The following is a 56,566-nucleotide window of genomic DNA, read 5'->3' as shown; positions in this document are numbered from 1 at the left end:
CTGATCCGGTAGTTCAGTTGGTTAGAATACTTGCCTGTCACGCAAGTGGTCGCGGGTTCGAGTCCCGTCCGGATCGCCAACTTTTATAAGCTTCACTTATTGTGAAGCTTTTTTTTGCTCCAAACTTTTTATTTTTGCATAACGCATAACGCATAACGCATAACGCATAACGCATAACGCATAACGCATAACGCATAACAATGAATCATATTTATTTGGTGAACGCCTTGGTTACAGATGAAACGGGTAGGATGTTAGCTGTCCGAAAAAAGAAATCGAAATTTTTTCAGATGGTTGGAGGAAAACGAGAACAAGATGAAGAATTATTAACCACACTTCGACGCGAATTTTTAGAAGAGATTAATGTTGATATTCTACAACATGATGTTTCATTTTTAGGGCAACACACTTCTATTGCTGTTAATGAAGTTAATACCGAAGTTCATGCAAATGTGTTTCATGTTAAATTAAAATCATTAGAAACGCTTAAAATCGCTTCTGAGATAGAAGAAATGGCGTGGATAACGAAAGAAAACTACAAAGAGTTCCAATTGGCTCATTTATTAGAAGAATTCAGTTTACCAATTTGGTTAGAAATGGTGTTTTAAATTTTTTTTCAAAAAAGTTTGTAACGTTTTTACTTTTTTGCTACTTACTAGTAAACACTAAAATAATTAAACGATGAAATCTATTTGGGAAACAACAGTTGAAAATAATGTTATCAGAATCGAGAATAATTGGTTTTCTGGCGAAAAACTTTTTGTAAATGATAAATTACAAGATTATCAAATTAACTATTTTTCTGCACCAATTTTAACGGGACATTTAATAAATTCTAAAGATGAAAAGTTAAATATCAAAGTAAATATTTTGCAAGAATTTTTCGGAGTCAATTGTATTTTATTTATCGACGATGAACAAGTTGCGTTGAAAAAAATAAAGTAACGATTTTGGAAGCTAAACAAACTCTTTTTTTAGAATTAATCGATCAACACAAAGGGATTTTACACAAAATCGCTAAGATGTATATGGATAATTCTGAAGATCAAAATGATTTGATACAAGAGATTGTTTTGCAGTTATGGAAATCTTTTGATCGTTTTGAAGGGAATGCACAATTTTCCACTTGGATGTATCGCGTTTCACTAAATACGGCACTAACTTTTTTCAAGAAAGAAAAAAAGAAAACAGATCGTCATACTTTTTTAGAAAATATTGATCAAGTAGATGAGGTGGATTCTGGTGAAAAAGAAACACAATTGGAATTGTTTTACAAAGCAGTTCATGAATTAAATAAAGTGGAAAAAGCATTGATTTTTCTGTTTTTGGAAGGACAAAGTCATAAAGAAATTGGCTCTAATTTGGGTATTTCGGAAGGAAATGCACGTGTAAAATTGAACAGAACAAAAGAAAAAATACAAATCATCATAAAAAAATACGGTTATGAATTTTGATGAATTACAAAAACAATGGGACAATCAATCTTCAGATGAAGTGAAAATTGATCCAAATCTTGAGCTTAATCAAGAAGCAAATACAATTATTGATAATGTAAGAAAAACATTAAAGAAAGATTTCTTTTTTCAAATTACAACATTTCCTTTATTGTTATCTACTCCATATTTATTTGAAGTAAATAATCAATTAATATGGTGGATAATGATTTGTTATTGCGCAACATTATTTGTGCCATTATATTATATTTTTAGATTTTACAAAAAGTCTTATAGGTTGGAGTATAATTCTTTAAAAAACCTTAATTGGTTTTATTATAATTATAAATCGTCGATAGAAGTTTATTATTTATATACATTAATATTTTGTATACTAATGATAATGTATATAGGAATAATAAATATTCAGAAAGAAAATGAAGTATTATTTAGTTCAATAAATGGAATTATTAGATATAGTATTGTTTTGATATTTTATTTAGTTTTTTGCATATATAGTTTAAAATGGTGGATTAATAAATTGTATAAAAAGAAATTAGTCGAATTAGAAAATATATTACATCAATTAGAAGAGTAACCCAAAAGTTACTCTTTTTTTAATACGGAATGTCAAGTACAAACTTAAATTTCATTGGGACATTATTTCGGAGGATTTCTACAGAAATTTGCTGAAATTCATTTTTAATCATAAATTTTTCGATATCATCTAAACTCATTTTATTCACTTGTTTTCCATCCAATTTTGTAAGTATATCATTTGCTTTCAAGCCCACTAAATCTGCATTCGATTTTTTACGAACTGCTTCTATTTTATAAACAGGTTTCATCACATATTGATAGTTAACTTTGTTTGTCGTGATAGAATTATATTCAGATATAGATGTATTTTGTGATACAATATTTATTTTTTCATTTTTCCATTCAAATTGATCGTGAATTATCGTTAATCCACTTCTGTTGTAGTGGAAAGCATCTTTGAAATTTCGATTGGGTTTATAATAAAACAACTGATTTTTATAATCTAAAATAATTGTAAATCTTCTCAAAATTTCATTTCCAAGAGAGCCTTTTCGATTATTTTTAAAGTTAAGATATTGGATTGATTCGATATCTGGAATGGCAATTAAAGGAAATTCTAGTTTATATTTTCCAAGGTTAGTAGATGAAATAACTCCACGCTTTCCATTGATCGAACCATTGAAACCTTTGCCCAATTCATACGAAAATACATATTGTAAAGGTGCTAAATTCTCAATTTGATTCTCGAAAAGCCACAAACCATCACTATTTCCGATATCTATCAACATTTTTTGATTCGTGTAAGTTGTTTGATGCGTAAAATCAACAGTTGTAAAAGGTTTTATTTCTGGACTTATTTCTAATGGATTTGATTGAAATTTTTTTAAATTTTTAACTTCAAGAATAGATTTATAAATGGTAATTTTTCTTTTTGCATAATCTATTTGAATTGGATGATTTTTGAAAAAGTCTGCACCAATTATACCGTGAACATCAAGTCCTAAGCGAGAAAAAAGATTAAAATTCTCGTCTTGTATCACGATAATATCCATATTGTTTGATGAATAATTTTTACCAATCTCGATTTGATTATTTGATGAAAAAAATCCTTTGGTATCGATGTTGTCTTTTCCTAAACCTTTTAAGTTTACTTGACGGAGATTATTTTTATTAATTGTTTCGTCGTATTGGCTAAATAAAATAGTTTCTTTAAGACCAGAATCTACAATGAAATTCATTTGATGACCATTGAATGTAATTGGAACAATAACTAAATTCTTGATAAATTGAAATGAAATTGTCTCTTTATTTACATTTTCGGCCAAAGAAAGTTCTTTTTTTTGTGCATGAGTTAGTAAAAAAGTAAACACAAAAATTATTGAAAGTAATAATCTAATTTTCATTCAAATTTCAGTTTTTATTAAAATTATGCAAAAAAAATGATGTGATAATAAGATTATTCTTAATGTTAGAATTAAAACTTTAACATGTTATTGTGTAACCTTTGTGAATTTTGAACATCTATATTTTATAAAATTGATAAATGATTTAAAAACCAAATAGATGACAAAAATTTACTTCCTTTTTTTATGTTTTATAACGTTTGCAAATGCGCAAGATTATAAAAAAGATACGATAGAATTGCATGAAACGATTTTGTATGATAAAAGCAAATTTCGATTGAAACGTGTTGGTCCAGAAACAAAATCTAAAAGTATTTGTCTTCAATTTTCTACAATAAAAGATAGTGTAAAATGGAATAAACCGATCATAGAAAGTTTTATTCAGGTGAATGCTCCTAAGAAAGATTTTATTGTAAAAGCGATTAATTTTAATTTTTCATATCCTCCAAAAGAAGAAAGTTTAAAATTTAATTTAAAACTATATAAATCGTCTAAAAATACTCCTGTTGATACTGTATTTTTTGAAAAGAATAATATTGAGATTTCTCCAAGTGATATTGTAAATCAATCGTACAAACTTGATTTAACCGATGATAACATTAGTTATAATGACGAATTTTATATAAGTGTTTTGATGACAAAAAGATTGGTTGATGAATTTGTTTGTTTAAGTGGTGTTATTTTGTCGAATGGATTTACAAGAAACTTAACGACAAATGGAGGTTTTGAGAAAAATCCTTTGGGAGCAAAACCATCTGTAAACGCTGATTTATTGATAAAAAGATAAAAGAGCTTTTCAGCTCTTTTATTATCGTGGTGTTGCCCAACCCCAAGATGCTGGCGGAGTTTCAATTTCTTTTGTCAAGTCAAAATAGACGTTGAAAGGTGTTTTAGAACCTGCTTTTTGCAAATTGTAACTAAACGTTTTATCATCTAAGGTAATCCACCAAATATTTGTAGAAGCATAATCTATTAAGGTTGCAGTTTCTTGATCGGCAGGAAACATCTGGAAATTTTTGAAACCATAATTTGTATTTGTTCCTCCATAAAATGTAATTGTTTCCGAAGTTCCATTTTCGTGACGATGATCGTGTTTTAGCGTGATGATTCCATCTTTTTTAGTCAAAATCCACGTTCTCGAATAATTATCACCAACATTGAACGGAATTTTAATTTCGTTTGCAGAACAACTTTTTACATGCATGGTCAATTTTTTACCTGCAAAATCATCGCGCGTAATATGTTCAGGCAATTTGCCTTCGTAAGCTTTACCGCAATGTTTTTCGAGATTTTTCCAGAATATTTCTGAAGGTTTTTCGGTTTGTGCAAAAAGTGAGGAACAACCAATTAAAACGAATCCAAGTTGTAAACATTTTTTAATCATAATCAGTAATAAAAATTATTCAATAATGATTTAAAGATAATATTTTAAAAATGATTAAGCGTTGTTTGTCTATTTGGAAATAAAGACTAACAAAAAAGCCCTCGCTTGTTCAGGGCGAGGGCATATAGTTAAGTGCTTTTTTCTTTTTTCAAATAAAAATTCTGAATTAAAATTAATTAATATCTATAATATTCTGGTTTAAATGGTCCTTCAACCGTTACACCAATGTATTCTGCTTGTTCTTGAGATAAAACTTCTAATTCTACTCCTAATTTAGCTAAATGCAATTCTGCAACTTTTTCATCTAAATGCTTAGGTAAAGTATATACTTCGTTTTTGTAAGCTGATGAATTTGTCCACAATTCGATTTGAGCTAAAGTTTGGTTAGAGAAAGAGTTTGACATCACAAAAGAAGGGTGTCCTGTTGCACAACCTAAGTTTACTAAACGTCCTTCAGCCAAAATGATGATGTCATTTCCGTTGATGTTGTATTTGTCAACTTGTGGTTTAATTTCTTCTTTCGTGTTTCCGTAATTTCCGTTTAACCAAGCCATATCGATTTCGTTATCGAAGTGACCAATGTTACACACAACTACTTTGTCTTTCATTTTCTCGAAATGCTCTGCACGTACAATTCCAAAGTTACCAGTAGTCGTAATTACGATATCAGCGTTTGCAACCACTGTATCTAATTTTTTTACTTCGTAACCTTCCATAGATGCTTGTAAAGCACAAATAGGGTCGATTTCTGTTACTGTAACAATTGCTCCAGCACCACGGAAAGAAGCCGCTGTACCTTTACCAACATCACCAAATCCACAAACTACAACACGTTTACCAGCGATCATCAAGTCAGTAGCACGTTTGATAGCATCTACTGCAGATTCGCGACATCCGTATTTGTTGTCGAATTTAGATTTTGTTACAGAATCATTTACGTTAATTGCAGGCATAGGCAATGTACCTTTCTCCATTCTTTCGTAAAGACGGTGTACACCCGTAGTTGTTTCTTCTGATAATCCTTTGATCTCAGCAACCAATTCTGGGTAACGATCAATCACCATATTCGTTAAGTCTCCACCATCATCCAAAATCATGTTTAATGGTTTGCGATCTTCTCCGAAGAATAATGTTTGCTCGATACACCAATCGAATTCCTCTTCGTTCATCCCTTTCCAAGCATACACAGGAATCCCAGCAGCAGCAATTGCAGCAGCAGCGTGATCTTGTGTAGAGAAAATATTACATGACGACCATGTAACATCAGCTCCTAAAGCAACCAACGTTTCGATTAATACTGCAGTTTGGATTGTCATGTGTAGACAACCTGCAATGCGAGCACCTTTCAAAGGTTGAGCAGCTTTGTACTCTTCACGGATAGCCATCAACCCAGGCATTTCTGCCTCAGCCAACGTAATTTCCTTTCTTCCCCACTCAGCTAAAGAAATATCTTTAACTTTGTATGGAATGTATTGCGTTTTTGTATCCATCAATTGATATATTTAACTAACTTTTTTTTAAAGTTTATAAGGAACAAATTTACAAACAAATTTCGATTAATAAAATGCCCGTTATCGATTATATTAACGATTTTAAACATACCCGCATTATCACGTGGAATGTAACAGAATCGAATGAAGAATTATTAGAATATCTTCATTTAGAGGATTATAGAATAGAAAAATATAATAATCTTCGACCTAAACAGGCCAGAGAATATCTTGGTTTGCGCGCTTGTCTAAAGAAATTGGACTTGGATTATGATGTAAATTATGACGAACGTGGAAAACCTTTTTTGCCTACAAATAAAGAAATTTCCATCACACATTCCTATGGATTGGTTTCTGTTGGCGTGAGCGAATATAATATTGGGATTGATATTGAATTGGCTCGACCAAGAAAAATTTTGAACATCAAACATAAATTTGCGCGTCCAGATGAAATAGCTTGGATTCCGCAAGAGCATGAAATTGAATATTTGCATGTGATTTGGGGAATGAAAGAAGGTTTGTACAAATTGAATGGTGGAAATCTTTGGAATTTTCTGAATCATTATCGTGCAGAAGAATTTGAATTAGTAGAGAATAAACAATTTATTTGTTGGATTTCGGATGATGTGAAATCTCGAAAATATCATGCATTCTATAAAATGATTGGTGAATATTATTTGGTTTGGGTGTTGGATTATGAATAGATCGAAGTTAGAAATTACGAATTTAGATTTTTGATTTACGATTTAGAATGAATTATTTTTAACTCACAACTTAACAATGAACGATTTTATTGATTACATCCTTGCGCCTTACAAAACTTATTCTACGCTGAATATCTTGCTAGAAACGATAGCAACGTTGTTCGGAATTATTTCAGTTTATTATACCTACAAACGCAATATTTGGGTTTATCCAACTACAATTATTTCGACGTTTATTTTCATTTATTTATTTTTTAATTGGGGATTATATGGTGAGACGATTATTAATGTTTACTATACTTCGATGGCGATTTATGGTTGGATTTTGTGGCAAAAAAATCTCGAAGCCGATCATAAACATGTTGACGTATCATGGGCAACGAAGAAAGAATATCTGTACGCAACGTTACTTTTCGCGTTGAGTTTTCTCTTTATTTTGACGATTTATTATTTCCGTCCAGTCATTCAAAACGGGTTTGATTTCAGTTTTATCAATCAATGTAAATTACATTATACCAAAATTGATTTTATAGACGCATCGACGACTGCTATTTTTTTGATTGGAATGTGGATGATGGCGAGACGAAAAATTGACAACTGGTATTTCTGGATTATCGGCGATTTAATCATGATTCCATTAATGATTTACAAAGGAGCAGTCATCACTTCGGTGCAATATATTGTCTTGTTGATTTTATCATTTATTGGATTAATCGATTGGATAAAATCAGTCAAAAATTCACAGAAAATAGTGAGTTAAGAAATAATTTAAAATTAGTATTTTAGCCTTATAAATTGAATTTGAAAAACCTATAAAAATTACGAATATGGAAAATCAACACGTATATCAACAAAACCAATTGGTTGCAGAAGCAACAAGCGTAGAAAGGGCAAATTTCTATAAACATACTTACGGACACGTTGCTGGAGGAGTTTTGGTATTTGTTTTAATCGAATCTTTGATGTTAAAATCAGAAGCATTAGTGAGCTTTATGTTAAGTTTAACTTCTGGATATCTTTGGCTTATTTTACTAGCAGGTTTCATGGGAATTACATGGGTTGCACAAAAAATGGCGTACGGATCGATTTCAAAATCTAAACAATATTTAGGCTACTTTTTATACATAGTTGCAGAAGCTTTAATCTTTGTGCCAATGCTTTACATTGCCTTGTATTATGGCGGAACTTATGTGATAAAACAAGCAGCCGTTGTAACAGGCGGATTATTTGTAGGATTATCAGCTATTGTATTTTTAACAAAAGCAGATTTCTCTATCTTACGAGGAGCATTAACTATAGGATTTTTCTTAGCAATTGGATTGATTATTGCAGGAATGTTATTCGGGTTCGATTTAGGATTATGGTTCTCAGTAGGAATGTGCGTCTTAGCTGGTGGAGCAATTTTGTACAACACTCACCAATTAAAATATGAGTTCGGAACACAACAATATGTTGCAGCGGCATTGTCGTTATTTGCTTCATTAATGTTATTGTTCTGGTATATTTTGAGAATTTTTATGAGTAGAGATTAATCATTAAGAAACAATAAATTTGTATATTGAACCGTAGCATTTTTGTTGCGGTTTTTTTATTTAAATAATATGACAGATAAAGAAAAAGAAGACGATAGAATACAATCTCCGTTTCGACCAAAAGATTGGAATGAGATTAGAATAAATGATTCTTGGGCGTTGTTCAAGATTATGGCAGAGTTTGTAAATGGTTACGAAGTAATGTCTAAAATAGGACCTTGTGTGTCTATTTTTGGTTCGGCACGTACTTCGTCAGATCATCCATATTATGCTTTAGCAGAAGATATTGCATACCGATTAACACAGATTGGTTTTGGAGTAATTACTGGTGGAGGTCCTGCAATTATGGAAGCTGCAAACAAAGGAGCGCAAAAGGGTGGAGGAACTTCTGTTGGATTGGGAATTACATTGCCTTTCGAAACAGAATTGAACAAATATATCGACCGCGAGTATGAAATTAATTTCGATTATTTCTTTGCACGAAAAGTAATGTTTGTGAAATATTCACAAGGATTTATTGGAATGCCAGGAGGTTTCGGAACGTTAGACGAATTGTTTGAGTCGATGACATTAGTACAAACGAAGAAAACAGGACGTTTCCCGATTGTGTTAGTCGGAACTGAATATTGGTCAGGTTTGATTGATTGGATCAAAGAAACAGTTTTGAGAGAAGGTTATATTTCTGAGAAAGATTTGGATCTTTTCCGTTTGGTTGATACAGCGGAAGAAGCCGTTGCTCATATCAAAAATTTCTACGAAAAATATAATATTAAGCTTAATTTTTAAGCAACAAAAAAACCTCATCAATTGATGAGGTTTTTTTATTTCATAAAGAATGATAATTATTGTTTAATTAATTTAGATGTTCCAATTTTTCCATTTTTAGCTTCAATATCAAGAATGTAAATTCCTTTTGGTAATTCTTTGATGTTAAATTGATGTATCGCTGAAAATTTTCCTGAAAATTCTTTGACCAGTTTTCCTGTTAAATCATATATTTTTACTTTTTCTGAATGAATATTTAGTGAAAAAGAAGAAGAAACTGGATTTGGAGTTATAGAAATCTTCTCTGTTTTAACCTCGATATTGTCCATTGATAAATTTGCTTTTGCATTCCCATAAATTCTGAATTCACCTGGATTTAGATTAATTGTAAACGATGAATTTGTATTGATTACATTCAGCGTTGTTTCGTCCATTAAATTGTACCAATTTCCTACAAATGGAAAAAGTGGCGCAATTGCTTGAGTACTTGTAGTGAAGTTTGCAATCACAATAACTTCATATAAATCAGAAGTTGATAATAAGTTATTTGTAATCTGAACACGAGGTTTTAAATCGCCAGATGTAATCGTATAATTATCAGTTTCGAAAACTTTGTTGTTTAATTTAAGTCCAATAATTTTTGCCCAAACATCATAAACAGATTTTCTATCAGTATTTGTTAAATAACCAATTTCGCTTGGAATTGGTTTTGGATTGGTACGGCATCCGTCACTATTTGTCTCATCTTGACAATGATTAATCGAGTAATCGTATCCTAATTCTCCGAATTGCCACAACATTTTAGGACCAGGAATTGTAAATAAAACTGCACCAAGAGCTTTTTGTCTTTCTAAAGAAGTTTTTAAATCTTTTACATTATAGGTTCCTGAAGATGCACCATATTGTAAATTCTTGTACATCATTCTTTCCTCATCATGACTTTCTGCGTAAGCAACTAAATGTTTTTTCGTAAAACCTTTTACAGTATGTTTTAACCAATCAAAATTGCTATCCGAAGCATATCCCATTGTATTCTGATTGAAATTGTTTGTCGCTTTCCCCCAAAGCATAATTCCTTTCCCTTCGTTAATGCGATAATTTGCCCATTCTGTTTCTTCTTGTGCAGAACCATTATTTCCTAAATGCTCAAAAATGATGTAAGAATTTGGATCAATTGTCCATTGCATATCAGCATATTTCTTTAAAATTGCTACACGATCAGCTTGATATCCGTTTGTACAAGTTTCATCAGAAGGCGTACAATTTTGAGTAAATCCTTTTGTTAAATCCCATCTAAAACCATCAATTTTGAACTCTTCAATCCAATGTTTTAATGTACGTTGCACATAATTTTGAGTTGGCGTTAATTGATGATTCAAGTCGTAACCAACATTGTAACTATGTTTTGCGGTTTGATTAACATAAGGATTTGTAGAGGTTGGTTCTCCAAAACCATCTCCATCAAAATCATTCATCCACATTCTAACCAACGGAGAACGACCATAAACGTGATTTAAAGCAACATCTAAAATGATTGAAATTCCATTTTGATGACATAAATCGATGAATTCTTTCATTTTATCTGCTGGTCCATAAGCTTTATCCAAAGCAAGATGATAAGCGGTATTATAACCCCAAGAAATATTTCCTTCAAATTCCATTACAGGCATCACTTCGATAGCGTTGATGTTTAATTTTTTGAAATAGTCAAAATCATCAATTAAAGATTGCCACGTTTTTGTCGAATTGAAATCACGAATTAATAATTCGTAAATCATCAAATTTTCTTTATTTGGACGAGCAAAATTGGAAACTTTCCAATTGTATTTTGTTTGATTTGTTTGTAAAACCGAAACTTCAAATTGTTGTCCAGTTGGATAAACAGGCATATTTGGATACGTAGCTGCGGTAATATGCGGATCATCATAAGGCGATAAAACTAAAGTCGAATAAGGATCGGCAGTTTTGATTCCATCACTTGTACGGTATTGAAATGTATAAATTTCATTAGCTTTAAGATTAGATAATTCAATCCAATATAAATCTTTGTTTGTTGTATCACGATTCATTACATATTGATCAGAAAGTTGCCAATTATTGAAACTTCCAATCACATGAATAAACTCTTTTTGTGGTGCGTATAAAACCAAATATGCTTTTGAAGAATCATTATCCAAGTAATTAATTCCTTCATGTAAATTGGTCGGAATTGCCACATCTTTCACTGTTGGTTTGATATTAACAGAAAATGATTTACTTATCGTTTGACCATTAAAAGTTGCATTTAATGTATAATTCTGATTTTGAGAAATGGTATAATTTTTATCAAAAGTTGTTGAATTACTTAATGCATCAATTTGAGTTCCGTTGGCTGATAATGTCCAATTAGCAGATTTTGTAGCTGTCGCTTTGATGTTAAAATTTGATCCTAAAGAAACATTTGTAATCGAATTTTCTAGCGGATTAGCTAAAGTAAATTTGAAAGAACCTACCGAAATAGAAAGATCCGTAGTTTGTTGTTTTCCATCTGCATTTCTAAAAACAATATTTATTGCAGTAATATTTTTAGAAGTATCAACTCCATAGAATTGATAAATAGAATTCGGGATTTCTAATTTGTAGGTTGATCCAGAAACGAAAGTTAATTTGGGTTGAGTAGTATTATTTCCCCAACTTCCAATTACATTTTCCCATTGTTTTCCATCGATAGTTACGCCTGTATGCGCATAAATATCTCCTGAATAATTGGCTAGACCTGTTCCCGTTTTGTCGAAGTTTATTACAACTGCTTGGTTTGCTTCGGGTGGAGAAGGATCTGTTGTAATTTGTGCTTTAGTAAAAGATATTACCATTAAAAGCATCAAAATAGATAGAATGTTTTTCATGTTTTGTGTGGTTTTAGAAAAAAAGCCATTAAAAAACGTAATTGAATTTTAATGGCTTTTAAAAAATTATTTGTTGATGAGAAAAAATTTTATTGAGCTTCTACTGTATAAGTTTTCTTGTTGAAATTAGCTGTGATTTTATATTTCCCAGCTTTTATTTTGATGTTAGTACCGTCTTTGTCTGTTAATTCTCCTGCATTACTTGTACCACCAAAATTTGTTCCCCAATCATTATTTAAACGGAATTTAAATTCTCCATCTTTTAATGTTGTAGTAATAGTCCAAGCATCTAAAGTACCATCATAAGACAATTTTTGGTCTGGACCATCCCATCCGTTTGCTGTAGCGTCACCTACTAATCCCCAAGAATAGTTATCTAATTTATAAGTTAGATTTGTTAAGTCCATAGTTATCTTGTAAGTACCGGCATCTACTGCGATGTTTTTACCTCCTTTTTCAAGTTTACCATTAGATCCACCATAATCTAACTCCCATTTGTTGTCTTGACGGAATTTGATTTCACCACCTTTTAAATCTGTATACGCTACAAATACATTTGTAACATCAGTTTTCCAAAACGGAACGTCCGGTCCGTCCCAACCGTTAGGAGCTGCAGAACCAACAACACCCCAATTTGTAGATAAATCTGTTGGATATGGCGTTATTTTTAATATATTGACATTAGAAATTAACTGTTGAGAACCAGGAGTACCAACTGTAGAAACAATACGATATTCTATTTCTCCTTCTTTAAAAGGTTCTAATCCTAAAGCAATAACTGCTAAATTCAATTCTTTTACGGTAACATCAGCTGTTAATGTTGAAGTTGAAGTAAGAACTTGATGATTTTCAAAATTATCTCCTTTTACATCAATTTGTAATTCATATTTAGGAGGAGTATTTGTTCCATAATTTGCGGCACTCCAATTAAATGTCATTGCTGTATTTGCAGCATTTTCTTCTAATAATTCAATTGTTGATGAAGCAGGTGTTTCTACTTTCGGTGCAACAAAATTTGAGGGATCTAATTTGATGATATCTTCATCATCGCTACATGCGCTTAAGGCAAAAATACTCGCACAAGCTAACGAAATATATTTTATAAAATTTTTCATCTTAATAACCTGGGTTTTGAGTTAAGTTTGGATTAATGACAATAATATTGTTTGGAATTGGGAAGATAGCTTTTGTAGCATCTACAGAAGTTCCGTTTTGAACGCCTCCTTTCCAAGGCCAATTGTAATTGTTAGTATATTTACTGAAACGAATTAAATCAGTTCTACGCGTTCCTTCCCAGTACAATTCTCTTGATCTTTCAGCTAAAATGAAATCTAAGTTTAATTGTCCGTCAGTAATATTACCTGAAGTATTTCCATATGCACGAGTTCTTAATTCGTTGATTAAGTTTAATGCAGTAGCGCGATCTCCACCAATTCCTCCACGTAAAACAGCTTCGGCATAGTTTAAATAAACTTCTGCTAAACGAATTACTGGAACGTCTGTGTCAACATATTCTCCTGTTGCATCGTTTGCACTTTTTCCGTCTGAACGTTTGTTAGACCATTTGTAAACAGCATAACCTTCTCCAAATGTACCTATGTTGTTAATTTCAAAAGTTTGTCCATCTGTAAAGAACATCGCACGTTTATCTTTCCATGCAGTTGGATTTCCGTTACTGTCTTTTGTTGTAACAGCATCTGTAAATTGATTCACCAATGCTTTTGTAGAACGAGGACCTCCCCATCCACCATTTACACCGTAATCAGCAGCAACCATTTTTCCACCAATTGCAGCTTTTACTAAGAAAGTGGAACCTCCGTAGGTACGAGAATTATTTCCATCAAAGTTTAAAACGAAAATAGCTTCGTTTTGCGCGCCATTCGTATTATTATCAGCTAAAAATAATTCGTCATAAGCAGAACCATTTTTATTTCCATCAGTTGTGTTAAGCGTATATCCAGCTTGCATAGCTAATTTAGAATAAGTAATAGCTTCTGTATATTTTGCTTGACCAATCCAAGTTTCTGCATTTAGATATAAACGAGATAATAATGCTTCGGCAGCTGCTTTGTCTACACGTCCGTATTCGTTTGCGCGACCAGCTTTTAATTCAGCTTCGATTGCTTTTAATTCGCTCTCAACGAAAGTGAAAATCTCTTTACGATTGCTTTGTTTTGGTAATTCAGAAGAAACTTCTGTTACTAACGGAACATTCGCATATAAATCCATTAAGCTATAATAAGCATATGCTCTAATGAAACGCGCTTCAGCTACATATTCTTTCACTTCTGGAGTTGTACTAGATAAAGCTTCAGCATTTGCAATAAACGAATTAGAGAAAGAAACGGTTTGTGCTAAACGATAATACATTGCTTCAACAAAACTGTTACTTGCTCCCCAAGAAATCTCATGCAAGTTTGGTAAACCTGGGTCTCCCCAACCAACAATAGATTCGTCTGTTGTCAATACATTTAAGTTGAACATTAAACGAGTATATTGAGAAGCACCTTCGTCAATACCTTGAATATCTCCACTTCCCGCAGGTCCTTTTTGTCCCGTAAGCGCTAAAGAAGCGTATACTTTTGCTAAAGCAGATTTTGCTGTAGCAGCATCTTTGAATACATCAAATTGTGTATAAGTATCTGGATCATTTGGCATTAAATCTAAATCATCATGACATGAAGAAACAGAGAAAGCCAATGCCGCAGCTAAAATATATGTTGAAATTTTAATCTTTTTCATTGTAGTTTTCTTAGAAATTAACATTTAAACCAAATACATACGTTCTCGGTCTTGGATAAAAACTATTATCAATTCCGCGGTAAATTTCAGGATCTAAACCGCTGTAATTTGTGAATACAGCTACGTTTTGAACCGCTCCATAAAGACGAATATCCAATCCTTTGATCGCTTGTTTTAGGTTGTAACCTAATGTAATGTTATCAATACGGAAGAAAGATGCATCTTCTATAAAGTGGTCACTTAACAAATTAGTTTCTGTGATACTTGTGAAACCAGTGTTGTAGTAGCTTGAAAGCACATTAGATAAATAGTTTTGACCATTTCCTGTCGCTTTTTTGCTGTAACCTTTAGACGAAGCCATGTTGTTGTAAGCATAGTTTCCGATGTTAGCACGAGCAGTTGCACTTAAATCCCAATTTTTGTAACGGAAGAATGTATTGAATCCCATTGTTACTTTTGCGAAAGGACTTTTGTGAATATAACGGTCTTTTTCGTTGATGATTCCGTCGTTGTTCAAATCTTCGTAAGCTCCTTCGATTGGTTTTCCGTTTGCATCATAAATCTGCTTGTATACATAGAAACTAAATGGTTCTTCTCCTTCACGTTGAATTTGAATATTGTTACCAGTTCCTCCATCGATACCACCTGTTAAGTTATCAGTAGGTATGTTGACAATTTTATTATCATTGAAAGCGATGTTGTATCCAAAAGACCAATCAAAATCTTTTGTTTTTACGATATCAGCGTTGATGCTAAATTCGATTCCTTTGTTTTCCATATCACCGATATTTTTATCGATCATATTTCCAAAGTTTGTAAATGGATCTACATAAACACTCGCAATTAAATCACTTGTCTTTTTCTTGTAAACGTCTAATGTACCATAGATTCTATTTTTGAATAAAGAGTAATCAATACCAGCATTTAATGTACTCGAAATTTCCCATTTCAAATCACCATTAAATGGTTGAGGACGATAAGTTTGATAGAATGTTGAACCAAATTGATAATAAGCAGTTGATTCTGATCCTTGATAACGCGTTAAGAATTGGAAGTTTCCTAATCCGTTTACATTACCAACTTTACCATAACCTACGCGTAATTTCAAATCATTTACAACAGAACTTCCTTTTAAGAATTCTTCTTTAGAAATATTCCATGCAATAGCTGCAGAAGGGAAATAACCCCATTGGTTGTCGTGGCTTAATTTTGAAGAAGCATCTGCACGCATAGTCGCTGTTAAGATGTAACGATTATCAAAATTATAGTTTAAACGTCCGAAGTATGATAATAAAGAATATTGATCACGGTCTACAAAACGAAATTGATCAGAACCTTGTTGTTCTAATTCACTATCGTAATTGGTGTTGTATGTGTTAAAGTACTGATAACTGTAACCTCCAACAACAGTTAATCCATGTTGTCCAAAATCTTTGTTGAATGTTAAATATGCATCAAATAATTTGTTGTAGAACTGCGCACTAAAAGTTGTTTTAGAACCATCCCAAGTCAAAGAAGAACTTGGCATATTTGCAGTCGTTACATTGCGTCCGTTTGCATTAGAAATATCATAACCTACATTTACCGTTGCAGTAACAGATGGTAAGAAATGTAATTTATAATCCATTTTTGCATTTCCTACAAAACGGCGAACTTCAGATGTATCTCTGTTTTCATTGATTAATGCAACTGGGTTAGTTGGTGCTAAATTGTGTTTTACAGCTCCATCCATCCAAGTGTGGTAACCTCCAAATACATTTGCTCCAGAATAAACTGGTTGAGTTGGGTCGTACTCTAAAGCAGCTCCAATAGCACCTCTGTTTGCAAATTGATTTTCGATATAAGAACCACGAGCATTCAATTCAAATTTTAAGTGATCATCTAAGAAAGATGGACTCAAGTTCATAGAAGCTGTTGTACGATTGATGTTATCTCCTTTCAAAATACCATCTTGATCTGTATTAGAAATAGAAAAACGAGAAGGCATTTTACCTCCAATATTTCCTGTTGCACTAAAATTGTGATCAAAACCTACAGCAGTTTTATAAATTTCTTTTTGCCAATCTGTATTTGCATTACCTAAACGAGCAATTTCGTCAGCTGTTCCTACAGATTTTACCAATTCACGGAATTGATCTGCATTCATTACGTCAATATAACCTTCTGGTTGATAAATTGATGTAACTGAATTATAGTTAAAACGGAATTTTTTCCCTTTACCTTTTTTAGTTGTAACCATTACAACACCATTCGCAGCACGAGAACCATAAATAGCAGTTGCCGAAGCATCTTTCAGAATAGTCATCGTTTCGATGTCGTTAGGATTTAAGAAATCCAAAGGATTTCGAGAACCTCCAATATTTACTTCAGATAAAGGAACGCCATCTACCACATATAATGGTTGAGAGTTTAATGATAACGAACTATTACCACGAATGATAATGTTTTGTCCATCACCAGGAGCTCCACCAGCAGATGTTACCACAACACCAGCGATTTTTCCAGTCACTAATTCTTGTGCAGAAGTGATTGATCCTTTATTGAAATCTTCTGAATTTAATTGATTTACAGAACCTGTAACATCTTCTTTTTTTGCTGTACCATATCCAATTACAACAACTTCTTTCAAGTTTTCTGTCGTTTTAGACATACGAAGTTGTAATTGTGTTTGTCCCGCAAAAGTTATTTCTTGATCGTCATAACCAAAAAAACTGATAACAATTATATCACCATCGTTCGCTTCTAATGTAAAATTTCCTTTTTCATCAGAAACTGTCGATTCTCCTGTTGTAATGTTCGAAACATCTGCACCAGCTAAAACCGTGTTATTAGCGCTATCTTGTACTGTTCCTTTTATCGCAGTTTGTGCAGATAAAATAGCAGGGCTTGATAAAACTAATGCTAGAAGAGATTGTTTTAAAATCCTCATATATTTTTCGTTTTGTTTCGTTAATTATTAATTTATATTTTTACTTCTCATTACCAAATGTAAGTCGTTTAATTGATTGATTGTGTATGTAATACACCGACTAACTAAACGAAAACGTTTTCGTGTTAATAAATAATTAAATTAATTGTTAGCGCTTGTTAATTTTTAATAAAAAAGACGGAAATTAGTAGAATAAGATTGATGGTTAAGGTAGAAAGAAGATTATGAAAAAGAATTTGACATTAAAACAGATTGCAAAAGAGTTAGATGTTTCGATATCAACGGTTTCTAAAGCGTTGAAAAATAGCGAAGAGATTAGTGCTGCAACGAAACAAAAGATTCAAGCATTTGCAAAATTATACAACTACAAACCGAATAATATTGCATTAAGTCTAAAGAATCGAAAAACGAAAACAATTGCTGTGATTATTCCCGAAATCGTTCACGATTTTTTCGCGATGGTAATTAGTGGGATCGAAAATTTAGCAAATCAATATGGTTATAATGTATTAATTTGTTTGTCAAATGAATCGTACGAACGCGAAGTTATTAATATGGAGATGCTTGCGGCGGGTAGTATAGATGGATTTGTAATTTCTCTTTCAAAAGAAACTCAAGCCAAAAAAGATTATCATCATATCAAAGAAATCATCAACCAAGGAATGCCAGTTGTGATGTTCGATCGTGTAACACGTGAGGTTTATACCGATAAAGTTATTATTGATGATGTACTTGCGACACAAGAAGCAATTCAATATTTTATAAGTAAAGGACGCAAGAAAATCGGCTTTATTACGACGCCAGATTATATAAGTGTCGGACGCTTAAGAACCGAAGGATATAAAAGAACGTTGGAAGCGAATGGAATTGAAATTGACGAAAACTTGATTTTGCGTGTAGAAGACGAGAGTCAGTTGGACACTATGATTGATGAATTTTTCGAAAAAAATAAATTTGACGCAGTAATGGCAGTAAATGAATTATATGCCGTAAAAGTTTTGAGAGCTGCATTGAAAAAAGGAATTAAAGTGCCAGAAGAGTTACATTTAATTGCTTTTACAGATGGTGTAATTTCCAAGAACTCAATTCCAAGCATTTCTACAGTCAAACAAAATGCATTCAAAATGGGTGAGATTGCTGCGCGTTTATTGATTCAAAAATTAGAGTCAGAAAACGAGCACGAACATTACATTACCGAAGTTGTCGGAACTGAATTATTACACCGAGAAACTACAACGATTTAGTAAGTTTTTTTTGGTTAAATAATTGTTACAGTTGCAATAATCCCAAAAAAAAGTTTTAACATTGTAAACAAATCAAAACATATTTTTACTTCTCAAATTACAAAAATATAGTTTTGATAAGCATAAAACGCTTATCGTAAAATACATAAAAAAATTACGATAATGGGAAAGCGTAGATTAGGATTTCTTGAAATCTGGAATTTAAGTTTCGGATATTTAGGAGTTCAAATGGGTTTCGCCTTGCAAAACGCAAATGCGAGCCGTATTCTAAGTTCATTTGGTGCTGATGTGCACGAATTGTCTTGGTTTTGGATTGTTGCACCGTTAATGGGATTGATTGTTCAGCCTATTATTGGTCATTATTCAGATAATACTTGGTCCAAATTTGGACGAAGAAAACCATACTTTTTAGTAGGAGCTTTATTGGCTTCTTTCGGATTAATCTTAATGCCACAAGCAGGTGCATTTACGGCATTGATGCCTGCATTATGGATGGGCGCTGGATTCTTGATGATAATGGATGCTTCATTCAATATCGCCATGGAACCGATGCGCGCATTTGTAGCTGATATGTTGCCTTCGGATCAACGTACATTAGGATATTCAATTCAAACTGTAATTATTGGTTTAGGGGCTGTTGTAGGTTCGTGGTTACCTTATATTTTGAGCAACTGGTTTGGTGTTTCAAGTGTTGCAGCGGAAGGAGAAGTTCCGTTTCACTTAATTTTATCATTCATTATTGGAGCAATCGCAATTATTGTAACCGTTTTAATCACCATTTTTACAACAAAAGAATATTCGCCAGAAGAATTAGACGCTTTCGAAAAAGCAGAAGGTAGAGAACCAATTGTTGAAGAAAAAGCAAGCTTAACACAGATTTTTACCGATTTTGGAAATATGCCAAAAACGATGAAACAATTAGGCTTGGTGCAATTTTTTACGTGGTTTGCATTATTCGGAATGTGGGTATTCGCTACACCAGCAATCGCTCATCATGTGTACGGTTTGTCTTTGAGTGATACACATTCAGAAACATATCAAAAAGCAGGAGATTGGGTTGGAATTATCTTCGGTGTTTACAACGGAATTTCTGCAATTTTCGCCTTCTTTTTACCTGCAATCGCCTTAAAATTTGGTCGAAAAACAACACACGCTATTTCATTAATTTGTGGAGGATTAGGATTAATTTCAATCTATTTTATTCACGATCCAAAATTATTAATCCTTTCCATGATCGGAGTAGGAATTGCTTGGGCAAGTATCTTATCGATGCCTTATGCAATTTTAGCAGGAGCAATTCCAGCTAAAAAAATGGGTGTTTACATGGGGATTTTTAATTTCTTCATTTGTATGCCTCAAATCATTAACGCTCTTTTGGGCGGTCCAATTGTAAAATATTTATATCACGATAATCCAATCTACGCCATTGTTACCAGCGGTGTTGCGCTAATTATTGCAGCACTTTTTGTAACGCGCGTAAAAGATGTGGATGAACCAATCAAAGCATAATCATTTTGAAAACTAAAGTATTTATTTTTGATTTAGATGGTGTCATCGTTGACACTGCAAAGTACCATTATTTAGCATGGAAAAAATTAGCGAATAATCTAAATATCGATTTTACGCATGAACATAACGAATTATTGAAAGGTGTTTCTCGTGTGCGATCATTAGAAATTATTCTCGGATTGGGAAATGTTGAAGCTTCTGATGAGCAGAAAAACGAATGGTTAGTTCAGAAGAACAAAGAATATTTAGAATACATCGATAAGATGGACGATTCTGAAATTTTACCAGGTGTAATGGACGTTTTAAACTTTCTAAAAGAAAACAATCAACCAATTATTTTGGGATCGGCTTCTAAAAATGCGCGTCCAATTTTGGAGAAAGTTAATATTTTAAACTACTTCGATGATATCGTGGACGGAAACGATGTTTCTAACGCAAAACCAGATCCAGAAGTTTTTATCGTTGGAGCGAAAAAAGCAAATCAAACAAACGAAAATTCAATTGTATTTGAAGATTCTGTTGCAGGAATTGAAGCTGCAAATGTTGCAGGAATGACAAGCATCGGAATTGGAGAAGCTTCGGTTTTGAATGAAGCAAAATACAACTTTAATAATTTTACTGAAATCTCAACAGATTTCTTGGTCGAATTAATCAATCAATAATTATACAAACTACATACAACAAACAAAATGAATCAAGATTATATCATCCCGAATGCGTGGTCAATTATCGAAGAAGGGTTTGAAAAAGATCGTGTAAAATCGTCTGAAAGTTTATTTTCTATAGGAAATGGAGCAATGGGACAACGTGCTAATTTCGAAGAATTTTATTCAGGTGATACATTTCAAGGAAGCTATGTTGCCGGCGTTTATTATCCTGACAAAACAAAAGTGGGATGGTGGAAAAACGGTTATCCAGAATATTTTGCAAAAGTATTAAATGCGTCAGTTTGGATTGGAATTGACATCGAAATTAACGGTGAAAAATTTGATTTAAACACTTGTAAAGAAGTCAAAAATTTCCGTCGCGAATTGAACATGAAAGAAGGTTTATTAGATCGTTCATTTATTGCGGTTTTACCTTCTGGATTAGAAATTGCGGTTTTTGTTCGACGTTTTCTTTCTGCTGATTTAGATGAATTAGGAGCAATTAAATATGACATCAAACCAATCAATGGAGATGCGAAAATTGTCTTCAAACCTTATGTTGATGCAGCTGTAAAAAACGAAGATGCGAACTGGGAAGAGATTTTTTGGGAACCAATTTCTTCTGAAATTAAAGGTGAACAAGGTTTCGTTCAAGCGCGTACGTTCAAAACTCATTTTGAAGTCGTAACATTTATGCAGAATAAAATCTTAGTAAATGGAAGTTATCAACAAATCGTGCCAACAAATGCTGTTAAAACTGAAACAAAAGTAGAATTCACATACGAAGTTGAGGTAAAAGCAAATGATACAGCGACAATTGAGAAATTTGGAGGTTATGTAGTTTCGACAAATCATCCTAAAAATGAATTAATTAACGCTGCCGAAAATGTATTATCTCAAGCAAATGAACAAGGTTATGAACAATTGTTAATAAACCAAAAAGAAGCTTGGGCAAAGATTTGGGAAATGGCTGATATCACGATAGAAGGTGATACGAAAGCGCAACAAGGTATTCGTTTTAATATTTTTCAATTAAATCAAACGTATTCTGGAAAAGATGCACGTTTAAATATCGGTCCAAAAGGCTTTACAGGAGAGAAATACGGAGGTTCTACATATTGGGATACAGAAGCATATTGTTTGCCATTTTATATGGTGACAAAAAATCAAGAAGTTGCGCGAAACTTATTAATGTACCGTTTTAATCAATTGGATAAAGCAATTGAAAATGGTGAGAAATTAGGTTTCAACAAAGGTGCAGCTTTGTATCCGATGGTTACGATGAATGGTGAAGAATGCCACAATGAATGGGAAATTACATTCGAGGAAATTCACCGAAATGGAGCGATTGCATTTGCGATTTACAATTACGTTCGTTTTACGGGAGATCAAACGTATATTCCAGAAGCTGGTTTAGAGGTTTTATTAGGAATTGCGCGTTTTTGGAAACAGCGTGTAAATTGGTCAAACGACAAAAAACAATATGTGATGTTAGGTGTTACAGGTCCTAACGAATACGAAAATAACGTTAACAACAATTTCCATTCAAATTATTGTGCGCAATGGTGTATGAATTATTTGTTGGAACAAGTTGAAAACGTCAAAACTAATTATCCTCAAGATTTCGCTCGTATCGCTGCAAAAAGAAGTATTACTGATGCAGAATTAGCAGAGATGAAAGAAGTTGCGGCGAATATTTATTTTCCATTCAGCGAAGAATTAGGAATCTATTTACAGCAAGATGGTTTCTTGGATAAAGATTTAACACCTGTTTCTGAATTACCAAAAGAAGAACGTCCAATTAACCAAAAATGGTCATGGGATAGAATTTTACGTTCGGCTTATATCAAACAAGCAGATGTTTTACAATCGTTCTATTATTTTGAAGATCAATTTTCGAAGGAACAATTAGAAAAACATTTTGATTTCTACGAACCATTAACGGTTCACGAATCATCATTATCGCCTTGTGTTCACTCTATTCAAGCGGCAACGTTGGGGAGAATGGAGCAAGCATATACATTTTATTTGAGAACTTCTCGTTTAGATTTAGACGATTATAACAAAGAAGTTCACGAAGGATTGCACATCACATCTATGGCTGGAACTTGGATGTCGATTGTAGAAGGATTTGGTGGAATGCGTGTGAAAAACGATCAATTGTATTTTGAGCCACGTTTACCAGAACAATGGGAAGGTTTTACATTTAAAGTAAATTTCCGTCATCAAATCCTAAAAGTTATTGTAAATAAAGGAGAAACAACATTTGAATTGGAAGGAACAGAACCATTAGAGGTTTATGTTTTCGACCAGAAAGTAGTTGTTCAGCCTTCGATTTAATAAAGGGAATCTAATACCTTGAAGGCTTCGGTTTTCAGGGTATTTTTATTTAAAGTAATAGGTTTTAAGTTCTACGTTCTAAGTTTATTCTGAAAACGTATTTTAAAAATGGCATTAAATCTATGACGTAAATAAAATTTAATAAGTGAAGAGTAAAAATGATTTAATGAGCGATAGCGAATTTTTAAATCATTCTCGAAACGGTTTAAATTTTTAGTCAAATAGATTTACCGCCTTGACTTTTTTGATTCGTTTTTGTGTCAAGACAAAAATGAATAATAATAAGATTCTTCGATAAACTTAGAATGACAATTTCATTAATGTAGTAAAGTAAATGTCATTCCGACGAATGGAGGAATCTAAAAAAACAAAACACATGAAAAAAATACTATTATTATCATCTTTCCTATCAACATTTGCGTTTGCTCAAATCCAAAAAGTTGAGCCAATGTTTTGGTGGAAAGGAATGAAAAATCCAGAAGTTCAAATTCTAGTTTATGGAAAAGATATTAGTAAATACAATATTGAATTATCAGATAATGTTAAAATTCAAAATTTACAGAAAACTGAAAATCCAAATTATGTTTTTGTAACGATTAATACGAATGAAGTAAACAAATCATCATTCAAAATTAACATCAAAAACAAAAATAAAATTGTTGATTCGTATACATATGAATTAAAAGATCGTCAACCAAATTCTGCAAATCGAACATCTTTTACATCAAAAGATATGGTGTATTTGATTATGCCAGATCGTTTCGCAAATGGTGATGAAAGCAACGATTCGAAGAAAGAATTAACAGATAAAGCCAATCGTTCTATTCCAGATGGTCGTCATGGTGGGGATTTGCGAGGAATTATCAACAATTTAGATTATTTACAAAATCTTGGTGCAACAGCGGTTTGGTTAACGCCTGTTAATGAAGATAACGAGAAACAACATTCCTATCATGGCTATGCACAAACTGATTTGTATAAGATTGATGGACGTTACGGAAGCAATGAAGATTATCGCGAATTATCGCAGAAATTAAATCAACGTGGAATGATGTTGATTCAAGATTATGTGACAAATCATTGGGGAATTTCGCATTGGATGATTCAGGATTTGCCTTCGCAAGATTGGATTCACAAATTTCCTGGAGGAAAAGATGGTTTCCGTCGTTCCAATTATCGTACAACAACTCAATTTGATAAAAACGCTGCAGAAGTAGACAAAAAAGAAGCGTTGAATGGTTGGTTTGATTATACAATGCCAGATATGAATCAATCAAATCCGTTAGTGCTAAATTACTTGACGCAAAATGCAATTTGGTGGATAGAATATGCAGAATTAGGAGGAATGCGTGTTGATACATATCCGTACAATGACAAAGAAGGAATGGCGAAATGGGTGAAAGCAATTACGACAGAATATCCAAATTTCAATGTAGTTGGAGAAGCTTGGATGTATTCGTCTGCGCATATTTCGTATTGGCAAAAAGATTCTAAAATTGCTGAAATCGATAATTATAATTCGTATTTACCTTCTGTAATGGATTTTCCATTGTTTTCAGAATTGCCAAAAGCAATCAAGGAAGAGGAATCGTGGGATAAAGGAATGATTAAATTGTATAATTCGTTCACCAATGATTTTCTATATCCAGATATCAACAATATGTTTGTGTTTATGGAAAATCACGATACAGAACGTTGGAACGAAATTATGAATGGAGATGTGAATGATTATAAACTTGGTTTGTCATTAATTTCGACTGTTCGCGGAATTCCTCAAGTATATTACGGGTCTGAAATTGGGATGCGAGGAGATAAAAGTAAAGGTGATGCAGCAATTCGACAAGATTTTCCTGGAGGTTGGAAGTCAGATAAACAATCGGCTTTTACAAATGAAGGAAGAACTTCGGAGCAAAAAACGTTTCACGATTTTACAGCAAAACTTTTCAATTGGCGAAAAAATAAAGAAGTTATTCATTCAGGAAAAACAAAACATTACATGCCACAAAATAATGTTTACGTTTATTTTAGATACAATGAAAACGAATCTGTAATGATTATTTTGAATGCAAATCCAGAAAAACAAACGTTCAAATTAGATCGTTTTGCAGAATCATTAAACGGATTTACTTCTGGAAAAGATATTATTTCGGACAAAGTTTTACCAATCAATACAAACGGAGAAATCACAATTGATGGTAAATCTTCGATGATTATTGAACTTGGAAAGTAGTAGGTTTCACGTTTATTCTGAAAACGTATTATAAAAAATGGCATTAAATATATGACGTAAATAAAATTTAAAAAGTGAAGAGTAAAAATGATTTAATGAGCGATAGCGAATTTTTAAATCATTCTCGAAACGGTTTAAATTTTTAGTCAAATAGATTTACCGCCTTGACTTTTTTGATTCGTTTTTGTGTCAAGACAAAAATGAATGAAATATAAAAGTCATCCTGAATTCATTTCAGGATCACATAAAGTAGAGAATGAGAAGCTGAAACAAGTTCAGCTTGACAAGAAATTTATTGCTTTACGCATTAGGCGTAAAGCATAAAACAGACAATAAAACAAAAACAAGAAATATGAAAAACTTTAAGTTTATACTGGGGTTAGGAATCGCGATGATGAATATGGTTTATGGACAAGAATTGAAATCTCCAAACGGAAATTTTGTAATGGATTTTTCGTTGTCTAAAGATGGAAAACCTACTTATCAGTTAAAATACAAAGGAAAAGATGTGGTTAAACCAAGTCATTTAGGATTTGAGTTTAAAACGAAGCATAAAGAAATGGATTTTGCAGTGCAAGATCGAGTAGAAGATGAGCGTGCAAAAGACATTGCAAACTTCTTATCAGGTTTCAAAATTATTGATACTAAAACATCAACTTTTGATGAAACTTGGAAACCGGTTTGGGGAGAAGTAGACAAAATCAGAAATAATTTCAACGAATTAGCGGTGACGGTTTCTCAACCAAATACAGATAGACAAATGATTATTCGTTTTCGTTTGTTTAATGAAGGATTAGGTTTCCGTTACGAATTCCCAGAACAAAAGAATTTGAAATATTTTGTGATCAAAGAAGAGCATTCACAATTCGCAATGGCAGGAGATCATACTGCTTTTTGGATTCCTGGTGATTACGATACGCAAGAATACGATTACACAGAATCTAAATTATCAGAAATTAGAGGATTATTTGATAAAGCTTATATTGGAAATGCATCTCAACAAGCTTTCTCAAAAACAGGAGTACAAACATCTTTGATGATGAAAGCAACAAATGGACTTTACATCAATTTACACGAAGCAGCGTTGATTAATTATCCTGCAATGAGTTTGAATTTAGATGATAAAACATTAACGTTTGAATCTTGGTTGACTCCTGATGCTTTGGGTGATAAAGGTTATTTACAAGCGCCTTTCAATACGCCTTGGCGTACTATTATTGCGAGTGATGATGCACGAGAAGTTGCTTTCAAAGGTCCGCAATTGGTTTATAATTTGAATGAACCTTCAAAAATTAAAGATACTTCTTGGATCAAACCTGTAAAATACGTTGGTGTTTGGTGGGAAATGATTACAGGAAAAAGCTCTTGGGCATATACAGATGATTTTCCGACAGTACAATTAGGTGTAACCGATTATAAAAATGCGAAGCCAAACGGAAAACATGGAGCAAATAACGAACATGTAAAAGAATACATCGATTTTGCTGCAGAAAACGGATTTGATGCTGTTTTAGTTGAAGGTTGGAACGAAGGTTGGGAAGATTGGTTCGGTAATCACAAAGACTATGTGTTCGATTTTGTAACACCTTATCCAGATTTTGATGTGAAAATGTTAAATGCTTATGCAAAATCTAAAGGTGTAAAAATTATGATGCACCACGAAACTTCGGGTTCTATTCGTAATTATGAAAGACATTTGGAAAAAGCCTATAAATTCATGAACGATAACGGTTATACATCTGTAAAAAGTGGATATGTAGGTGATATCGTTCCTCGTGGAGATTATCATTACAGCCAAAATACGATTAATCATTATCAATATGCAATCGAAAAAGCGGCTGAATATAAAATTATGGTTAATGCTCACGAAGCGGTTCGTCCTACAGGAGTTGCGCGTACATGGCCAAATTTAATCGGAAACGAATCTGCTCGTGGAACAGAATACCAAGCTTTCGGTGGTTCTAAACCAAATCACGTAACGGTTTTACCTTTCACGCGTCTTTTAGGTGGGCCAATGGATTACACGCCTGGTATTTTCGAAATGGATGTGAAAAAATTAAATCCAAACAACCATTCTCACGTCAATTCTACGATTGCAAATCAGTTGGCTTTATACGTGACAATGTATTCGCCTTTGCAAATGGCTGCTGATATTATTGAGCATTACAAACAATTTTCTGATGCATTTCAATTCATCAAAGATGTACCTGTAGATTGGCAAGATTCTAACTATTTAGAAGCTGAACCAGGAAGATATTTAACAATTGCACGTAAAGACAAAAACTCAAATAATTGGTTTGTTGGAAATGTAAATGGTGAAACGCCACGTTCAACGAAAATCAAATTAGATTTCTTAGATAAAGGAAAAAAATACGAAGCGAAAATCTATGCTGATGCAAAAGATGCGCATTATAAAACAAATCCTCAAGCCTATAAAATCGAAACAAAAAAGGTTGATTCAAAATCTGTTTTAGATTTAACATCTCAAGCTGGTGGAGGTTTTGCAATTAGCATTAAAGAGATTAAATAAGTCTTAAGTTACAAGTTCTACGTTATAAGTTGAGAAATATTTCACTTAAAACGTAGAACTTAAAACATACAACGTATTATGAAAAAAATACTTTTCACATTAGGAATAGCGTCATTGTTTTTAAGCTCTTGTTCAAAAACAACAACACAAGCTACGCAAACAAATCATTCAGAAAAACAACCATTTGTTTGGAATGGTGCAAATATTTATTTTTTGTTGACCGATCGTTTCGAGAATGGAGATAAAAAGAATGATATCAATTACGGAAGAACTGCTGAAACGTCTAAATTAAGAGGTTTTGAAGGTGGAGATTTTCGTGGAGTAATCAATAAAATAGAAGATAATTATTTTTCAGATTTAGGAGTTAATGCGATTTGGATGACACCGATTGTGGAGCAAATTCACGGTTTTGTAGACGAAGGTCAAGGAAAAACATATGGATTTCACGGTTATTGGACAAAAGATTGGACGTCGATTGATAAAAACTGGGGAACTGAAAAAGAGTTGCAAGAATTGGTTGACAAAGCCCATGCGAAAGGCATTCGTATTATGTTGGATGCGGTGATTAATCACACAGGTCCAGTGACAAATTCTGACGGCGTTTTTCCTGCTGATTGGGTTCGTGTATCGCCACAATGTACCTATGAATCTTACAAAACGACGATAGAATGTACGTTGGTGAAAAATCTACCAGACATTTTAACGGAATCTGAAAATGATGTAATGTTGCCACCGCAATTGTTAGCAAAATGGTCAAAAGAAGGTCGTTTGGATAAAGAAGTTGCTGAATTGAATGCTTTTTTCGCGAAATATAACCTTCCAAAAGCACCGAAATATTACATTATGAAATGGCTTTCAGATTATATTCGTAAGTATGGAATTGATGGTTATCGTGTCGATACGGTGAAACATACGGAAGAAAATGTTTGGAAGAAATTCGAAGAAATTTGTCAAGATGCTTTCGCAGAATATAAAGCGAATAATCCTACAAAAGTATTGGATCAAAACAAGTTTTTCTTGTTAGGAGAAGTTTATGGATATTCGATTAATGATGGTCAACAATATAATTTCCCTGATAAAACGGTTAATTATTTTGAGAATGGATTTGATGCATTGATCAATTTTGATTTACGTTCAACTCAAAAAGAATCCAATCAAACAGTTTTTGATCGATACAATGATATTCTTCAAAACAAGATGAAAGGAAAGTCTGTGATGAGCTACATTACCTCTCACGATGATGGTTCGCCTTTTGATAAAGATCGTCAAAATCCTTGGGATGCGGGAACTCGATTGTTATTAGCGCCAGGGATTTCTCAAATTTATTATGGAGACGAAACGGCTCGTCCGCTAGAAATTGAAGGTGTTGATGGAGATGCAAATCTTCGTTCGAATATGAATTGGGAAGATATTAAACCAAATTCAGAAACGGAATCATTATTGAACCATTACCAAAAATTAGGACAATTTAGACGAAATCATCCAGCAGTTGGAGCAGGAAATCAAACAGATTTGCAAAATTCTCCGTATATTTTTACAAGAAAATATAAGACAGACGAAGTGGTGATTGGTTTGGAAATGCCAATTGGTAAAAACACAATTAATGTAAGTTCTGTTTGGAAAGATGGTACCAAAGTTCGCGATGCTTATTCAGGTTTTTCTGGAAAAGTTGTGAACGGAAATTTAGAATTGAACACGACTTCTGATATTGTGTTATTAGAGAAAGTGAATTAATTTTTTGAGAAGTAATAGAAGAAAAATGATAAAAAAAATAGTTGGTTTAACCTTGATGACAACTTTGTTTTTAACAAGTTGTGAAAGCAAAAAGGAAACAAAGTCAGAAGATGTTAAAACTGAAATGAAACAACAAGGTATTTTACCTTTTACGGCTGATATGGCGGAAACTTCTGTGATTTATGAAGTGAATGTTCGTCAGTTTTCACCAGAAGGAACTTTTGCAGCGGTAACAAAAGAGATTTCGAATATCAAGAAATTAGGTGTTAAAATCCTTTGGATTATGCCTATTTATCCAATTGGAGAAGAAAATCGAAAAGAAGGTTTAGGTTCGTATTATTCGATCAAAGATTATAGAGGAATCAATCCAGAATTTGGAAATGCCGAAGATTTCAAGAAATTAGTTGATGAAGCGCACAAAAACGGAATCTATGTGATTTTGGATTGGGTTGCGAATCACACAGCTTGGGATCATCCTTGGGTAAAACAACATCCTAATTGGTACGAACAAGATAAGAACGGAAAAATGCATTCTCCTTACGATTGGTCGGATGTTGTGGCGTTAAATTTCGATAACAAAGAAATGCGCAAACAGATGATTGCCGATATGAAATATTGGTTAGATGATTTCAAAATTGATGGTTTCCGTTGTGATATGGCGCATGAAGTTCCGACAGATTTTTGGAACGAAGCAAAACCACAATTGACAAATGGTCGTGAAATTTTTATGTTAGGTGAAACAGAGAAGCCAGATTTGTTAGCAAATAATGCATTCGACGCCGCTTACGGTTGGGAAATTCATCATATCATGAATGATATTGCAAAAGGTAAGAAAAACGTTTCTGCGATTGATGCGTACATGGATTCGATTCCGAAAAAATGGCAAGCCGATGATTATAAATTATTGTTCACATCAAATCATGACGAAAATTCTTGGGCTGGAACTGAATATGAAAGAATGGGTGATGCAGTGGAAACATTTGCTGCATTAACATATACTTTACCAGGAATTCCGTTGATTTATAATGGACAAGAAGAAGATTTTAATCGTCGTTTAAAATTCTTTGTTAAAGATTCTATTGATCGTAATCCAACTTCAAAAATGCGTGGCGTTTACGAAAAGTTAGGAGAACTTAAAATCACAAATGAAGCATTTAATGGAGCGAAAAAAGCGGCTTCTTACGAACGTTTGAAAACATCTGATGATAAATCTATCTTAGCGTTTAAGCGTCAAAAAAATACGACAGAAGCTTATTTTATTGCGAATTTTACGAAAGCAAATAAAGAAATTACAGTTCCAATCAATGGGGTGTATAAAAACTTTATGAACAACGAAGATGTCACATTTGATGCAACAACAAAACTGAAATTAAAACCTTGGGAGTACCTGATTTTAGTTCAGAAGAAAAAATAATTTCTTAAAAGCTGGTTAAATTTTTAACCAGCTTTTTTTATGGTATAATGCTTGTTGATAAACGTTTAAAATCCAAATCATGAGAAAAATAATTTTATCAACAGCCGCCATTTTAAGTTTAGTTTTATCTTCGTGCGAATCGAAGAAAACAGAAAACACAGAAGTTGTAACAAATAAATCTGAAGTTGCAGAACAGCCAATTGTTTTGGAGAGTGATATTGCAAATAATCCAGAGTCATCGACTTCGTCAAATACCTATGTGGTTTTGCAAGATAATGGTCAACAAAAAACGGTAAATATTGACCCGAATGAAACCGTTATTTCAGCAAATAATTTGCCTGTTAATGCACAAAATTTTGTTTCGAAAAACTTTGGTAATATGGAGTTCGTGAATGCGATAAAAGAAGTTGAACGCAATATCACAACATATAATATTCAGTTGAAAGACGGAACAAAAATAGAATTTACAGATAATGGTGATTGGAAGGAAGTGAAAAATGGTCTAGGAAAAGCGATTCCGATTAAATTTTTCCCAGATAATATTCAAAAATATCTTCAAACTAAATATCCTAAAATTGATGCGAAATCAATTGAAATGGATACAAAAGATAAAGAAATAAAAGTAGAATTGTTACAAAATAATGTCGATTTGAAATTTGATCTGAATGGTAATTTTATCAAAATTGATTAATCACATACATCAAAAACCTTATCAATAGATGAGGTTTTTTTTATTTCTGATTTTTAAAATTTTACAATAACCTTCACATCAACTTTTCGCAATTTTCAATATATTTATAGTAGAAAAAATCAACCAAAATGGATAAAAAATATTTGAGATCGCTAATTTTTAGACATCTCGATGGTTTGGTAACGGCTCCGGTATTAAGCGCTTTGGCTAAAAAAGGAGCTTTGCATTACATTGTCGAGCACAAAACTATACAGTTAGAAGAATTGACAAAAGAATTTCAGGCAAACGAAGGTTATCTAAATGTTGCTTTGCGTGTATTGGCTTCGCAGAATATGTTAGAATATTCGGTGGACAATGCGAAAGATAATGTCGAAATTCAAACCAATAAATATTCGGATCGCGCATTTACTAATATTGATATTTACCATGATTTAGCTGTTTTTTTGGCAGAAAATGAGGTAATCAATCAACATGATTTTTCGGATGAGTTTTGTAAAAAATGGATCAAATTATTTGATAAATATAAAACTTATTTGATGACTGCTGATGACGAAGAGTTTCTTGAAAAACCTTTGCATTATCAAATTACCAAACATATCGAAGGCGTTTTAGTTGGACCAATTATTGTGCGAATGGGAATGAGCGGTTTGTTTCATAAATACTTTATGGAAGCCTCTTTCAATCCAGATGAATTTCACAAAAATCCACAAACTTTCGAAAAAATATTGGAAAGATTAACCGAATTAGGTTGGTTTACTAAACACGAAAAAAACTATAAATTCACCGAAATAGGATTGTTTTTTGCGCGTCGTGCAACATCGTATGGTGTTACAGTTTCTTATTTACCAATGTTTGCAAAGTTGAATGATTTACTTTTCGGTTCGCCAACAAAATTGCGTGAAATTACCGATGGTGAAGATGAGCAACATGTTAATCGCGAAATGAATGTTTGGGGTAGTGGAGGAGCGCATTCCACTTATTTCAAAGTGATAGATGAATTTATTGTAGATATTTTCAATCGTCCGATAGAAGAGCAACCGAAAGGGATTTTGGATATGGGATGTGGAAATGGAGCGCTTTTGCAACATTTGTATGATGTCATAGAACGTCAAACCTTACGCGGAAAACATCTAGACGAATACCCACTTTTCTTGGTTGGTGCAGATTATAATCAAGCAGCATTGAAAGTAACGCGTGCCAATTTAATTAAAAATGATATTTGGGCAAAAGTGATTTGGGGCGATATTGGCGATCCAGATCGTTTGGCAACGGATTTGAAAAATGATTATTCAATAGAGTTGAGTGATTTATTAAATATCCGTACATTTTTAGATCATAATCGAATTTGGGAAGATGTAAATGATGTCAAAACAAATCGAATTAGTGCTTCTACAGGAGCTTTTGCATTTAGAGGAAAACGATTATCAAACAATGATGTGGAACAAAACTTATTGAATCATCTTAAAAAATGGGCGCCTTATGTAGATAAATTTGGATTGTTGTTGATCGAATTACATACGATTTCTCCAGATTTAACGGCGAAGAATTTAGGAAATACGCCTGCAACAGCGTATGATGCGACGCATGGATTCTCGGATCAATATATTGTGGAAGTAGATGTTTTTCATCGTATTTGTCAAGAAACTGGTTTGGTTCCAGATAAAACATTATTCAAAAAATATCCAAACAACGAATTGGCAACTGTTAGTATTAATCTTTTGAAACGATAATATTTAAAAAATATATTAAATCAAAAAAAGCTCAGCAATTGCTGAGCTTTCTTGGTTAGTCTTGTATCAATAATTAGTTTAGGGTTATTTTTGCTTGACTAATCTTAAATCCATTTTCGTAAACATTGAACGTGTAAACTCCTTTTTGGAATTCCTCGTTTTCCCAATCAAACGTAATATTTTTTGTTTGTCCGTTTGTGTAATTAAAGTTGATTGCATCAGAGAAATTTACTGTATCTCCAGATCTCAATTCAATTTGTCCACCTTGTGCATTTCCATATCTTCCTAAAGTTCCATCAGGATTATAGATAGCAACATATAATTTTTTCTCTCCAGATTCTGTTCTCGAATTACGATCTACATCAAAAGAAACACGAATTTTATCTATACGTTTTGCACGTGTTTTTTCAACTTCTTTTCCGCTATTTCTTACACGAATTCCTTTGATTTGTTGATTCGAAACAGATAAAGTTGAACTTAATTCATTAATCTTTCCTTTCGAAATTGCATTGTCTTTTTGACGAACACTTTTTTCTGTTTCGTAGTTATATGTTAACTCTTTATTGTTTTCTCTTAAATTATTGTTGTCTGTTGTTAAAGCAGAATTTTTATTATTTAATTCGTCAACACTACGTACAAGAATTGCATTTTCTTTTTGTAAACGCGCAACTTCAGATTTGTAATTTTTTACACTTCCTTCTAAATCGTTGATCATTTTACGAGCACGATTCATTTCTTCTGCAGTAGGATTGTCTTTATCTAGAATTTCTTGAATATCTTGATTCTTTAACTGAATCATATTTTCTTTATCGCCCAATAAATTGTTACGATCTTCGATACGAGCTTTATATTGTGTATAGTCGTTTAAAATAGAATCATATTGTTTACGAATTTGATCTTTTTGACCCGTTTCGTTTTTAAGGATTTGAGAATTTAAAGATTCATTTTTTTCAAGATTCCCGATTTGGTTTGCTTGATAAATATTATATCCTACGCTTCCTGCTAATAAGATTCCGACTAATGCCAAAGGAACTACTAAACCGTTTTTTCCTTTGTTTGTTGGTTGATTGTTTTCTTCTAATCCTTGCATATGAATTATTATTTAAGGTTAATTGTTTTTTTATTGTTTCTAGTGTTAAGAAATTATGATGCCAAAAACTTATGATGATGTTAAAATGAGGGTTTTTTAACAAATTTTTTCACATTTTAGACCGAAAATGAATAATCAGATAGAATTTTATTCTAAATAAATCATAAAAAAAGCTCCAGAATAATCTGAAGCTTTCTTTTAATTAATATGAATTGTATTTACTTTTTATCAAAAGTTCCTGTGTAAACAGAAGTCAATTTATCCAAAGAAATGTACTTTTTGAAAACCTCGTTTACTTGGTTTACATTCAATGCATCTACTTTTTTCTCTAAATTATCAAATTCATCAAACGAAATTCCGTTCAATAAATAACCATTCGATAAACCTAATAAAGTTCCGTCAGTTCCCAAAGAAGTCGTACGTCCGTTTTTCCAACTTACAATATTTGTTTTCAATTCGTCCGCTGTGAAACCATCTTTCAATGCTTTTGCAACTTCTTCTTTCAATGCTTTTTCAACCGCTTCACGTTTTGTTGGATTCAAGAATGCATAATATCCCCAAGAAGAAACGTCGTTTTTAGGATCGCTTGGAATCGAAACATAAGAACCTGCGCCGTAGCTGATTCCTTCTTTTTCTCTTAATCGCATTGGAATACGAGCAGATAAAAATCCTCCACTTCCAATCATTTCATTTGCCATAACCATTGCGGCGTAATCAGCACTCTCACGATTCATTTTGAAGTTAATTGATCCAACTGCAGCAGCATTTTCTTTGTCTGGAATGTTGTAAAGTTTATCCTCTTTTTTCGTTGCTGTAAAAGTCGGATACGCTTTTTCGTACTTCGATTTGCTGTTCCATTTACCAAAAGTATCATTCAATAATTTTTCAACTTTAGCTTTGTCATTTGTTCCAACAATAGAAACAACGCCATTTTGCGCACCTAAAATATTTTTATAAAAATCAACTAAATCAGCTTGTTTGATTTTCTTCAAATCATCTTTCGTTTCAGCAAAAGAAGCTGTGTAGAAAATAGAAGATTTAGGATAATTAGATGTTAAACGACTAATTTCGTTGAAGGCTAATGCTTGTGGATCGTTTGTATTTGCATCTAAATATGTTACATATTCGTTCACAGATTTCGCTAATTCAGCATCTGGGAAAGTAGGTTCTGTAATGATTTGACGCACAATATCCATAGTTTTGTCTAATGAATTTTTGTACGTGTTGATTGTAACAGATAAATTTTGTCCTCCAAATCTAAATCCAACCGAAGATTTTAAAGCATCTAATTGATCTTTGATTTGTTCTTTTGTTAGATTCTTCGTTCCAGACATTAATAATTCAGCTGTTAGTTGACCAATCATTCCTTTATTTGCCAAATCTTTTTCATTCGAAACAGGTAAATTAAACGAAAGAATTACTTTTTCACCTTTAATTTCTTTATCGATGATTCCATATTTTAGACCATTGTTCAATTTTCCTTCTGCATAATGAGCTTTCAAATTTTTGATCGAAGCTTCAAATGGTTTTGCTTCTTTCTCAACTGCACGACCTTTGTAGTTTGAAACTAATTCTGTGATTTGTTTATTAGTTAATTCAGTCGGTTTTACACGAATTTCATCTTTTGTCGGAATAAAAGTTCCAACTGTTCTATTATTCGCTCTAAAATATTTTTCAGCAACACGTTTTACATCTTCTTTGGTTACTTTCTCGATATTATCGCGGTACAAGAAACCTAAACGATAATCACCAGCACCAACAATTTCTGTTAAACCAATAGCATAATTAATCGTATTATTTTTTTGATTTTCGATGTTTTTCACAATACTTGCTTTCGCACGTTGCACATCTTGATCAGTATAATTAATTGTAGCAACTTTGTCTAATTCTGCACGAATATCATTTTTCGTTTGCTCGATATTTTTCTCTTTTGGAATTTCAGTTCCAATATAGAAAAAACTCGCATCGCGAACTTCTGGACTATACGCCCAAATTGAAGCAATTTTGTGTGTGTCAACCAAAGATTTGTACAAATATCCAGAAGGATCTGAAGTTAAAATATTATTTAAAACATCAATCGCTGCATAATCTTTATCGCTATATGCCGCAACGTGATACATTACACCAACCGATTGTGAATCTCCTGCACGTTTTACTTCAACAAATTTTTCACCATCTTGCGCTGGTTCAACTGTTAAAATTTCATCTAAAACACGTGTTGGTTTTGGAATCGAAGCAAAATATTGATTCACATATTCCATCGTTTTTTTCTCGTCAAATTTTCCAGCAATAATTAAAGTTGCATTATCTGGTTGATAATATTTTTCGTAGAATTTGCGCAATTGTGGCGTTTTTACACGCTCAATATCTTCTTTAGATCCAATGGTAGATTTTCCGTAATTGTGCCATAAATAGCCAGCAGAAATAACGCGTTCCATTAAAACACCTGACGGATCATTTTCACCAATTTCAAATTCATTACGTACAACCGAAAATTCTTTGTCCAAATCTTCTTGTTTAATGGTTGCATTAATCATTCGATCAGCTTCCATTTCTAAACTCCAACGTAAATTTTCTTCGTTTGATGGGAAAACTTCGTAATAATTTGTACGATCATAATATGTTGTTCCATTTGCGCGTCCACCTTTGTCAGATAACATTTTCTTGATATCGCCTAAATTTTTTGTTGATTTAAACAACATATGTTCTAACAAATGCGCCATTCCTTTTTCGCCATAACCTTCGTGTTTAGAACCAACATTGTACACAATATTTACCACAACATTACTTTGCGATTGATCAGGAACCAATAAAACTTGTAATCCATTTGGTAGTTTGTACTCCTTAATTCCTTCTACTTGCGTCACAAAAGTTGCGCTTCCAGATTTCGTTTGAGCCATTAAGTAAGGTGAATTTGCAAAGGCAAAAACCAGACATATACTCAGTAAAGTTTTTTTCATGTATTTATTTTTATAGTTATTAATTGGATGATACAATTCTATAATCTATTCGTTAGACGCAAATTGTATGGTGTAAGTTACAAATCTTTTGTTAAATTTGTGATGCAACAAACAAAAGAAATGGAAACAAAAGAGGTAAATAAAATTACTTTCGAAGAGTTTAAAAGTCAAATCATTAATGATTACAAGACGGCTTTTATGTCTCGCGAAGTAAGTCTTTTAGGGAGAAGAGAAGTACTTACTGGGAAAGCAAAATTTGGAATTTTTGGTGATGGAAAAGAATTACCACAAATTGCAATGGCAAAAGTATTCAAAAATGGAGATTTCCGTTCTGGATACTACCGCGATCAAACATTTATGTTCGCAATTGGTCAATTAACTGTTGAACAATTTTTTGCACAATTATATGCTTTAACAGATTTAGAGAAAGAACCTTCATCTGGAGGTCGTCAAATGACATCTCACTTCGGAACACGTTCTTTAAATGAAGACGGTTCTTGGAAAAAATTAACAGAACAAAAAAATTCGAGTGCTGATATTTCGCCAACAGCTGGTCAAATGCCACGTTTGTTAGGTTTAGCACAAGCTTCAAAATATTTTAGAAATGTTCCTCAATCAGACGAAGATCAACAATTTTCTGTAAACGGAAATGAAATTGCTTTCGGAACAATTGGAGATGCAAGTACTTCTGAAGGACATTTTTGGGAAACGATAAATGCTGGTGGAGTTTTGCAAGTGCCAATGGTTGTTTCTATTTGGGACGATGGTTACGGAATTTCTGTACCAGCTAAATTTCAACGTACAAAATCGAATCTTTCTGAATTATTATCAGGTTTCGGAAGAACGGAAGAAGAAAGAGGTTACGAAATTATTACTGTAAAAGCGTGGGATTATCCTGCTTTGATCGAAGCGTATACACGTGCAGAAAGATTTGCGCGCGAGCATCATATTCCGTGTATTGTACACGTGCAAGAATGTACGCAGCCGCAAGGACACTCGACTTCTGGTTCGCACGAACGTTATAAATCAGAGGAGCGTTTGACGTGGGAAAAAGAATTTGATGGAATCACAAAATTCCGTGAATATATTTTAGCATTTGCAGATCATTCGGAAGCAATTATTTCTGCGGAAGAGTTGGATCAGTTAGAAGCTGATGTTAAAGCTGAAGTAAAAGCTTCTCAAAAACAATGTTGGGACGATTATTTGAATCCTATTTTAGATTTGAAAAATGAAGCTTTAGAATTATTAACGAAAGTTGCTTCAGAAAGTGCAAACGGAGCTTTTATCAATATTGAAATTAGTAATCTAAAATCAAAGAAAAGCCCTTTCAAACGTGATGTTTATGGAGCTGTTCGTAAAGTTATTCGTTTAACTCGTTCAGAAAATTTAACTTCAAAAACTGAATTAATTTCTTGGTTAGATGTTAAAATGAAACGCGAAGAAGAAATTTATTCGACTAAATTAGTTTCTGGTACTGCAACGCAAGTTCCACAAGTAAAACCTGAGTTTGGAGAAAATCCAGCGCTAGAAGATGGTCGTGTAATTGTTCGTGATAACTTTGATAAAATTTTCGAAAAATATCCAAAGGCATTAGTTTTTGGTGAAGATGCGGGAAATATTGGTGATGTAAACCAAGGTTTAGAAGGTCTTCAAGCAAAATATGGAATCGATCGTATTTCGGATACAGGTATTCGCGAAGCAACAATTCTTGGTCAAGGAATTGGTTTGGCGATGCGTGGTTTACGTCCAATTGCAGAGATTCAATATTTAGATTATATCCTTTATTGTTTACAAGGAATTTCTGATGATTTGGCAACTGTACTTTATCGTTCGAATGGAGGTCAGAAAGCGCCTGTGATTATCAGAACGCGCGGTCACCGTTTAGAAGGTGTTTGGCATTCAGGTTCGCCAATGGGAGGAATTTTGAATTTGGTTCGTGGCGTGAATGTTTTGGTTCCGCGTGATTTAACAAAAGCCGCAGGTTTTTACAATACATTGATGCAAGCAGATGAACCTGCAATTGTAGTAGAAAGTTTGAACGGTTATCGTCTAAAAGAGCCTGCACCAACTAATATCGGTGAATTTACAACGCCAATTGGTGAAGTAGAAATTACAAAAGAAGGAAAAGATGTAACGTTGTTAACATATGGTTCTACTTGGAGAATTGTGATGGATGCAGCGAAAGAATTGGAGCAATTAGGTATTTCTGTTGAAGTAATTGATGCACAATCTTTATTGCCTTTCGATATTAATGCTGATGTAGCGAAAAGTTTGAACAAAACGAATCGTTTAGTGATTGTTGACGAAGATGTTCCGGGCGGAGCAAGTGCATTCTTATTACAAGAAATTATCGAGAAACAAGGTGGATATTTTACATTAGATAGCGCACCATTAACGATTACAGCGAAAGCTCACCGTCCTGCGTATGCAACTGATGGAGATTATTTCTCAAAACCTTCTGTTGATGATATTACAGAACAAGTTTATGAATTGATGCGCGAAGCAAAACCAAATGAGTTTCCTGCTTTGTACTAAAAAATAAATTTTAGAGTTATATAAGCGTATGTCTTTTTCAAAAAAGGCATGCGCTTTTTTTGTATTTTTAACAATCAAAATTATAATGTAAATGAAATTTTATTCAATCATACTTTGTCTGTTAACTTCTGTTCTTTTTGGACAATTTCAGGATATAATTCCTCCAAAAAATATTAAGACGGTTCAAGTTTTTAATCCACAAACAAACGATAATACGCCTATTATTAAGTTAGGTTCTAGCGAAAGATTGATTTTTCTTTTTGATGATATCAGTGCAGGTTACAAGCGTTATCAATATTCTATTGAACATAGAAATGCAGATTGGTCTGAATCGAATATTTTTCAGACCGAATTTCTAAATGGTGTTAATGCTGATTATGCGCGCACGTATAAGAATTCATTCAATACGTATCAAAAATATACCAATTATCAAATTCAATTTCCGAATGAGCAAATGAATGTAAAATTGCCTGGAAATTATGTGTTGAAAGTGTATTTAGAAAATGATTCGAATCCAATTTTCACGAAACGTTTTGCAGTTTATCAGCCAATTGCAGATGTTGGTGTGATGGTTTCTCGTTACAATAATCCAACGGTAAAAGAGTTAAATCAACGTTTACAAGTTCAAGTTTCGAGCGGAACACAAAATTTGACTGAAGTTCCAGATGGAGCAAAATTATTTTTGATGAAAAATAACAATTGGAATGAAGGTTATTTTGTTAATCGACCATCTTTTTCTCGTCCAAATCAATTAACATATAATGATACCAATATTTTGTTTGACGGTGGTGCAGAATATAATTGGTTTGATAATAAAAATCTAGAAGTTCCGAGTTTAACAACAGAAAAAACATTCAGAAAAGATAGTGTTTACCACACTGTTTTGCGTGCAGATATTCCGAAATATAATTTACCTTATGATGATTATCCAGACATTAATGGAAATTTTTATATCCGAAATAATCGTTATGGAAACGAATATGCAGCAAATTCTGAAGCAGATTATTCGTGGGTTTATTTTGCCTTAGACGCTTTCGAAGATCAAAATGGATTGTACGTTCCGTATGTTGTGGGAGCTTTTAATAATTGGGAAATTGACGAAAACTCAAAATTAGAAAAAGACGATGCAGGATTTTGGGTAACCGAATTATTCTTGAAACAAGGTTATTACAATTATCAATATGTCGTAAAAAATACTAAAACAGGAAAAATTGATCCAAGTTATGTGAGCGGAAGTTTTTGGCAAACTGAAAATCAATATCAAGCGTTGTTTTACTATCGCCCTTGGGGACAACGATACGATGTATTGATGGGATATGGAACTGGAAATTCGAGGAGATAAATAATTCAGTTTTTTATCAATCATGACTTTCAACACTCAACCTATAAAATTTAAGTATTCTTGGCGCGATTATCAACAGCGTGTTTTAGATGAATTAGAATTTCATTTAGAAGATGCGCATCTTAATGTTGTAGCACCTCCTGGCTCTGGAAAAACGGTTTTGGGATTGGAAGTAATGCTTCGAATTAATGAGCCTACGCTTATTTTAGCGCCAACTTTAGCGATTCGTAATCAATGGAAAGATCGATTTATTGAGCTTTTTCTTGATAATAAGGAAGTTGATTGGATTTCGATGGATATTCATCAACCAAAATTTCTTACCATTTCTACTTATCAGGGATTGCATGCTTCGATGATGAAAGACGAACAATCTTTGATTCAATTATTAAAAGAAAATAATGTCAAAACTTTGATTGTAGACGAAGCGCATCATCTAAAAAATGAATGGTGGAAAAGTCTCAATAAAATCAAAAATGAATTATCGCCAAAGGTTGTTGCGCTAACTGCGACTCCGCCTTTTGATGTTGCCAAAGAAGAATGGAATCGTTATCTTACTTTTTGTGGTCCGATTGATTGCGAAATATCTGTTCCAGAATTGGTCAAACAAAAAGATTTATGTCCACATCAAGATTTATTGTTGTGCTCATTTCCCACAAATTTCGAGAGTGAAATTATTTCTAAAAACCTTGAAGAAGTAGAATCTTTTTTCCAAGAAATCAAAGAAAATACAGCTTTGTATGATTTTGTTTTGACGTTAGATTTTATCAAAACGCCCGCAAGTTGTTTCGACGAAATTTATGCAGATTTTGATGCGTATGCGTCTTTTGTGATTTATCTGAAATCGTTTGATACGCCATTGGATTTTCAGCATTTGGATTTATTGGAAAATGAAACGATCGATTTTCCGCCTTTCAATTATTATTGGGCAGAATGTATGTTCAATTATTTGTTGTTTAAAGATGAAGAATTTTATTTAAGACACGAGAAATTCTTGAAACCATTTTTAACGAATTTAAAACGAATCGGAGCAATCGATCAGAAAAAGGTTACGTTACATTATAATCAAAAAGTTAAAAATTCGCTTATAAATAGTGTAAAAAAGATTGATAGCATTGCTGAGATTGTAAATTCAGAATATCAACATTTGGGCGATAATTTGCACATGGTGATTTTGACGGATTATATTCGAAAAGAATTTTATTCGGATAATTTACAGAATGAACCAAGTAAAATAAAGTTGGGCGTTTTTCCAATTTTCGAAAAACTTCGAAATCTAAATTCAGAAATAATTCCACATCTTGCGATTATTACAGGTTCGATGGTAATCGTTTCGAAAACCATTCTTCCAAAAATGATTTATCAGTTCAAAGATAGAGCAGAAGCGATTCAGTTCAAATCGGTGATGTTCGATGATAATTTTTTCGAAGTTGTTGCAGAAGATAATTCAAGAGGAAATTTGTTGGCTGTTTTAACAAAATTATTCAATGAAGGTTTTATCAAAATAATTGTCGGAACTCGCGCTTATTTGGGCGAAGGTTGGGATGCACCAAGTATCAATAGTTTGATTTTAGCGAGTAATGTAGGTTCTTTTGTAACGTCAAATCAGATGCGTGGGCGTGCAATCCGTGTAAATTCTGATGATCCAAATAAAGTGAGTAACGTTTGGCATTTGGTTACGTTGGATTTGTTTGCGCAAAATGGCGGTGGAGATTTGGATAAAATGAAACAACGATTTGAAGCTTTTGTTGGAATTTCGCAAAAGGAAAACACGATTTCGAATGGTATTTCTCGTCTAAATCTTCCTGAACAATTCACTGTGGAATCAATTGAAAATTACAATCAGCAGACGATAGAATGGAGCAAAAATGATATTCAAATTAGAGATTCTTGGACAAATTCTATTGCCGAAGGAACAAAGATTGATAATGAATTAAAGTATTTTTATGACGGAGAAAAAGAATATGATTTCTCAAAACATTTGTATTATTCGAAGTCGATAAAAAGTTTAACAACAAGTTTGCTTCTTTCATTCATCTCTTTTATCGTTTTCTTTTTCGAAGAAAGTATCCGAACACTTTTATTTTCGATGTCGAAAAGAAGTTTTCTTTCAACCATAATTTTTCTCTCAACGGTCGGAATTGTGTATTTCGGAGTTAATTTTTACAAAAACATCAAACTTTATATTCAATATAGAGATATCACCAAAGATTTTCAGAAAATAGCTGTTGCGTTATTCAATACTTTGCAACATTTTAATTTATTGTCTGATGAATTGCGCGAATCAAATATTTTGACAACTGTTGATAAATCTGGAAATATATCGTGCAGTTTATTGTCGGCAACAACTTATGATAAGGCGATTTTTTTAGATTCGCTCGAAAATATTTTAAATCCAATTGATAATCCACGTTATTTTATCGAACGAAAAAGTGTGTTGATGAAGCTTTTCAAACAAAGAGATTATCATTCGGTTCCCGAAATTATTGGTCAACACAAGAAAAAGGCCGAATATTTTCATCAACAATGGTTGCAACTTGTAGGCGATGCAGAATTGCATTACACAAGAAGTTATTATGGACGAAAAAAGTTGATAAAAGCGAAAATGAAATCGTTAAGTTTTCAGTTAAATCAACCAATTGAGCATATTAAAAAGTGGAAATAATCTAACTTATCAAAATCTTTTCCATCGTTTTTCCTTTGGCTAATTCATCGATTAATTTATCTAAATATCGAATTTTTTGCATCAATGGATTTTCAATTTCTTCCACACGATAACCACAAATCACACCTTTTATTTTAGTTGCATTTGGATTAAAATTTGGTGCATTTTCAAAAAAATCTTGAAAGTTAGTTTTATTGGTTAAAATTTCTTCCAAATCTTTTTGAGTATAACCCGTCAACCAAAAAATAATTTCGTCAACTTCTTTTTTTGTTCGGTTTTTCTTTTGTGCTTTCGTGATATAATGTGGATAAACGCTCGCAAAAGACATTTCGATTACACGCTGAAAATTTTTATCATTCATTTTTTTTTAATTTATTTTATAATATTGATACATAGATTTTTAACAAGTAAATAAGATTAAACGTATAGTAATTTCATCAAAGATGAAAAACTATGAGTAAACTACTGATTTCTAAATAAAATATTTAACTATATTCTATGTATCTATGTGGTGATTTTTTTTAAAGTTTAAACAAGTTAAATATTATAAAGGATAAATTTCGACAATTAATTTGATAAAATCTCACTATTTTCATCGATTGTGCTTTGTAGATTTTGAGTTAAATTTGAGTATGAAATTTTTATTCAGATTTTTAATCCTATTTACGATAATTAGTTTGGTTGGATGTACTTCCGAAACCAAAAAATCGCCGATTGATTTTTATTATTGGCGAAGTAATTATTCGGTGAACGAAACAGAAAAAAAAGCGGTTGATTCGTTGAAAGTGGAAAATGTTTACGTTCGTTTTTTTGATGTGGATAAAAAGCTGAATAAAATTTCTCCGGTTGGAATTATTCAGAATTTTGATGCAACGAAACTAAATGTCAATTATATTCCGACTGTTTTTATTACCAATCAAACTTTTCTGAATACTTCAAAAGATCAAGTCAAAATTTTAGCAAAAGATGTGTATAATTTTTTGAGTGAAACGGCTGAAAGAGGAAGTCTGAAAAACTTCAATGAAATTCAGATAGATTGTGATTGGACGAAATCTACGCGAGAAAATTATTTTATGTTTTTGTCAGAATTGAAACATATTTCGGGCAAAAAACTTTCAGCGACTTTACGTTTGCATCAAGTCAAATTTAAAGAACAAGAAGGTGTTCCGCCTTTAGATAAAATGGTTTTGATGTGTTATGCAACAGAAAATCCAACCGATCAATCTGAAAATAATTCGATTTTAGATTTGAAAATAGCAAAAGATTATTTAAAAAACTTGAACGATTATCCAATCAGATTAGATGTTGCTTTGCCAATTTATTCGTGGGCAATTTTGACAAATCATCAAGGAAGAATAAAATTAATCAATTCCTTTTCGGAGCAAGATTTGATAGGAAAACCTGTAAAGAAAATCAGAAATGGATTTTATGAAGTGGAAGATGATTTTTTTGTTCGAAATTTTTATGTGAGTAAAGGTTTTACAATAAAAGTTGAAAGGATTTCTCCCGAATTATTAGTTGAAACAAAATCATTTATCGATACAAAATTATCTTACAATTATCGCTTGATTTATTATCATTTAGACTCAAAATTTTTGAAAACAATACCAACACAATTATGAAAAAAATAGTACTTACTTTATGCTTAACTTTTGGTTTAACCAAAGTATTTGCGTGTGCTGATGGTGGTGGAGAAGATTATTATTACTACAATCTTTTTTCGCAAACATTAAGCGAAGCACCGCAATATCAGCCATTTTTGATGACTTTGGATAATCCATATTATACAATGGATGCAAATCAAAAGAATGAAAATATTTTGGATTGGCAAAAAACGTTGGGAATTAGCTATCAACAAGCATTTGAGTTGGTTTTTAAAGCATCGAAACAAGAAATTGATATGATGGTAAAGAATGGAAAATCGTCGAATTCGAACTATAATTTTGCAACAACAGATTGGGTAAAAAAGAATAAACAAAGTTTACTTTATCTGTCGTATGCTAAGTATTTAGAGCCTTACATGGCTTTTTATTACATCGATAATGGTGAATGGTCGTATGTCGATCGTCCCGAAAAAAATGTCAATAATCTAAATTATAAAAAAGTTCTTGAAGTTCTAAAGAAAAGTTGGAATGCAGAAACGGACAAAGAATTAAAAATCCGTTATGGTTATCAATTGGTACGTTTTGCGCATTATTTCCACGAATATAAAGATGCCATCAACTATTTTAATATGTATGTGGCTTCGCAAGGACTCAAAAATTCGATGTACTATTATGCATTAGATCAAAAAGGTGGTGCGGAGCGTGCGCTTGGAAATTATATTCAGGCGAATTATGACTTTTTCGAAGTTTTTTCTCATTCGAATGATCGAAAAATGAGTGCTTATCAATCGATGCGAGTGACAGAAGATTTGAATTATGAGAAAATGTTAGCCAATGCCAAAACGATTCAAGAGAAAAATGATTTGTATTTGTTAATTGGTTACAACGATTTTTCGAATCCGTTGGCGCCTGCAAAAAAAATTATTGCAAATGATGTAAATGCGCCACAAGCGAGAATTTTATTTGCGCGTTCTATCAATTTAATTGAGCGCGAATATTTGCAACAAAATCCTGAAGATTATTATTGGGATTCGTCGCAAGTGCGAAAAAAATACACGGATTTGTATTTGCCTGTAAAAGCGAATAACGATTATTATGGAAGTTCTGATGAAAATTCGAAAGATGAAATTCAGATTAATGAATTAATTTCTTTGGCAAAATCGCAAGCAACAAAAGCTAATGACAAAGAATATTGGAATTTATCGGTGGCGTATCTTAATTTATTGAACAAAAATTTTTCGGAAACAAAAACGTATTTAGCCAAAGTGAATTCAACTTCGAAAGAATTTCAACAACAGAAAAAAGTGATTGAAATTTTATTAGAGATTTTCGAACAAAAGAAAATTTCAGATAGTTTCGAGAATCAATTGATGCAAAAATATGCGTCGATTTTGAATTATGAATATCCAAAATTGCCAGAAGATGTTTATGATTATTCGGATGAAGATGATCAAAAAATGAACTTGAAAAATGTGATTTTAGATGTTTTGGCAAATCGATATTTTCTGCAAGGTGACAAAGGAAAAGCATTTTTGATTCACAATGAAATTACACAATTAGGCTCAAATCCGGATTGGGCGATTATCAATGATTTGGATAAATTGGATAAAAAATCGAATAAAACAGCTTTCGAAAAGTATTTGATTAATGCAAAAGTAAAATCGAGTTCATGGGATTGGAGAACAGAAAAATCGAAAGAAATTCAGTTCAAATTATCAGATTATCTAGCCGATTTCAAAGGAACATTGTATTTAGGTGAAATGAAATTTGATTTGGCGAAGAAAGAATTTGAAAAGATTGATCAAAAATATCATACGTCAGAAAGTGCTTATTTTGTTTATGATTACGATTATACAACAGAAAAAGAGAGCAAAACTTGGGTAGAAAATCAGTTTGATGGCTATCATAATATTCCGAATAAAATTTTTGGTTACAATAAAATCGAATGTTTTAATTGTGACGAAAATCAAGTGATCGCAACACCATATTTGAATGAATTCAAATTTATCAAACCAAAAATGTCAAAATTAGAATTGACAAATGCGATGATTGAATTGAATAAAATAGCAAAGAAAAATACCGAAGAAGCTGCGAAAGCAAATTATTTGTTGGGAAATTTCTTTTATAATACGACGACTTTGGGCTATTATCGTTATTTGTTGACATTTGATCGAAACAATGATAATGGACCAAAATTTAATAATTATGGCGATCAGTATGAAGCAACAAGCAACTTCTTTTACAAAAGTTTTGGTTGGGGTGGAAATTACGTAGATAATTTTACGCCTTCAGAAAATTATTTGAAAAAAGCATTTGATTCGACAAAAGACAAAGAAATGAAAGCGCAAATATTGTTTGCATTGTCGAAGAATGAACAAGGAAGATTTTATAATGCAAAAGACCCTGTGTTGAAACGTTTGTACGAAAATCAATATGATAACGAAGATAAAATTTTAGCGTTTAAAGTGGCAAATTATCGTTCTAATTTTAAAAATTTGAAACAATATTCGGACACTAAAACATATCAAGAAATAAAATCAAATTGCAAATATTTCGATTATTACACGAATAACTTTTAATAATTAAAACGCTTCTAATTTTAGGAGCGTTTTTTGTGATGTGATTTTTGACTAAAATAGATTATTATGAAATGTTTTGTAACTCAAAAACCAATTAATCGCTACGAAGCTGTAAAAGGAAAAGAAATTCAGCAAGAAATTTTTAAATTAATTCAACAAGATTATCCCGCAATTACCGAAGAAGATTATGTTTCGATAAAAGTATTGAATAAATATCGTCGTCAATTTTTTGCAAATTTGATTTCGCAAGAAAAAGGTGAAATGGAAAAATTGGATCAAGATGTAGTGGAAGCGATTCGTGATAATTCTATTCTTTCCGAAAATATAAAAGAAAATACATCAAAACCATTGACAACAGGCGATAGAATCGCAGATAAAGTAGCATCTTTTGGTGGAAGTTGGACATTTATTATTTCGTTTTTTATTTTCTTATTGGCTTGGATGTTTCTTAATTTTTGGATGTTGCACAACAAAGGTTTTGATCCCTATCCATTTATTTTACTCAATTTGATTTTGTCTTGTTTAGCAGCAATACAAGCACCAATTATTATGATGAGTCAAAATCGTCAAGAAGATAAAGATCGTGATAGAGCCGAACATGATTATAAGATTAACTTGAAAGCTGAATTGGAAATAAAATTATTAAGTGAAAAAATAGATCATTTATTGGTTCATCAGAATAAGAAATTATTAGAAATTCAGGAAATGCAGATTCAGTATTTAGAGAATATCGAAAATCAAATTCTTCATACAAAAGATAAAAAAGAGAATAAAGAGGAAGAATAATGGATAATTTTATGTTTAAAGTGGTAAAAGACTTAATTATCTGAACTGAAACATTTCCATTTATTTTTCTTAAATTTGAACTTTGAAAAGTATAAACAAACAAAATAATCAAAATGTCAAAATCATTTGCTCAAATTCCTCACGCTGTTAACGAAGAGGTGAAATCATATGCTCCTGGTACGCCAGAGCGTGCGCAATTATTAGACGCATACAAAAAAATGTTTAACGAGGTAACAGAAGTTCCTCAATACATTGGTTCTGAAGAAATTTTTTCAGGAAATAAAAAAGAAATTCGTCCTCCACATGATCACCAAAAAGTTGTTGGTTATTTCCACGAAGGTACGCAAGCAGATGTTGTAAAAGCTATTGATACAGCTTTGGCAGCGAAAGAAGCTTGGGTTGCAATGCCTTGGGAAGATAGAGCGGCAATTTTCTTAAAAGCTGCAGATTTGATTGCTGGTCCTTACCGTGCAAAAATGAATGCTGCAACAATGATTGGTCAATCTAAAAATGCAATGCAAGCAGAAATTGATTCAGCTTGTGAGTTAATTGACTTTTTACGTTTCAATGTACAATACATGACAGAAATTTATGCAGATCAACCAATTTCTTCTCCAGGGATTTGGAATCGTGTAGATTATCGTCCATTAGAAGGATTTACTTTCGCAATTACTCCATTCAACTTTACTGCAATCGCTGGTAATTTACCATCTTGTATGGCTTTGATGGGGAACGTTGTAGTTTGGAAACCTTCTGATAAACAAACTTTAGCTGCTAAAGTAACAATGGAAGTGTTCAAAAAAGCTGGTTTACCAGATGGTGTAATCAACATGATCTTAACTGATGGAGCAGAAACTGCAAAAACAGTTTTAGAACACAAAGATTTTGCAGGTTTACACTTCACAGGTTCTACAAAAGTTTTCAATACTTTATGGAAACAAATTGGAGATAACATCAACAATTACAGAACTTATCCACGTATCGTTGGAGAAACAGGAGGAAAAGATTTCGTAATGGTTCACAAATCAGCTTGTCCAACAGAAGTTGCTGTAGGATTAGTTCGTGGAGCATTCGAATACCAAGGACAAAAATGTTCTGCTGCTTCTCGTGCTTACATTCCATCTAACTTATGGAACGAAGTTGAGAAACAAATGAAAGAAATGTTAGCAACTGTTACATTAGGATCTCCAGAGGATTTCTCTAATTTCATGACAGCGGTTATTGATAAAAACTCTTTCGAAAAATCTAAAGCATATATCGATCGTGCACAAGCATCTTCTGAAGCTGAAGTTGTAATTGGTGGTACTTATGATGATTCAGTTGGATATTTTGTTCAACCAACAGTTATCAAAGCAACGAATCCTAAATATGAATCAATGGTAGAAGAAATCTTCGGGCCTGTATTATCAGTTTATGTTTATGATGAAAATGAATTCGAAGCAACTTTAAAATTAGTTGACGAAACTTCTGCTTACGCATTAACAGGATCAATTTTCGCGAAAGAGCGTGCTGCTGTAGAATTAGCTGCTAAAGCATTGAAAAATGCTTGTGGAAATTTCTACATCAACGACAAACCAACAGGTGCAGTTGTAGGACAACAACCATTTGGTGGAGCGCGTGCTTCTGGTACAAATGATAAAGCAGGTTCTGCAATGAACTTGTTACGTTGGACTTCTGTTCAAACAATCAAAGAAACATTTGTTCCTGCAAAAGATTATAAATACCCATTCTTAGAAAAATAATATTTTCGAGATATAAAATTAGAATAAGCCTTACATTTGTAGGGCTTATTTTTTTGGTATGAATGATAATTCGGAAAAAGCAATCAAAGCTTCGATTTTTAGTATTGTAGGAAACGCATCTTTGGCTGGAATTAAGTTTTTGGCTGGTTATTTTGGGAATTCTTACGCGCTTATTGCAGATGCTATCGAGTCTTCGGCAGATGTTTTTTCTTCTATATTTGTTTTCTTTGGACTAAAGTATTCTGCAAAACCTGCAGATGAAAATCATCCTTACGGACATGGAAAAGCAGAAGCGTTAATCACATTTTTAGTGGTTACTTTCCTTATTGTTTCTGCGATTATCATTGCAAAAGAAAGTATTACCAATATTATTACACCGCATCATCAACCCAAACCATTTACCTTATTAGTTCTTGGAGGAATTATTTTATTCAAAGAATTATCGTTTCAGTATGTAATGAGAAAAAGTGTTGAGACTAACAGTTCTTCTCTAAAAGCAGATGCTTGGCATCATCGTTCAGATGCAATTACATCATTAATGGCGTTTATCGGAATTTCGATTTCGTTGGTAATGGGACCAGGTTGGGAGGCAGCAGATGATGTTGCGGCGCTTTTTGCTTCAAGTTTTATTTTATACAATGCGTACAAAATCCTTCGACCTGCGTTAGGAGAAATTATGGATGAGCAATTGTACGAAAATGAAATTGAGCAAATTAGAGAAATCGCTTCACATGTTCCTGGTGTTATGGCGACTGAAAAATGTAATGTGCGCAAAAATGGAATGAATTATTATGTGGATTTGCATGCAATAGTCGATGGAACGATTTCGGTGGTGGAAGGACATAAAATTAGTCATGATCTGAAAGATGCTGTACAAGCTAAAATGCCACAAGTAAAAGATGTATTAGTGCATATAGAACCTACTTTTGTTTCGGTTCGAGAATATTTTCGAACAAATCACATCGAAGATAAGAGAGTGGAAGAGTAAAATTTTATCTTATGAAATATTTTGGAATTTGCATTGTTTTGTTTTCATTTTTCTGTTGTAATCCATCAGTTTCAGAGAATAATGCTTTAAGTGAAACAAATTATGGTAAGATTGATGATTCTGATTTAAAATTCAAATTTGGAGATATTATTTTGTTTGAGGATACTAATATTAAAGCGGTTGTGATTGATATTTTTAAAGAGGATAATATAATTTTCTACGGAATATCTTTTATGATGAATGATAATATTTTTGGAAGAAGAATTCCAGAAGGTTTTGAAGGTAATTGCATTGATTTAATCGATATTTTATATGTAAATGAGAATTATTTCACAAACAAAAAAGTTTCTGTAATAAAACATGAAGATTTAAATTTTAAGAAAATTGGAATAGGAGCTTATGATTACATTAATAATTATGAGGAAATTCTAAGTGATTATAAAAAGGGAATCGAAATTCGAAAATTAGAACAAACTCCTTGTACAAATTTGACTGAATTGAAACCTATTTATGAACAATATTTTGATATAAATAAATTTAAATAAAAAAAGAGAAGCAATTGCTTCTCTTTTTGATCTTTTAGTTGGTTAATAAAAAATCATAATATATATAAAAGGTCGATTTTAGAATAGTTTGAAACCAATACCAGTACTGATTAACCAAGGATTAAGATCTACATCTGCTGGCACATAAACTTGTTTGTCTAAAGCTGCACCAACTGTAACGTCAGTATTCAAGTACAATTTTTTAACATCTACGTTCCAGTATAATTTATCATTGATTTTGTAATCAAATCCTAATTGAAATCCGAAACCTACATTGTTTTTGTAATCTACACTAGTTACAGCTGCGTTTCTACCTTTTCCTTGCCCTTGATCATAGAAGATTGTATAATTAATTCCTGCACCAACATAAGGTTTTAGGTTTTTGGTTGGATACAAATGATATTGTACATTAAGAGTTGGAGGTAACAACATTACTCGTCCCAAATCTAAATTTCCTAATGCAGTATTTACCGCAACAACTTCGTGTTTAGATGTTCCTAAAATTAATTCGGCTGCGATATTTTTTGTAATATAATAAGTAAAGTCGATTTCTGGAATAAGATTATTTGTAACCGCTACATTTCCGCCTATAGCTTCAATTTTAGCATCTTCCATAGGAACTACACCTGTTGCTCTTACGCGCATATGTAATTCACCAGCTTCTTGTCCAAATGAAATTGCTGATGTAAGGATTGCTCCTAATATTAATAGTCCTTTTTTCATAATGTTTATTTTATTTCTGAAACAAAATTCGGATTAATTTATCCGAATTAAAATGTCAAATATCATTTCCGAAAATGACTTTAAACATTTGTTTTTTTTTAGGATATTATTAACTTAAACACGCTGATAGTCAATTATTTTTAATGAGTAAAAATAATCGTAAAAGAAAAACTTTTCACTTAATAGAAATTTATTACTTTTGGAGGAAAGTCATAAAAAACAAAAAAAACTCAAAAAAATGGATTTCTTAGAAAATGAAAATTTATCATTAATCGCGCAATCGGCAAGAGATTTTGCAAAACAATATATTCAGCCGAATATAATGGAGTGGGATGAGGCTCAAACTTTTCCAGTTGAAGTTTTCAAAGAACTTGGAAAAATGGGATTCATGGGAATCGTTGTCCCAGAAGAATATGGAGGAAGTGGTTTGTCATATGATGAATATGTATCTATTGTAGACGAAATTTCTCAAGTTGATCCTTCTATCGGTTTGTCTGTAGCGGCACATAATTCACTTTGTACAAATCATATTTTAGAATTCGGTAACGAAGAACAAAAACAACGTTGGTTACCAAAATTAGCAACAGCAGAATGGATTGGTGCTTGGGGATTAACAGAGCATAACACAGGATCTGATGCGGGAGGAATGTCTACAACAGCTGTAAAAGATGGTGATGAATGGGTGATTAACGGAGCGAAAAACTTTATTACGCATGCAATTTCTGGTGATGTTGCGGTTGTAATGACAAGAACAGGAGAGAAAGGAGCGAAAAATAACGCGACGGCTTTTGTAATCGAAAAAGGAACGCCAGGTTTTACATCGGGTAAAAAAGAAAATAAATTAGGAATGCGTGCTTCGGAAACAGCAGAGTTAATCTTCGATAATGTACGTGTTTCGGATGCAAATCGTTTAGGAAATGTTGGTGATGGTTTCAAACAAGCGCTTAAGGTTTTAGATGGTGGTCGTATCTCGATTGCTGCGTTATCTTTAGGAATCGCGAAAGGAGCGTACAAAGCAGCATTGAAATATGCACAGGAGCGTCATCAGTTTGGAACTGCAATTGCAAATTTCCAAGCAATTAACTTCAAATTGGCTGAAATGATTACAGAAATCGAAGCTTCAGAATTATTAATTCGTAAAGCATCTTATTTAAAAAATCATAAAAAACCAATGACGACAGAAGGTGCAATGGCAAAATATTACGCATCGGAAGCGTGTGTTAAAATCTCGAATGAAGCGGTTCAAATATTTGGTGGATACGGATATACAAAAGATTTCCCAGTAGAGAAATTCTACCGCGATTCTAAGTTGTGTACAATTGGTGAAGGGACAACTGAGATCCAAAAATTAGTGATTGGAAGAAATATTTTGAAAGATTAATACAAAACGATTTGTTTAATTACTAAAGAGTTGTATATTTGCCATCTCAAAAAGAAATAGATAAAATTATGTTGATTATACCAGTAAAAGACGGAGAGTCAATCGAAAGAGCTCTAAAAAAATACAAAAGAAAATTTGATAAAACAGGTGTTGTACGTCAGTTAAGAGCACGTCAACAATTTACAAAACCTTCTGTTACAAATAGAATTAAGATGAGTAGAGCAATCTACAAACAAGCCTTAATCGAAAAGGAGGAAGCATAAATTGCCGTTTTAAACGATATAAAGAAATTAATTTCTGTTGACCTATTTATTAAAGTTGTAACTTTGATGAATAGGTTTTTTTATGGAATTTATTCAACTATTCTTAGATTATTTAGCGCTCGAGAAAAACTATTCTACGCTAACAATCACCAGCTACAAAAGAGATTTGGACGATTTTGTTGAGTTCTATCAACAAGAAGAAAATTCGTCGGAAATACAATTTGCAACAAAAAATCATATTCGTGCATTTGTGATGCATTTATCAGAATTAGAAAAGTCTGAGAAAACGGTTAATCGCAAATTAAGCGCTTTACGGACGTTTTATAAATATCTGATCAAAGAAAATCATCTTACCATTAATCCAATCGAACAAATTCATTCACTCAAACAAAATAAACAAGTTTTGGTACCATTTACAGAAACAGAACTGAATGATTTGTTGAATAATGATGAATTTTTCCCTGATACATTCGAAGGCTTACGCGATCGATTAATGATTGATGTAATGTATCAAACAGGAATTCGACGTGCAGAATTAATTGGTTTGAAAGAAAATGATATCGATCCGAATACACTTTCTATAAAAGTTCTTGGAAAAAGAAATAAAGAACGCATAATTCCTATTTCGACCTTTCTGTTAGAGGATTTGGTGGATTATAATACCAGAAAACATAACGAAATTACCTTACAATGTACAAATGCTTTTGTAACAGAAAAAGGAAAACCTTTGTACGATAATCTTGTTTATTCGAAAGTAAAATACTATCTTAGTCTTATAAGTGTAAAACATAAAAAAAGTCCTCATATGTTGAGGCATTCATTTGCGACCCATATGTTAGATTCCGGAGCAGATCTGAATGCGGTAAAAGATATCTTAGGGCATTCAAGTTTGTCATCGACTCAAATTTATACACATGGGAGTATAGAAAATTTAAAAAAAGTGTTTAACAAAGCTCACCCGCGTGAGAACAAAAAAGAGTAATTATGACAATTAACTTTCAAGCAGTAAACTTCAATACTAAACCAGGTTTAGAGGAGTATTTAGAAAAAAAATTAGAAAAATTAGAAACTTTGTCAGACAAAATCATTGCAGCGAATGTTTCTTTTAAGTTAGAGAATACTGCAGAAAAAAATAATAAGACAGTTGATATTAAGTTAGAAGTACCAGGAGATGATATTGTTGTGAGTAAAACAGGACAGTCTTTTGAGGAATGTATTGATTTGGCGGTAGATACATTAAAAAAATTAATTATCAGAAAAAAAGAAAAGATTAGCGAAAGATAAAAAATAACGAATTGACTAAAAAAAGAACCTAAAAATTTGGTTAATTCAAAAAACAACGTAAATTTGCAGTCCGTTAAACAAACATATTTAACGGACTGTTCTTTTAAATAACGCTTTTAAAAACAAAAATGCCGATGTAGCTCAGCTGGCTAGAGCAGCTGATTTGTAATCAGCAGGTCGTGGGTTCGAGTCCCTCTATCGGCTCA

The 56,566-nt window shown here is 32.5% G+C and carries 43 protein-coding genes and 2 tRNA genes; 34 read left to right on the top strand and 11 right to left on the bottom strand.

What is annotated here, in order from left to right; genetic code table 11:
* The first annotated feature begins 2 nt into the window (after nucleotides 1-2).
* From HXZ74_RS07820 to HXZ74_RS07800, 5 genes are all read left to right on the top strand, one after another.
* Nucleotides 3-79: transfer RNA gene (locus HXZ74_RS07820), tRNA-Asp, on the top strand.
* A gap of 121 nt (nucleotides 80-200) precedes the next feature.
* A complete protein-coding gene (locus tag HXZ74_RS07815; RefSeq protein WP_286474733.1) occupies nucleotides 201-608 on the top strand; it encodes an NUDIX hydrolase in 408 nt (135 codons plus the stop codon).
* Nucleotides 609-681: 73 nt separating this feature from the next.
* Nucleotides 682-945, top strand: a complete 264-nt coding sequence (locus HXZ74_RS07810; RefSeq protein WP_286474731.1) for a hypothetical protein — start codon at nucleotides 682-684, stop codon at nucleotides 943-945.
* 77 nt (nucleotides 946-1,022) lie between these two features.
* Complete coding sequence (locus tag HXZ74_RS07805; RefSeq protein WP_435653706.1) at nucleotides 1,023-1,454, top strand: RNA polymerase sigma factor; 432 nt, start codon at nucleotides 1,023-1,025, stop codon at nucleotides 1,452-1,454.
* The gene (locus HXZ74_RS07800) at nucleotides 1,444-2,031 is read left to right on the top strand and encodes a hypothetical protein (protein WP_286474726.1); all 588 of its coding nucleotides are present in this window, start codon (nucleotides 1,444-1,446) and stop codon (nucleotides 2,029-2,031) included. Before HXZ74_RS07805 ends, HXZ74_RS07800 begins: the two co-directional genes overlap by 11 nt.
* Nucleotides 2,032-2,050: 19 nt before the next feature.
* Here HXZ74_RS07800 and HXZ74_RS07795 read toward each other — a convergent pair whose 3' ends face one another.
* A complete protein-coding gene (locus HXZ74_RS07795) occupies nucleotides 2,051-3,376 on the bottom strand; it encodes an aspartyl protease family protein (protein WP_286474723.1) in 1,326 nt (441 codons plus the stop codon).
* Between the two features lie 160 nt (nucleotides 3,377-3,536).
* Between HXZ74_RS07795 and HXZ74_RS07790 the strand changes: the two genes are divergently transcribed.
* Nucleotides 3,537-4,163, top strand: coding sequence for a hypothetical protein (locus tag HXZ74_RS07790; RefSeq protein ID WP_280061781.1), 627 nt, complete (start codon nucleotides 3,537-3,539; stop codon nucleotides 4,161-4,163).
* A 21-nt stretch (nucleotides 4,164-4,184) separates the two neighbouring features.
* Here the strand turns inward: HXZ74_RS07790 and HXZ74_RS07785 are convergent, their stop codons facing one another.
* Entirely contained in the window at nucleotides 4,185-4,760 is a 576-nt protein-coding gene (locus tag HXZ74_RS07785; RefSeq protein WP_114998808.1) for a hypothetical protein, read from the bottom strand.
* 176 nt (nucleotides 4,761-4,936) lie between these two features.
* Complete coding sequence (ahcY, locus tag HXZ74_RS07780) at nucleotides 4,937-6,250, bottom strand: adenosylhomocysteinase (protein ID WP_038331025.1); 1,314 nt, start codon at nucleotides 6,248-6,250, stop codon at nucleotides 4,937-4,939.
* A 74-nt stretch (nucleotides 6,251-6,324) separates the two neighbouring features.
* On the opposite strand from ahcY, the gene HXZ74_RS07775 reads away from it, so the two are divergent.
* The 4 genes from HXZ74_RS07775 to HXZ74_RS07760 all read left to right on the top strand — a co-directional run bounded on the left by HXZ74_RS07775 (nucleotide 6,325) and on the right by HXZ74_RS07760 (nucleotide 9,272).
* Nucleotides 6,325-6,954, top strand: coding sequence for a 4'-phosphopantetheinyl transferase family protein (locus HXZ74_RS07775; protein ID WP_280050754.1), 630 nt, complete (start codon nucleotides 6,325-6,327; stop codon nucleotides 6,952-6,954).
* A gap of 76 nt (nucleotides 6,955-7,030) precedes the next feature.
* Nucleotides 7,031-7,714: a nicotinamide riboside transporter PnuC gene (pnuC, locus tag HXZ74_RS07770; RefSeq protein ID WP_280061782.1), complete on the top strand. Its 684-nt coding sequence runs from the start codon at nucleotides 7,031-7,033 to the stop codon at nucleotides 7,712-7,714.
* 67 nt (nucleotides 7,715-7,781) lie between these two features.
* Nucleotides 7,782-8,486 carry a Bax inhibitor-1/YccA family protein gene (locus HXZ74_RS07765; RefSeq protein WP_280061783.1) on the top strand — a complete coding sequence of 235 codons (705 nt, stop codon included), beginning with the start codon at nucleotides 7,782-7,784 and terminating at the stop codon, nucleotides 8,484-8,486.
* Between the two features lie 69 nt (nucleotides 8,487-8,555).
* Nucleotides 8,556-9,272, top strand: coding sequence for an LOG family protein (locus tag HXZ74_RS07760; RefSeq protein ID WP_038331032.1), 717 nt, complete (start codon nucleotides 8,556-8,558; stop codon nucleotides 9,270-9,272).
* Between the two features lie 56 nt (nucleotides 9,273-9,328).
* Here the strand turns inward: HXZ74_RS07760 and HXZ74_RS07755 are convergent, their stop codons facing one another.
* The 4 genes from HXZ74_RS07755 to HXZ74_RS07740 form a co-directional block, all read right to left on the bottom strand.
* On the bottom strand, nucleotides 9,329-12,136 hold the full coding sequence (locus HXZ74_RS07755) for an alpha-amylase family glycosyl hydrolase (protein WP_114998818.1): 2,808 nt from the start codon (nucleotides 12,134-12,136) through the stop codon (nucleotides 9,329-9,331).
* A gap of 89 nt (nucleotides 12,137-12,225) precedes the next feature.
* The gene (locus HXZ74_RS07750) at nucleotides 12,226-13,251 is read right to left on the bottom strand and encodes a SusE domain-containing protein (RefSeq protein ID WP_286474721.1); all 1,026 of its coding nucleotides are present in this window, start codon (nucleotides 13,249-13,251) and stop codon (nucleotides 12,226-12,228) included.
* A 1-nt stretch (nucleotide 13,252) separates the two neighbouring features.
* Entirely contained in the window at nucleotides 13,253-14,878 is a 1,626-nt protein-coding gene (locus tag HXZ74_RS07745; protein ID WP_286474719.1) for a RagB/SusD family nutrient uptake outer membrane protein, read from the bottom strand.
* Nucleotides 14,879-14,888: 10 nt separating this feature from the next.
* Complete coding sequence (locus HXZ74_RS07740) at nucleotides 14,889-17,807, bottom strand: SusC/RagA family TonB-linked outer membrane protein (RefSeq protein WP_286474714.1); 2,919 nt, start codon at nucleotides 17,805-17,807, stop codon at nucleotides 14,889-14,891.
* Nucleotides 17,808-18,031: 224 nt separating this feature from the next.
* Between HXZ74_RS07740 and HXZ74_RS07735 the strand changes: the two genes are divergently transcribed.
* The 10 genes from HXZ74_RS07735 (at nucleotide 18,032) to HXZ74_RS07690 (ending at nucleotide 33,876) form a co-directional block, all read left to right on the top strand.
* Complete coding sequence (locus tag HXZ74_RS07735; RefSeq protein WP_280045491.1) at nucleotides 18,032-19,051, top strand: LacI family DNA-binding transcriptional regulator; 1,020 nt, start codon at nucleotides 18,032-18,034, stop codon at nucleotides 19,049-19,051.
* Nucleotides 19,052-19,213: 162 nt separating this feature from the next.
* A complete protein-coding gene (locus tag HXZ74_RS07730; RefSeq protein ID WP_114998827.1) occupies nucleotides 19,214-20,560 on the top strand; it encodes an MFS transporter in 1,347 nt (448 codons plus the stop codon).
* Between the two features lie 5 nt (nucleotides 20,561-20,565).
* Nucleotides 20,566-21,222, top strand: coding sequence for a beta-phosphoglucomutase (gene pgmB / locus HXZ74_RS07725; RefSeq protein ID WP_280035343.1), 657 nt, complete (start codon nucleotides 20,566-20,568; stop codon nucleotides 21,220-21,222).
* A gap of 27 nt (nucleotides 21,223-21,249) precedes the next feature.
* Complete coding sequence (gene mdxK, locus HXZ74_RS07720; RefSeq protein ID WP_286474712.1) at nucleotides 21,250-23,547, top strand: maltose phosphorylase MdxK; 2,298 nt, start codon at nucleotides 21,250-21,252, stop codon at nucleotides 23,545-23,547.
* Between the two features lie 376 nt (nucleotides 23,548-23,923).
* Entirely contained in the window at nucleotides 23,924-25,777 is a 1,854-nt protein-coding gene (locus HXZ74_RS07715; RefSeq protein ID WP_115001942.1) for a glycoside hydrolase family 13 protein, read from the top strand.
* Nucleotides 25,778-26,129: 352 nt separating this feature from the next.
* Entirely contained in the window at nucleotides 26,130-28,307 is a 2,178-nt protein-coding gene (locus tag HXZ74_RS07710) for a glycoside hydrolase family 97 protein (protein ID WP_286474709.1), read from the top strand.
* 78 nt (nucleotides 28,308-28,385) lie between these two features.
* Entirely contained in the window at nucleotides 28,386-30,041 is a 1,656-nt protein-coding gene (locus tag HXZ74_RS07705; RefSeq protein WP_286474708.1) for an alpha-amylase family glycosyl hydrolase, read from the top strand.
* A 25-nt stretch (nucleotides 30,042-30,066) separates the two neighbouring features.
* Entirely contained in the window at nucleotides 30,067-31,455 is a 1,389-nt protein-coding gene (locus HXZ74_RS07700) for an alpha-amylase family glycosyl hydrolase (RefSeq protein ID WP_286474706.1), read from the top strand.
* Between the two features lie 79 nt (nucleotides 31,456-31,534).
* Complete coding sequence (locus HXZ74_RS07695) at nucleotides 31,535-32,146, top strand: PepSY-like domain-containing protein (protein WP_114998835.1); 612 nt, start codon at nucleotides 31,535-31,537, stop codon at nucleotides 32,144-32,146.
* 128 nt (nucleotides 32,147-32,274) lie between these two features.
* Nucleotides 32,275-33,876, top strand: a complete 1,602-nt coding sequence (locus tag HXZ74_RS07690) for a class I SAM-dependent methyltransferase (protein WP_286474704.1) — start codon at nucleotides 32,275-32,277, stop codon at nucleotides 33,874-33,876.
* A 73-nt stretch (nucleotides 33,877-33,949) separates the two neighbouring features.
* Here the strand turns inward: HXZ74_RS07690 and HXZ74_RS07685 are convergent, their stop codons facing one another.
* On the bottom strand, nucleotides 33,950-34,966 hold the full coding sequence (locus HXZ74_RS07685) for a DUF8428 domain-containing protein (protein WP_280050768.1): 1,017 nt from the start codon (nucleotides 34,964-34,966) through the stop codon (nucleotides 33,950-33,952).
* Nucleotides 34,967-35,184: 218 nt separating this feature from the next.
* Nucleotides 35,185-37,926, bottom strand: coding sequence for a M16 family metallopeptidase (locus HXZ74_RS07680; RefSeq protein WP_286474702.1), 2,742 nt, complete (start codon nucleotides 37,924-37,926; stop codon nucleotides 35,185-35,187).
* A gap of 120 nt (nucleotides 37,927-38,046) precedes the next feature.
* On the opposite strand from HXZ74_RS07680, the gene HXZ74_RS07675 reads away from it, so the two are divergent.
* The 3 genes from HXZ74_RS07675 (at nucleotide 38,047) to HXZ74_RS07665 (ending at nucleotide 44,465) form a co-directional block, all read left to right on the top strand.
* Nucleotides 38,047-40,461 carry an alpha-ketoacid dehydrogenase subunit alpha/beta gene (locus HXZ74_RS07675; protein ID WP_244958001.1) on the top strand — a complete coding sequence of 805 codons (2,415 nt, stop codon included), beginning with the start codon at nucleotides 38,047-38,049 and terminating at the stop codon, nucleotides 40,459-40,461.
* 91 nt (nucleotides 40,462-40,552) lie between these two features.
* Nucleotides 40,553-41,803 (top strand): type IX secretion system plug protein, encoded by a 1,251-nt coding sequence (locus HXZ74_RS07670; protein ID WP_280061796.1) that lies wholly within the window; start codon nucleotides 40,553-40,555, stop codon nucleotides 41,801-41,803.
* Nucleotides 41,804-41,825: 22 nt separating this feature from the next.
* Complete coding sequence (locus HXZ74_RS07665; protein WP_286474700.1) at nucleotides 41,826-44,465, top strand: DEAD/DEAH box helicase family protein; 2,640 nt, start codon at nucleotides 41,826-41,828, stop codon at nucleotides 44,463-44,465.
* A 1-nt stretch (nucleotide 44,466) separates the two neighbouring features.
* On the opposite strand, the gene HXZ74_RS07660 is transcribed toward HXZ74_RS07665, so the two are convergent.
* Nucleotides 44,467-44,826 carry a DUF2200 domain-containing protein gene (locus HXZ74_RS07660; protein WP_286474698.1) on the bottom strand — a complete coding sequence of 120 codons (360 nt, stop codon included), beginning with the start codon at nucleotides 44,824-44,826 and terminating at the stop codon, nucleotides 44,467-44,469.
* Between the two features lie 271 nt (nucleotides 44,827-45,097).
* Between HXZ74_RS07660 and HXZ74_RS07655 the strand changes: the two genes are divergently transcribed.
* The 6 genes from HXZ74_RS07655 (at nucleotide 45,098) to HXZ74_RS07630 (ending at nucleotide 52,709) form a co-directional block, all read left to right on the top strand.
* Entirely contained in the window at nucleotides 45,098-46,087 is a 990-nt protein-coding gene (locus tag HXZ74_RS07655) for a hypothetical protein (protein WP_286474696.1), read from the top strand.
* Nucleotides 46,084-48,648, top strand: coding sequence for a hypothetical protein (locus HXZ74_RS07650; RefSeq protein ID WP_286474694.1), 2,565 nt, complete (start codon nucleotides 46,084-46,086; stop codon nucleotides 48,646-48,648). Before HXZ74_RS07655 ends, HXZ74_RS07650 begins: the two co-directional genes overlap by 4 nt.
* Before the next feature lie 66 nt (nucleotides 48,649-48,714).
* Complete coding sequence (locus HXZ74_RS07645) at nucleotides 48,715-49,434, top strand: DUF1003 domain-containing protein (RefSeq protein ID WP_286474692.1); 720 nt, start codon at nucleotides 48,715-48,717, stop codon at nucleotides 49,432-49,434.
* A 113-nt stretch (nucleotides 49,435-49,547) separates the two neighbouring features.
* Nucleotides 49,548-51,176, top strand: a complete 1,629-nt coding sequence (pruA, locus tag HXZ74_RS07640) for an L-glutamate gamma-semialdehyde dehydrogenase (RefSeq protein WP_114998849.1) — start codon at nucleotides 49,548-49,550, stop codon at nucleotides 51,174-51,176.
* 58 nt (nucleotides 51,177-51,234) lie between these two features.
* On the top strand, nucleotides 51,235-52,164 hold the full coding sequence (locus tag HXZ74_RS07635) for a cation diffusion facilitator family transporter (RefSeq protein ID WP_114998851.1): 930 nt from the start codon (nucleotides 51,235-51,237) through the stop codon (nucleotides 52,162-52,164).
* Nucleotides 52,165-52,175: 11 nt separating this feature from the next.
* Nucleotides 52,176-52,709 carry a hypothetical protein gene (locus HXZ74_RS07630; RefSeq protein ID WP_038331063.1) on the top strand — a complete coding sequence of 178 codons (534 nt, stop codon included), beginning with the start codon at nucleotides 52,176-52,178 and terminating at the stop codon, nucleotides 52,707-52,709.
* A 78-nt stretch (nucleotides 52,710-52,787) separates the two neighbouring features.
* On the opposite strand, the gene HXZ74_RS07625 is transcribed toward HXZ74_RS07630, so the two are convergent.
* Complete coding sequence (locus HXZ74_RS07625) at nucleotides 52,788-53,432, bottom strand: OmpW/AlkL family protein (protein ID WP_180905816.1); 645 nt, start codon at nucleotides 53,430-53,432, stop codon at nucleotides 52,788-52,790.
* Nucleotides 53,433-53,670: 238 nt separating this feature from the next.
* On the opposite strand from HXZ74_RS07625, the gene HXZ74_RS07620 reads away from it, so the two are divergent.
* From HXZ74_RS07620 to HXZ74_RS07600, 5 genes are all read left to right on the top strand, one after another.
* Nucleotides 53,671-54,813, top strand: coding sequence for an acyl-CoA dehydrogenase family protein (locus HXZ74_RS07620; protein WP_286474690.1), 1,143 nt, complete (start codon nucleotides 53,671-53,673; stop codon nucleotides 54,811-54,813).
* Nucleotides 54,814-54,881: 68 nt separating this feature from the next.
* Nucleotides 54,882-55,076: a 30S ribosomal protein S21 gene (gene rpsU / locus HXZ74_RS07615; protein WP_038331168.1), complete on the top strand. Its 195-nt coding sequence runs from the start codon at nucleotides 54,882-54,884 to the stop codon at nucleotides 55,074-55,076.
* Nucleotides 55,077-55,158: 82 nt separating this feature from the next.
* Nucleotides 55,159-56,058, top strand: a complete 900-nt coding sequence (locus tag HXZ74_RS07610) for a tyrosine-type recombinase/integrase (protein WP_286474688.1) — start codon at nucleotides 55,159-55,161, stop codon at nucleotides 56,056-56,058.
* Between the two features lie 2 nt (nucleotides 56,059-56,060).
* A complete protein-coding gene (gene hpf / locus HXZ74_RS07605) occupies nucleotides 56,061-56,360 on the top strand; it encodes a ribosome hibernation-promoting factor, HPF/YfiA family (RefSeq protein WP_038331066.1) in 300 nt (99 codons plus the stop codon).
* Between the two features lie 130 nt (nucleotides 56,361-56,490).
* A tRNA-Thr gene (locus HXZ74_RS07600) sits at nucleotides 56,491-56,564 on the top strand.
* Nucleotides 56,565-56,566 lie beyond the last annotated feature (2 nt).

This window comes from Empedobacter sp. R750 (assembly GCF_030324345.1).
Classification (GTDB): Bacteria; Bacteroidota; Bacteroidia; order Flavobacteriales; family Weeksellaceae; genus Empedobacter; species Empedobacter falsenii_C.
The sequence above is the reverse complement of the archived record's forward strand: the minus strand, read 5'-3'. Positions and strand labels throughout refer to the sequence as shown.

Bases quoted from the DNA above. Each gene is read 5' to 3' on its own strand.
- HXZ74_RS07815 (WP_286474733.1), top strand. From the start codon at position 201: ATGAATCATATTTATTTGGTGAACGCCTTGGTTACAGATGAAACGGGT.
- HXZ74_RS07810 (WP_286474731.1), top strand. From the start codon at position 682: ATGAAATCTATTTGGGAAACAACAGTTGAAAATAATGTTATCAGAATC.
- HXZ74_RS07805 (WP_435653706.1), top strand. From the start codon at position 1,023: ATGTATATGGATAATTCTGAAGATCAAAATGATTTGATACAAGAGATT.
- HXZ74_RS07800 (WP_286474726.1), top strand. From the start codon at position 1,444: ATGAATTTTGATGAATTACAAAAACAATGGGACAATCAATCTTCAGAT.
- HXZ74_RS07795 (WP_286474723.1), bottom strand. From the start codon at position 3,376: ATGAAAATTAGATTATTACTTTCAATAATTTTTGTGTTTACTTTTTTA.
- HXZ74_RS07790 (WP_280061781.1), top strand. From the start codon at position 3,537: ATGACAAAAATTTACTTCCTTTTTTTATGTTTTATAACGTTTGCAAAT.
- HXZ74_RS07785 (WP_114998808.1), bottom strand. From the start codon at position 4,760: ATGATTAAAAAATGTTTACAACTTGGATTCGTTTTAATTGGTTGTTCC.
- ahcY (WP_038331025.1), bottom strand. From the start codon at position 6,250: ATGGATACAAAAACGCAATACATTCCATACAAAGTTAAAGATATTTCT.
- HXZ74_RS07775 (WP_280050754.1), top strand. From the start codon at position 6,325: ATGCCCGTTATCGATTATATTAACGATTTTAAACATACCCGCATTATC.
- pnuC (WP_280061782.1), top strand. From the start codon at position 7,031: ATGAACGATTTTATTGATTACATCCTTGCGCCTTACAAAACTTATTCT.
- HXZ74_RS07765 (WP_280061783.1), top strand. From the start codon at position 7,782: ATGGAAAATCAACACGTATATCAACAAAACCAATTGGTTGCAGAAGCA.
- HXZ74_RS07760 (WP_038331032.1), top strand. From the start codon at position 8,556: ATGACAGATAAAGAAAAAGAAGACGATAGAATACAATCTCCGTTTCGA.
- HXZ74_RS07755 (WP_114998818.1), bottom strand. From the start codon at position 12,136: ATGAAAAACATTCTATCTATTTTGATGCTTTTAATGGTAATATCTTTT.
- HXZ74_RS07750 (WP_286474721.1), bottom strand. From the start codon at position 13,251: ATGAAAAATTTTATAAAATATATTTCGTTAGCTTGTGCGAGTATTTTT.
- HXZ74_RS07745 (WP_286474719.1), bottom strand. From the start codon at position 14,878: ATGAAAAAGATTAAAATTTCAACATATATTTTAGCTGCGGCATTGGCT.
- HXZ74_RS07740 (WP_286474714.1), bottom strand. From the start codon at position 17,807: ATGAGGATTTTAAAACAATCTCTTCTAGCATTAGTTTTATCAAGCCCT.
- HXZ74_RS07735 (WP_280045491.1), top strand. From the start codon at position 18,032: ATGAAAAAGAATTTGACATTAAAACAGATTGCAAAAGAGTTAGATGTT.
- HXZ74_RS07730 (WP_114998827.1), top strand. From the start codon at position 19,214: ATGGGAAAGCGTAGATTAGGATTTCTTGAAATCTGGAATTTAAGTTTC.
- mdxK (WP_286474712.1), top strand. From the start codon at position 21,250: ATGAATCAAGATTATATCATCCCGAATGCGTGGTCAATTATCGAAGAA.
- HXZ74_RS07715 (WP_115001942.1), top strand. From the start codon at position 23,924: ATGAAAAAAATACTATTATTATCATCTTTCCTATCAACATTTGCGTTT.
- HXZ74_RS07710 (WP_286474709.1), top strand. From the start codon at position 26,130: ATGAAAAACTTTAAGTTTATACTGGGGTTAGGAATCGCGATGATGAAT.
- HXZ74_RS07705 (WP_286474708.1), top strand. From the start codon at position 28,386: ATGAAAAAAATACTTTTCACATTAGGAATAGCGTCATTGTTTTTAAGC.
- HXZ74_RS07700 (WP_286474706.1), top strand. From the start codon at position 30,067: ATGATAAAAAAAATAGTTGGTTTAACCTTGATGACAACTTTGTTTTTA.
- HXZ74_RS07695 (WP_114998835.1), top strand. From the start codon at position 31,535: ATGAGAAAAATAATTTTATCAACAGCCGCCATTTTAAGTTTAGTTTTA.
- HXZ74_RS07690 (WP_286474704.1), top strand. From the start codon at position 32,275: ATGGATAAAAAATATTTGAGATCGCTAATTTTTAGACATCTCGATGGT.
- HXZ74_RS07685 (WP_280050768.1), bottom strand. From the start codon at position 34,966: ATGCAAGGATTAGAAGAAAACAATCAACCAACAAACAAAGGAAAAAAC.
- HXZ74_RS07680 (WP_286474702.1), bottom strand. From the start codon at position 37,926: ATGAAAAAAACTTTACTGAGTATATGTCTGGTTTTTGCCTTTGCAAAT.
- HXZ74_RS07675 (WP_244958001.1), top strand. From the start codon at position 38,047: ATGGAAACAAAAGAGGTAAATAAAATTACTTTCGAAGAGTTTAAAAGT.
- HXZ74_RS07670 (WP_280061796.1), top strand. From the start codon at position 40,553: ATGAAATTTTATTCAATCATACTTTGTCTGTTAACTTCTGTTCTTTTT.
- HXZ74_RS07665 (WP_286474700.1), top strand. From the start codon at position 41,826: ATGACTTTCAACACTCAACCTATAAAATTTAAGTATTCTTGGCGCGAT.
- HXZ74_RS07660 (WP_286474698.1), bottom strand. From the start codon at position 44,826: ATGAATGATAAAAATTTTCAGCGTGTAATCGAAATGTCTTTTGCGAGC.
- HXZ74_RS07655 (WP_286474696.1), top strand. From the start codon at position 45,098: ATGAAATTTTTATTCAGATTTTTAATCCTATTTACGATAATTAGTTTG.
- HXZ74_RS07650 (WP_286474694.1), top strand. From the start codon at position 46,084: ATGAAAAAAATAGTACTTACTTTATGCTTAACTTTTGGTTTAACCAAA.
- HXZ74_RS07645 (WP_286474692.1), top strand. From the start codon at position 48,715: ATGAAATGTTTTGTAACTCAAAAACCAATTAATCGCTACGAAGCTGTA.
- pruA (WP_114998849.1), top strand. From the start codon at position 49,548: ATGTCAAAATCATTTGCTCAAATTCCTCACGCTGTTAACGAAGAGGTG.
- HXZ74_RS07635 (WP_114998851.1), top strand. From the start codon at position 51,235: ATGAATGATAATTCGGAAAAAGCAATCAAAGCTTCGATTTTTAGTATT.
- HXZ74_RS07630 (WP_038331063.1), top strand. From the start codon at position 52,176: ATGAAATATTTTGGAATTTGCATTGTTTTGTTTTCATTTTTCTGTTGT.
- HXZ74_RS07625 (WP_180905816.1), bottom strand. From the start codon at position 53,432: ATGAAAAAAGGACTATTAATATTAGGAGCAATCCTTACATCAGCAATT.
- HXZ74_RS07620 (WP_286474690.1), top strand. From the start codon at position 53,671: ATGGATTTCTTAGAAAATGAAAATTTATCATTAATCGCGCAATCGGCA.
- rpsU (WP_038331168.1), top strand. From the start codon at position 54,882: ATGTTGATTATACCAGTAAAAGACGGAGAGTCAATCGAAAGAGCTCTA.
- HXZ74_RS07610 (WP_286474688.1), top strand. From the start codon at position 55,159: ATGGAATTTATTCAACTATTCTTAGATTATTTAGCGCTCGAGAAAAAC.
- hpf (WP_038331066.1), top strand. From the start codon at position 56,061: ATGACAATTAACTTTCAAGCAGTAAACTTCAATACTAAACCAGGTTTA.